Annotated in this window: 55 protein-coding genes and 1 pseudogene (2 of these 56 only partly in view); 38 read left to right on the top strand and 18 right to left on the bottom strand. The window is 57.2% G+C overall.

The genetic code is table 11. The annotated features are described in order from the left end of the window. The 4 genes in view from tsaD to RD1_RS02165 are tightly spaced (at most 1 nt apart) and all read left to right on the top strand, a layout consistent with a single transcriptional unit that may run on beyond the window. Positions 1 to 1,074, top strand: the 3' portion of a protein-coding gene (gene tsaD, locus RD1_RS02180) for a tRNA (adenosine(37)-N6)-threonylcarbamoyltransferase complex transferase subunit TsaD (protein WP_011566802.1). The gene continues 24 nt to the left of window position 1, outside the view; the window shows 1,074 of its 1,098 coding nt (coding positions 25-1,098); the start codon falls outside the window, past its left edge; it ends in the stop codon at positions 1,072 to 1,074. Then, positions 1,071 to 2,033 carry an NAD(P)H-dependent glycerol-3-phosphate dehydrogenase gene (locus RD1_RS02175; protein WP_011566801.1) on the top strand — a complete coding sequence of 321 codons (963 nt, stop codon included), beginning with the start codon at positions 1,071 to 1,073 and terminating at the stop codon, positions 2,031 to 2,033. The genes tsaD and RD1_RS02175 overlap by 4 nt, the downstream gene beginning before the upstream one ends. A 1-nt stretch (position 2,034) precedes the next feature. Then, positions 2,035 to 2,307, top strand: a complete 273-nt coding sequence (locus RD1_RS02170; protein ID WP_011566800.1) for a YciI family protein — start codon at positions 2,035 to 2,037, stop codon at positions 2,305 to 2,307. Then, positions 2,307 to 2,729 (top strand): EVE domain-containing protein, encoded by a 423-nt coding sequence (locus RD1_RS02165; RefSeq protein ID WP_011566799.1) that lies wholly within the window; start codon positions 2,307 to 2,309, stop codon positions 2,727 to 2,729. The genes RD1_RS02170 and RD1_RS02165 overlap by 1 nt, the downstream gene beginning before the upstream one ends. A 476-nt stretch (positions 2,730 to 3,205) precedes the next feature. Here the strand turns inward: RD1_RS02165 and RD1_RS02160 are convergent, their stop codons facing one another. Next, the gene (locus tag RD1_RS02160; RefSeq protein WP_044032894.1) at positions 3,206 to 3,547 is read right to left on the bottom strand and encodes a DUF2853 family protein; all 342 of its coding nucleotides are present in this window, start codon (positions 3,545 to 3,547) and stop codon (positions 3,206 to 3,208) included. Between the two features lie 198 nt (positions 3,548 to 3,745). After that, entirely contained in the window at positions 3,746 to 5,134 is a 1,389-nt protein-coding gene (gene ahcY / locus RD1_RS02155; RefSeq protein WP_011566797.1) for an adenosylhomocysteinase, read from the bottom strand. A 251-nt stretch (positions 5,135 to 5,385) separates the two neighbouring features. Here ahcY and RD1_RS02150 point away from each other — a divergent pair, with 251 nt between their 5' ends. Together RD1_RS02150 and RD1_RS02145 are read left to right on the top strand one after the other, a co-directional pair. Further along, positions 5,386 to 6,375: a glycosyltransferase family 8 protein gene (locus RD1_RS02150; protein ID WP_011566796.1), complete on the top strand. Its 990-nt coding sequence runs from the start codon at positions 5,386 to 5,388 to the stop codon at positions 6,373 to 6,375. Beyond that, positions 6,372 to 6,959: a YfbR-like 5'-deoxynucleotidase gene (locus RD1_RS02145; RefSeq protein ID WP_011566795.1), complete on the top strand. Its 588-nt coding sequence runs from the start codon at positions 6,372 to 6,374 to the stop codon at positions 6,957 to 6,959. The genes RD1_RS02150 and RD1_RS02145 overlap by 4 nt, the downstream gene beginning before the upstream one ends. Positions 6,960 to 7,072: 113 nt before the next feature. Here RD1_RS02145 and RD1_RS02140 read toward each other — a convergent pair whose 3' ends face one another. Further along, a complete protein-coding gene (locus RD1_RS02140; protein WP_011566794.1) occupies positions 7,073 to 7,627 on the bottom strand; it encodes an ActR/PrrA/RegA family redox response regulator transcription factor in 555 nt (184 codons plus the stop codon). 96 nt (positions 7,628 to 7,723) lie between these two features. Beyond that, positions 7,724 to 8,347 carry an SCO family protein gene (locus RD1_RS02135; protein ID WP_011566793.1) on the bottom strand — a complete coding sequence of 208 codons (624 nt, stop codon included), beginning with the start codon at positions 8,345 to 8,347 and terminating at the stop codon, positions 7,724 to 7,726. Positions 8,348 to 8,438: 91 nt separating this feature from the next. Between RD1_RS02135 and regB the strand changes: the two are divergent. The 12 genes and pseudogenes from regB to RD1_RS02075 all read left to right on the top strand — a co-directional run bounded on the left by regB (position 8,439) and on the right by RD1_RS02075 (position 24,755). Next, positions 8,439 to 9,817, top strand: a pseudogene (regB, locus tag RD1_RS02130) (sensor histidine kinase RegB). A 108-nt stretch (positions 9,818 to 9,925) separates the two neighbouring features. Next, a complete protein-coding gene (locus tag RD1_RS02125; protein ID WP_044032893.1) occupies positions 9,926 to 11,473 on the top strand; it encodes a PAS-domain containing protein in 1,548 nt (515 codons plus the stop codon). A gap of 50 nt (positions 11,474 to 11,523) precedes the next feature. Further along, entirely contained in the window at positions 11,524 to 12,000 is a 477-nt protein-coding gene (gene tsaE / locus RD1_RS02120) for a tRNA (adenosine(37)-N6)-threonylcarbamoyltransferase complex ATPase subunit type 1 TsaE (RefSeq protein ID WP_011566791.1), read from the top strand. Further along, positions 11,997 to 13,016, top strand: a complete 1,020-nt coding sequence (locus RD1_RS02115; RefSeq protein WP_011566790.1) for an aminoglycoside phosphotransferase family protein — start codon at positions 11,997 to 11,999, stop codon at positions 13,014 to 13,016. Before tsaE ends, RD1_RS02115 begins: the two co-directional genes overlap by 4 nt. Further along, positions 13,001 to 13,684, top strand: coding sequence for a nucleotidyltransferase family protein (locus tag RD1_RS02110; protein WP_011566789.1), 684 nt, complete (start codon positions 13,001 to 13,003; stop codon positions 13,682 to 13,684). Before RD1_RS02115 ends, RD1_RS02110 begins: the two co-directional genes overlap by 16 nt. After that, the gene (gene addB, locus RD1_RS02105) at positions 13,677 to 16,634 is read left to right on the top strand and encodes a double-strand break repair protein AddB (RefSeq protein WP_011566788.1); all 2,958 of its coding nucleotides are present in this window, start codon (positions 13,677 to 13,679) and stop codon (positions 16,632 to 16,634) included. The genes RD1_RS02110 and addB overlap by 8 nt, the downstream gene beginning before the upstream one ends. After that, entirely contained in the window at positions 16,631 to 20,008 is a 3,378-nt protein-coding gene (addA, locus tag RD1_RS02100) for a double-strand break repair helicase AddA (RefSeq protein ID WP_011566787.1), read from the top strand. The genes addB and addA overlap by 4 nt, the downstream gene beginning before the upstream one ends. A 37-nt stretch (positions 20,009 to 20,045) precedes the next feature. Then, positions 20,046 to 20,366, top strand: a complete 321-nt coding sequence (trxA, locus tag RD1_RS02095; protein WP_011566786.1) for a thioredoxin — start codon at positions 20,046 to 20,048, stop codon at positions 20,364 to 20,366. A 112-nt stretch (positions 20,367 to 20,478) separates the two neighbouring features. After that, positions 20,479 to 21,036, top strand: a complete 558-nt coding sequence (gene hslV, locus RD1_RS02090; RefSeq protein WP_011566785.1) for an ATP-dependent protease subunit HslV — start codon at positions 20,479 to 20,481, stop codon at positions 21,034 to 21,036. Then, positions 21,033 to 22,100: a hypothetical protein gene (locus RD1_RS02085; protein ID WP_044032892.1), complete on the top strand. Its 1,068-nt coding sequence runs from the start codon at positions 21,033 to 21,035 to the stop codon at positions 22,098 to 22,100. Before hslV ends, RD1_RS02085 begins: the two co-directional genes overlap by 4 nt. A 91-nt stretch (positions 22,101 to 22,191) precedes the next feature. Then, positions 22,192 to 23,499: an ATP-dependent protease ATPase subunit HslU gene (gene hslU / locus RD1_RS02080; protein WP_011566783.1), complete on the top strand. Its 1,308-nt coding sequence runs from the start codon at positions 22,192 to 22,194 to the stop codon at positions 23,497 to 23,499. A gap of 38 nt (positions 23,500 to 23,537) precedes the next feature. Continuing rightward, the gene (locus RD1_RS02075; protein ID WP_011566782.1) at positions 23,538 to 24,755 is read left to right on the top strand and encodes an MFS transporter; all 1,218 of its coding nucleotides are present in this window, start codon (positions 23,538 to 23,540) and stop codon (positions 24,753 to 24,755) included. Here the strand turns inward: RD1_RS02075 and RD1_RS02070 are convergent. Together RD1_RS02070 and RD1_RS02065 are read right to left on the bottom strand one after the other, a co-directional pair. Beyond that, entirely contained in the window at positions 24,752 to 25,342 is a 591-nt protein-coding gene (locus RD1_RS02070) for a Smr/MutS family protein (RefSeq protein WP_011566781.1), read from the bottom strand. The genes RD1_RS02075 and RD1_RS02070 overlap by 4 nt on opposite strands. A 138-nt stretch (positions 25,343 to 25,480) precedes the next feature. Further along, positions 25,481 to 26,143, bottom strand: coding sequence for a Tim44/TimA family putative adaptor protein (locus RD1_RS02065; RefSeq protein WP_011566780.1), 663 nt, complete (start codon positions 26,141 to 26,143; stop codon positions 25,481 to 25,483). A 104-nt stretch (positions 26,144 to 26,247) separates the two neighbouring features. Between RD1_RS02065 and RD1_RS02060 the strand changes: the two genes are divergently transcribed. Together RD1_RS02060 and secB are read left to right on the top strand one after the other, a co-directional pair. After that, positions 26,248 to 26,739: an FxsA family protein gene (locus RD1_RS02060; protein ID WP_011566779.1), complete on the top strand. Its 492-nt coding sequence runs from the start codon at positions 26,248 to 26,250 to the stop codon at positions 26,737 to 26,739. 53 nt (positions 26,740 to 26,792) lie between these two features. After that, positions 26,793 to 27,293: a protein-export chaperone SecB gene (secB, locus tag RD1_RS02055; protein WP_011566778.1), complete on the top strand. Its 501-nt coding sequence runs from the start codon at positions 26,793 to 26,795 to the stop codon at positions 27,291 to 27,293. A 2-nt stretch (positions 27,294 to 27,295) separates the two neighbouring features. Here the strand turns inward: secB and dnaQ are convergent, their stop codons facing one another. From dnaQ to RD1_RS02035, 4 genes are read right to left on the bottom strand one after another with little or no spacing between them, the layout of a single operon-like run. Then, positions 27,296 to 27,982 (bottom strand): DNA polymerase III subunit epsilon, encoded by a 687-nt coding sequence (gene dnaQ / locus RD1_RS02050; protein ID WP_011566777.1) that lies wholly within the window; start codon positions 27,980 to 27,982, stop codon positions 27,296 to 27,298. Then, on the bottom strand, positions 27,975 to 28,568 hold the full coding sequence (gene coaE, locus RD1_RS02045; RefSeq protein ID WP_011566776.1) for a dephospho-CoA kinase: 594 nt from the start codon (positions 28,566 to 28,568) through the stop codon (positions 27,975 to 27,977). The genes dnaQ and coaE overlap by 8 nt, the downstream gene beginning before the upstream one ends. Beyond that, entirely contained in the window at positions 28,565 to 29,398 is an 834-nt protein-coding gene (locus RD1_RS02040; RefSeq protein WP_011566775.1) for a shikimate dehydrogenase, read from the bottom strand. The genes coaE and RD1_RS02040 overlap by 4 nt, the downstream gene beginning before the upstream one ends. Further along, positions 29,395 to 29,994, bottom strand: coding sequence for a Maf family protein (locus RD1_RS02035; protein ID WP_011566774.1), 600 nt, complete (start codon positions 29,992 to 29,994; stop codon positions 29,395 to 29,397). The genes RD1_RS02040 and RD1_RS02035 overlap by 4 nt, the downstream gene beginning before the upstream one ends. Before the next feature lie 400 nt (positions 29,995 to 30,394). On the opposite strand from RD1_RS02035, the gene hemJ reads away from it, so the two are divergent. The 7 genes from hemJ (at position 30,395) to RD1_RS02000 (ending at position 37,779) form a co-directional block, all read left to right on the top strand. After that, on the top strand, positions 30,395 to 30,844 hold the full coding sequence (gene hemJ, locus RD1_RS02030) for a protoporphyrinogen oxidase HemJ (protein WP_011566772.1): 450 nt from the start codon (positions 30,395 to 30,397) through the stop codon (positions 30,842 to 30,844). A gap of 125 nt (positions 30,845 to 30,969) precedes the next feature. Next, a complete protein-coding gene (rho, locus tag RD1_RS02025) occupies positions 30,970 to 32,268 on the top strand; it encodes a transcription termination factor Rho (protein ID WP_050759042.1) in 1,299 nt (432 codons plus the stop codon). Positions 32,269 to 32,297: 29 nt separating this feature from the next. Further along, positions 32,298 to 33,584, top strand: a complete 1,287-nt coding sequence (gene mnmE, locus RD1_RS02020) for a tRNA uridine-5-carboxymethylaminomethyl(34) synthesis GTPase MnmE (protein WP_011566770.1) — start codon at positions 32,298 to 32,300, stop codon at positions 33,582 to 33,584. A 13-nt stretch (positions 33,585 to 33,597) separates the two neighbouring features. After that, positions 33,598 to 35,460, top strand: a complete 1,863-nt coding sequence (gene mnmG / locus RD1_RS02015) for a tRNA uridine-5-carboxymethylaminomethyl(34) synthesis enzyme MnmG (RefSeq protein WP_044033306.1) — start codon at positions 33,598 to 33,600, stop codon at positions 35,458 to 35,460. A gap of 11 nt (positions 35,461 to 35,471) precedes the next feature. Beyond that, the gene (gene rsmG / locus RD1_RS02010) at positions 35,472 to 36,071 is read left to right on the top strand and encodes a 16S rRNA (guanine(527)-N(7))-methyltransferase RsmG (RefSeq protein ID WP_011566768.1); all 600 of its coding nucleotides are present in this window, start codon (positions 35,472 to 35,474) and stop codon (positions 36,069 to 36,071) included. After that, on the top strand, positions 36,064 to 36,873 hold the full coding sequence (locus RD1_RS02005) for a ParA family protein (protein WP_011566767.1): 810 nt from the start codon (positions 36,064 to 36,066) through the stop codon (positions 36,871 to 36,873). The genes rsmG and RD1_RS02005 overlap by 8 nt, the downstream gene beginning before the upstream one ends. 9 nt (positions 36,874 to 36,882) lie before the next feature. Then, on the top strand, positions 36,883 to 37,779 hold the full coding sequence (locus RD1_RS02000; RefSeq protein WP_011566766.1) for a ParB/RepB/Spo0J family partition protein: 897 nt from the start codon (positions 36,883 to 36,885) through the stop codon (positions 37,777 to 37,779). Here the strand turns inward: RD1_RS02000 and hemW are convergent. Genes hemW through rph form a run of 3 tightly spaced genes read right to left on the bottom strand, consistent with a single transcriptional unit; the run spans position 37,776 to position 40,247 of the window. After that, entirely contained in the window at positions 37,776 to 38,933 is a 1,158-nt protein-coding gene (hemW, locus tag RD1_RS01995) for a radical SAM family heme chaperone HemW (RefSeq protein WP_011566765.1), read from the bottom strand. The genes RD1_RS02000 and hemW overlap by 4 nt on opposite strands. Then, positions 38,926 to 39,537, bottom strand: a complete 612-nt coding sequence (rdgB, locus tag RD1_RS01990) for an RdgB/HAM1 family non-canonical purine NTP pyrophosphatase (protein ID WP_011566764.1) — start codon at positions 39,535 to 39,537, stop codon at positions 38,926 to 38,928. Before rdgB ends, hemW begins: the two co-directional genes overlap by 8 nt. Next, complete coding sequence (gene rph, locus RD1_RS01985; RefSeq protein WP_011566763.1) at positions 39,534 to 40,247, bottom strand: ribonuclease PH; 714 nt, start codon at positions 40,245 to 40,247, stop codon at positions 39,534 to 39,536. The genes rdgB and rph overlap by 4 nt, the downstream gene beginning before the upstream one ends. A gap of 113 nt (positions 40,248 to 40,360) precedes the next feature. On the opposite strand from rph, the gene hrcA reads away from it, so the two are divergent. Then, positions 40,361 to 41,425, top strand: a complete 1,065-nt coding sequence (hrcA, locus tag RD1_RS01980; protein WP_044032891.1) for a heat-inducible transcriptional repressor HrcA — start codon at positions 40,361 to 40,363, stop codon at positions 41,423 to 41,425. 9 nt (positions 41,426 to 41,434) lie between these two features. Beyond that, positions 41,435 to 41,998, top strand: coding sequence for a nucleotide exchange factor GrpE (locus RD1_RS01975; protein WP_011566761.1), 564 nt, complete (start codon positions 41,435 to 41,437; stop codon positions 41,996 to 41,998). A gap of 28 nt (positions 41,999 to 42,026) precedes the next feature. On the opposite strand, the gene mutS is transcribed toward RD1_RS01975, so the two are convergent. Continuing rightward, complete coding sequence (gene mutS, locus RD1_RS01970; RefSeq protein WP_011566760.1) at positions 42,027 to 44,663, bottom strand: DNA mismatch repair protein MutS; 2,637 nt, start codon at positions 44,661 to 44,663, stop codon at positions 42,027 to 42,029. Positions 44,664 to 44,798: 135 nt separating this feature from the next. Here mutS and RD1_RS01965 point away from each other — a divergent pair, with 135 nt between their 5' ends. Next, positions 44,799 to 47,054, top strand: a complete 2,256-nt coding sequence (locus RD1_RS01965; RefSeq protein WP_011566759.1) for an NADP-dependent malic enzyme — start codon at positions 44,799 to 44,801, stop codon at positions 47,052 to 47,054. Beyond that, complete coding sequence (locus RD1_RS01960; RefSeq protein WP_011566758.1) at positions 47,054 to 47,926, top strand: ribokinase; 873 nt, start codon at positions 47,054 to 47,056, stop codon at positions 47,924 to 47,926. Before RD1_RS01965 ends, RD1_RS01960 begins: the two co-directional genes overlap by 1 nt. Here RD1_RS01960 and msrA read toward each other — a convergent pair. After that, positions 47,923 to 48,585 carry a peptide-methionine (S)-S-oxide reductase MsrA gene (gene msrA / locus RD1_RS01955; protein ID WP_011566757.1) on the bottom strand — a complete coding sequence of 221 codons (663 nt, stop codon included), beginning with the start codon at positions 48,583 to 48,585 and terminating at the stop codon, positions 47,923 to 47,925. The two genes, RD1_RS01960 and msrA, sit on opposite strands and share 4 nt — an antisense overlap. 192 nt (positions 48,586 to 48,777) lie before the next feature. Between msrA and RD1_RS01950 the strand changes: the two genes are divergently transcribed. Further along, on the top strand, positions 48,778 to 49,482 hold the full coding sequence (locus RD1_RS01950; protein ID WP_011566756.1) for a hypothetical protein: 705 nt from the start codon (positions 48,778 to 48,780) through the stop codon (positions 49,480 to 49,482). A 90-nt stretch (positions 49,483 to 49,572) separates the two neighbouring features. Here RD1_RS01950 and RD1_RS01945 read toward each other — a convergent pair whose 3' ends face one another. Further along, positions 49,573 to 50,793 (bottom strand): argininosuccinate synthase, encoded by a 1,221-nt coding sequence (locus RD1_RS01945; protein ID WP_011566755.1) that lies wholly within the window; start codon positions 50,791 to 50,793, stop codon positions 49,573 to 49,575. A 126-nt stretch (positions 50,794 to 50,919) separates the two neighbouring features. On the opposite strand from RD1_RS01945, the gene ilvA reads away from it, so the two are divergent. Continuing rightward, a complete protein-coding gene (ilvA, locus tag RD1_RS01940) occupies positions 50,920 to 52,152 on the top strand; it encodes a threonine ammonia-lyase IlvA (RefSeq protein WP_011566754.1) in 1,233 nt (410 codons plus the stop codon). An 8-nt stretch (positions 52,153 to 52,160) separates the two neighbouring features. After that, the gene (locus RD1_RS01935) at positions 52,161 to 52,952 is read left to right on the top strand and encodes an SDR family NAD(P)-dependent oxidoreductase (RefSeq protein ID WP_011566753.1); all 792 of its coding nucleotides are present in this window, start codon (positions 52,161 to 52,163) and stop codon (positions 52,950 to 52,952) included. On the opposite strand, the gene RD1_RS01930 is transcribed toward RD1_RS01935, so the two are convergent. Beyond that, entirely contained in the window at positions 52,949 to 53,281 is a 333-nt protein-coding gene (locus tag RD1_RS01930; protein ID WP_011566752.1) for an Hpt domain-containing protein, read from the bottom strand. The genes RD1_RS01935 and RD1_RS01930 overlap by 4 nt on opposite strands. Positions 53,282 to 53,431: 150 nt before the next feature. Here RD1_RS01930 and RD1_RS01925 point away from each other — a divergent pair, with 150 nt between their 5' ends. Beyond that, a complete protein-coding gene (locus RD1_RS01925) occupies positions 53,432 to 54,715 on the top strand; it encodes a PP2C family protein-serine/threonine phosphatase (protein ID WP_050759041.1) in 1,284 nt (427 codons plus the stop codon). Here the strand turns inward: RD1_RS01925 and RD1_RS01920 are convergent. Then, on the bottom strand, positions 54,691 to 55,140 hold the full coding sequence (locus tag RD1_RS01920) for an NUDIX hydrolase (protein ID WP_011566750.1): 450 nt from the start codon (positions 55,138 to 55,140) through the stop codon (positions 54,691 to 54,693). The two genes, RD1_RS01925 and RD1_RS01920, sit on opposite strands and share 25 nt — an antisense overlap. Before the next feature lie 81 nt (positions 55,141 to 55,221). On the opposite strand from RD1_RS01920, the gene RD1_RS01915 reads away from it, so the two are divergent. The 3 genes in view from RD1_RS01915 to RD1_RS01905 are tightly spaced (each overlapping or abutting the next) and all read left to right on the top strand, a layout consistent with a single transcriptional unit that may run on beyond the window. Beyond that, the gene (locus RD1_RS01915) at positions 55,222 to 56,211 is read left to right on the top strand and encodes an Hsp33 family molecular chaperone HslO (RefSeq protein WP_044032890.1); all 990 of its coding nucleotides are present in this window, start codon (positions 55,222 to 55,224) and stop codon (positions 56,209 to 56,211) included. After that, positions 56,204 to 56,794, top strand: a complete 591-nt coding sequence (locus tag RD1_RS01910) for a CoA pyrophosphatase (protein WP_011566748.1) — start codon at positions 56,204 to 56,206, stop codon at positions 56,792 to 56,794. Before RD1_RS01915 ends, RD1_RS01910 begins: the two co-directional genes overlap by 8 nt. Next, on the top strand, positions 56,773 to 57,231 hold the start of the coding sequence (locus RD1_RS01905; RefSeq protein WP_011566747.1) for a CCA tRNA nucleotidyltransferase. It continues 720 nt past the right edge of the window; the window shows 459 of its 1,179 coding nt (coding positions 1-459); its start codon is at positions 56,773 to 56,775; its stop codon lies off the right edge, out of view. Before RD1_RS01910 ends, RD1_RS01905 begins: the two co-directional genes overlap by 22 nt.

Raw genomic sequence — 57,231 nt, 5'->3', positions numbered from 1 at the left:
GCGCTGGAAAGCAGTTGCGATGACACAGCCGCGGCCGTGCTGCGCAAAGGCGCAACGGGTGAGACACAGGTGTTATCCTCGATTGTGCGCGGACAGGACAGCCTGCACGCAGCCTACGGTGGTGTCGTCCCCGAGATTGCAGCGCGCGCACATGCGGAGATACTGGACATCTGTGTCGAGGACGCCTTGCAGGCTGCACAGACATCCCTGCACGATGTTGACGCAATCGCCGTCACGGCAGGGCCTGGCTTGATCGGCGGTGTGGTCTCAGGGGTGATGTGCGCCAAGGGCCTCGCCCTCGCGACGGGTAAACCGCTATACGGCATCAATCACCTTGCCGGTCATGCGCTGACACCCCGGTTGACGGACAATGTGCCCTTTCCCTACCTGATGCTGTTGGTATCGGGGGGGCATTGTCAGTTTTTGCTCATCAAAGGACCGGATGATTTCAAACGCATCGGTGGCACGATTGACGATGCACCGGGGGAAGCCTTTGACAAGATCGCCCGGCTGCTGGCCTTGCCGCAACCGGGTGGCCCTTCAGTGGAACGGTCTGCACGACAAGGGGATGCGAAACGGTTTTCCCTGCCGCGCCCCTTGCTCGACCGCCCGGGGTGCGACATGTCGTTTTCAGGGCTGAAAACCGCAGTTCTGAGGGTGCGCGACGGCTTGGTGCAGGATCAGGGCGGGCTTTACCCACAGGATCAGGCGGACCTGAGCGCGGGCTTTCAGGCCGCAGTCGTCGATGTTCTGGCGGAAAAAACAAGCCGCGCGATGCAGCAATATCAACAGCTTTCACCAACTACGGCAACGCTCTGTGTCGCTGGTGGTGTCGCAGCAAATATGGCCATTCGAACCAGATTAGAGACTGTTGCACGCGACAACGGGGCCGTATTTGTTGCGCCGCCGCTTGCCCTGTGCACAGACAATGCCGCGATGATCGGCTTTGCCGCGCTGGAGAGAATGGCAGACCATCCGCCCGATGATCTGACGCTTGCCGCCCGGCCAAGATGGCCGCTTGACAGCAAGAGCCCGGCGATGCTCGGCAGCGGTAAGAAAGGGGCCAAGGCATGAGCGTCGGCATTCTGGGTGCGGGCGCATTCGGCACTGCCTTGGCGATATCGCTGGGGCACACCACCCCCGTCACCCTGTGGGCGCGGGACGCAAAGCAGGCGCAGGTGATGCAAAACACCCGCGAAAACACGGCGCGCCTGCCAGGCTTTGCTTTGCCTGCGGGTGTGAAGGTCACATCTAACCTTGCCGATCTGCAAGGTTGCGACGTGCTTCTGTTGGCCGTGCCTGCGCAAAAGCTGCGTCAGTTCTTGCGTGGCCTTGACCAGATGGTTGCCGGAAAAACGCTTGTCACCTGCTGCAAAGGGATTGAGCTTGAAACCGGCATGGGGCCCGTTGATATCGCACGCGAGATCTGCCCACAGAGCGAACATGCGATCCTGACCGGCCCGAGTTTCGCCAATGACATCGCAAAAGGGCTGCCGACCGCGCTGACGCTTGCCTGCGCCAACCCGGATCGCGCGCGCCAGTTGCAACAAGAGTTGTCCAACGGCACGCTGCGCCTTTATCGCACCAGCGATGTGATCGGCGCGCAATTGGGTGGGGCGCTGAAAAACGTCATCGCCATTGCCTGCGGTGCCGCCATCGGTGCGCAGCTCGGCGAAAGCGCGCGGGCAGCACTGATGACCCGTGGAAATGCGGAAATGCAGCGTTACGCGCAGCATAAGGGCGCAGACGCGTCAACCCTGTCCGGGCTGTCGGGGTTCGGCGATCTTGTGCTGACCTGCACGTCGGAGTTGTCCCGAAACTACCGGTTCGGGTTGGCGCTGGGTGCAGGCAAGGCGTTTGATCCTGCGACCACTGTCGAGGGTGCCGCGACCGCTTGCGCCGTTGCCCAAGAGGCGCGGGAAAAGGCGCTCGATATGCCGATCTCATCTGTGGTTGCAGCACTCGTCGAAAACAGGTTGGATGTTGAAAATGCCATGACCAAGCTTTTGTCCCGTTCACTGAAGGAAGAATAACATGCTCGTCGCTCTGATCGCTCATGACAAACCGGGCGCATTGCCCATTCGTCAGGAAAACCGCCCCGCGCATGTGGAATACCTCAAATCTAGTACGGCTGTGCAACAGGCTGGCCCCCTGCTGGATGACGCCGGAGAGATGTGCGGCTCCCTCATCATTCTGGATGTCGCGGATATGGATGAGGCCAAAGCCTGGGCGCAAGGTGATCCTTACGGTGCCGCCGGACTGTTTGCATCGGTCGATCTGATCCCCTGGAACCGGGTGATTGGCTGATGGCCTATTGGTTGTTCAAATCCGAACCCTCCGCATGGAGTTGGGATGATCAGGTGGCCAAGGGTGAGGCCGGCGAAGAATGGGATGGCGTGCGCAATTATCAGGCGCGCAATTTCATGCGCGAGATGAAGGTTGGCGATCTGGGTTTCTTTTATCATTCGCAGAAAGAAAAATCGATTGTGGGCATTGTCGAGGTGATCGCAGAGGCACACCCGGACAGCACAACGCAGGATGACCGCTGGGAGTGCGTCGACATCAAGGCCGTGCGCGCGGTGAAAACGCCGGTGAGTCTGGAAGACGTAAAACAAGACGATAGGCTGGCCGACATGGCGCTGTTGAAGATGTCCCGCCTGTCCGTCCAGCCCGTTCGCCCGGAGGAATGGGCAATCATTTGTGAAATGGCCGGAGTAGCTGAAGAATAGCTGGAAAACAGGCGAGGCTGGAGGTGGGCTTTGATAAGGAACAAAGTGCTATGCGAAAAAGCTGCATCACCCATCGCTGGCAAGAACCGGAGATATCCGCGCGTTATGTGATGTGCGACGGTTCCGGCAATTCGTCGGACGCCATAGAACCGGAACTGGTCCCGGTACTGCGTGCAACCAGACACACACCAGCGAATAGGCCAGAGCGGAAATCAGATCGTTTCCGACAATGCCCTGCCTGAAACCTGTTCATCAACCGAAAAAAGGGTTCTGCGCATAAGCCAGAACCCTTCTTCACCCCACGTGCTCCCTAGTCCACCACACGTGTTTGAAATCGGTCCTGGCCGTACTGGCCGGGTGCTTTATAGATACCCCAGTGCAGAAATTACTGCAATTCTTCAATAGTTTAAAAGCTGTATAAAAAAGAAACGCCTCTTTAACAAAGAGGCGTTCACGTGCTCCGACATGGCTTTGGTCTAAGCGTAGACCGCCTCTTTGCCAAAATGTTTGGTCAACATGTAATAGACCACAGCTCGGTATTTGTTCCGCTCGGATTTCCCATAGGTCTCAATGACTTTGTTGATGCCTTCCATCAACTCGGGACCATCGGCAAGACCGAGTTTCTTCATCAGAAACTTCTCTTTCACTGTCTCAAGCTCTGACGGCTGGCTGCTGGCCACCGTTGATGCATCTGCGTTGTAAATCGCAGGCCCGCAACCGATGGTTACCTTTGTGAGGAGGTCCATATCAGGCTCCATCCCGCATTTGTTCTTCAGATCTTCTGCATACTGCGCGATCAGATCGTCCCGCTTACCCATAATAAATGTCCCTCGTTGGTTCATAGGCCGTCAAACATCGACCTGTGGGAAAATCATAGGACCTGATGGGCTGTCAAAAAAGGGATAATTTACTTCGGTTTTCCCCATAGGCGGAATCTCCCGATCCATGGAGTATCCGCGCGCCGTTCCGGGCAACGCAAACAGCGTCGCCCGATCTGGTCGCATACCGGTTTTTAATCAGTACCGGTAGTGTTCCGGCTTGAAGGGACCTTCGGGTTTCACGCCGATATATGCCGCTTGCTCCGGGTCAAGCGGGGTCAGTTTCACACCGATCCGGTCAAGGTGCAAACGTGCGACCTTTTCATCCAGATGTTTGGGCAGAATGTAGACCTCGTTGTCATACGCATCCGCACGGGTCCACAGTTCGATCTGCGCCAGCACCTGATTGGTAAAGGACGCGGACATCACGAAGGACGGGTGCCCGGTCGCGTTCCCGAGGTTCAGCAAGCGCCCCTCAGAAAGCAGAATGAGACGATTGCCATTCGGCATCTCGATCATGTCTACCTGTTCTTTGATATTGGTCCACTTGTGGTTCTTGAGGGCAGCAACCTGAATTTCATTGTCAAAGTGACCAATGTTGCCAACGATCGCCATGTCTTTCATCGCACGCATATGCTCGATGCGGATCACGTCCTTGTTGCCCGTCGTCGTGATAAAGATATCCGCCGATCCCACCACATCTTCGAGCAGGACAACCTCGAAACCGTCCATGGCGGCTTGCAGCGCGCAAATCGGGTCCACTTCGGTGACTTTTACGCGGGCACCGGCACCGCGCAGACTGGCAGCGGAGCCTTTGCCCACATCGCCGTAGCCCATTACCACGGCAACCTTGCCCGCCATCATCGTATCCGTGGCGCGGCGGATACCATCCACCAGCGATTCCTTGCAGCCGTATTTGTTGTCAAACTTCGACTTGGTGACAGAATCATTCACATTGATCGCAGGGAATGGCAATTGCCCCTGCTTGACGAGGTCATAGAGACGGTGAACGCCAGTTGTCGTCTCTTCGCTGACACCTTTGATCTGATCACGCACTTTCGTGAACCAACCGGGAGACGCCGCCATGCGCTTCTTGATCTGCGCCTTGATGGCCTCTTCCTCTTCGGATGTGGGCACGGGGATAATCTCTTCACCCGCCTCGGCACGGGCACCAAGCAGAACATAGAGGGTCGCATCACCGCCATCGTCAAGGATAAGGTTGGGACCATCCTCAAACATGAACGACCGGTCGAGGTAATCCCAATGCTCTTCCAGCGACTGACCCTTGATCGCGAAAACAGGCGTCCCGCCCGCCGCGATGGCCGCCGCCGCGTGGTCCTGCGTCGAAAAGATATTGCAGGACGCCCAGCGGACATCGGCACCCAAGGCAACAAGCGTTTCGATCAGAACTGCCGTCTGGATCGTCATGTGCAGCGAGCCGACAATGCGCGCACCGGCCAGCGGCTTGCTGTCGCCATATTCCGCGCGCAAGGCCATCAGCCCCGGCATTTCGGTTTCGGCAATATCAAGCTCTTTGCGGCCAAACTCGGCAAGGGCAATATCTTTTACGATGAAGTCTTTGGTCACGCGTGCACTCCGAGGCTCTGAATGATCTTTGCCGCTGCTCTACCACCCGTTGCAGGGCGCTGCAACAGAACGAATGCCAGCAATTGTCCACATCCTCTTTACAAGCGTAATCGTATTGGGTTTGCCCTGCATGTGTGACTCCAAAAAGTTGAGTGCTGGACAATATCTTTCAGTTCTCTAGAAGTGGGCGTGTCTTGAGTACAGCCCCGCCAGCGACACATTTACAGAACGCAACGAGCAAACGCCCGGCTATGTCCACAGCACCCGCAGAGTCATTTCACGTCAGGTTGACGGCATCGCGCCCGGCACGCCACAAAAGGGCAATCGTCTTTTGTTGCGACCAGAATTACCTTGTTTTTGCGGCACATGCCGCGGCGCAGATTGCATCGCTTGTGGAAAAGCCGGAATTCGACATCTGTATCTGTTACGGTCATCAGGCAGTTGTGCTTCCGGACAGCCTTGCCGGATTGGGCATACGGCTTTGTCACGTAGATGTCGGCGACGTCTTTGAAGGCCTGCGCTTGGATAAGGGCAAAACGCATGACGTATATTTGCGCATCGCCTTGCCGACCGCTTTTGCCGGTGAATATGACAAAATTCTCTATCTGGATTCGGATATTTTCGTTCAAGGTGGCGATTTCAACGCGCTTTTTGATATTGATGTAGCACCGCATTGCATCGCATCGGTTCGCGACAACGTGCAATGGCGCACACCAAAACGGCAAAACAAGCGGAATACGATCAAAGGGATACCCCCATCTGCATACTTCAACGCAGGAGTAATGCTAATGGATGTGCAGGCCTATACCGAACAGGAGCTGATGCGACGTTGCGTCGAATTTGGCCGCGCACGCCGTCGGGATTTGAAACGGCATGATCAGAACCTTTACAATGCGGTGCTGCAAAACGACTGGGCCGAAATAAGCCCCGTCTGGAACTGGCAATATTCGTGGTCCACGCGGCTTTTTGCAGTTTTCGCATATCCGAACATCATACATTTCATCGGGCCCGCGAAACCATGGAAAGACGAGAGCGGACAGTTCGAACCGCGCTTTGCTGACTCATTTGATCGTTTCATCAGGACACACTTTTCAGGTTCCAGACAAGTGGAAACGGGGGGTAGAAGACTCGCGCCGGACAGTATGAAAATGACGAAAATGCTGATCAAACATCTGATAACAGCCCGGAAAATAGCGCACTATCTCGCGAGATTTCCTAATGAATTGACGGTCCACCGATGAAGCGGGCCTGGCAGCGAATGCTATCGGGGCGCAGGCTGGATTTGCTGGATCCGACTCCGGTTGACGTAGAAATTGAAGATATCGCGCGCGGTCTTGCCTTTGTGGCGCGCTGGAATGGCCAGACCAGTGGCGCGCATGCCTATTCAGTTGCGGAACATTCGCTTTTGGTAGAGACGCTTTTTACCCGCATCGCTGATAAATCACCCGCGAAATGGCGATTGGCAGCCCTTTTGCATGACGCCCCGGAATACGTGATCGGCGATATGATCTCCCCGGTAAAGGCCGCTGTCGGGCCGGGGTATGAGGCGCTGGATGAGCGACTGACGGCGGCCATCCACCTGCGGTTTGGTCTACCTGCTGCCATTCCTGTCGCCGTGAAGCGTCAGATCAAGAAGGCCGATAAAATCAGCGCATGGATGGAAGCCACGCAGATCGCCGGTTTTTCAGAAACCGAGGCCAGCAAGTTCTTTGGCACACCGGATCACAAGATCATGCAAGGGCTGGAAATTACCCTGCGGCCCCCGGCTGAGACGCGCGACGCCTTTACCGCGCGTCACAACGAATTGCTGGCTGCCATGCCGTGATCCTCACGGGCCAAGCCGGCACGCAGTAGCCACGCACCGCGCCTCAGGTCAGCGTTTTCAAAGCCGACCTTTCGTCTGCAAGATCAGCAAGCTTTATGATCTGACGCGAGAACTCAGCGCGGGCTGCGCTTGGCCAGAATGCGTTGCAGCGTCCGGCGGTGCATGTTCAACCGACGCGCCGTTTCACTCACATTACGATCACACAGTTCATAAACCCGCTGGATGTGTTCCCAACGCACGCGATCCGCACTCATCGGGTTTTCAGGCGGCGGCGGCAGATCATCCCCCGTCGCGAGCAGAGCATTCACGATATCCGTCGCATCCGCCGGTTTAGACAGATAATCCACGGCACCGATTTTTACGGCCGCCACGGCAGTTGCAATCGCACCATATCCCGTCAACACGACGACCCGCGTATCCGGGCGCTTTTCGCGCAGAACTTCGACGACATCCAGGCCATTGCCATCCTCAAGCCGCAGATCAACAACCGCAAACGCGGGGGGGCGCGCGGTCGCGATGGCACGTCCGGCGGCAACCGAACCTGCTGTCTCTACCTGAAAGCCACGCTTTTCCATGGCCTTTGCCAGACGGCGCAGGAAAGGCTCGTCATCATCCAGCAATAGGATGCTCTTGTCCTCACCTAACTCAATCGGGTTCGTATCCGGCATATCCGCTCATTCCTGCACACTTATTGACCGTTCAGACATATATGTGGCCCAAAATGCCGCAGGTCAAATAAGTTTAACCGATAAGGCTATGACAGGTCAGGCATTCTCGACAAAACAAGCCACTGTCTCGGCCATTTGTTCCGGTGCAACTTCGCGGCGGAAGAACTCAACAAAACCGTGTTCCGGCAATACGAGATAGCTGAAGGTCGAATGATCCACGAGGTAATAGTCTTCGTCCCCCTCATGCGCCTTGTAATACGTGCGATACGCGGTGCTCGCCGCCTTGACCTGCTCGGGTGACCCGGTCAGACCGATCATGCGTTCATGCATGTTGGCCGCGAAATCGCCAACAACTTCGGGCGTGTCCCGCTTGGGGTCGATCGAGATGAATACCGGCGTCACGGACATGCCGTTCTCTTCCAGAACCTCGACAGCCACGGCATTGCGCGCCACGTCCAGAGGGCAGACATCCGGGCAGAATGTATAGCCGAAGTAAAGAATCGAAGGCTCGGTGATGACATCCGCATCGGTGACAGTTTCGCCCTGCGCATTGACCAGTTCAAAGGGCCCACCCAACGCACCCGCGCCCCCTGCAACGGTGCTGGATCTGCACTGCGCGAACTGATCGTCGCTTTTGGACGACTGGGTTGCAAGCCACAGGCCGCCCAGAACGCCGACCACGCCAGCGACAGAAATCAAAGCGATGAAACGCGTATTCATGAGCATCTCCTTCGTAAGGCAAGGGTTGATCCTAGATAGGGTCAGTCCTACCGTGTTTGAAGGACAGTGCAACTCAACAACCGGTGATATTTTGGCAGATCTGAACCTCAGGCCCTTTTCTGATGACAGGCGCGCGAACTGGATCAGACTTCGGACCCTGATCCTGTTGCGCTGGTTCGCCATCGCGGGGCAGCTCGCGGCCATCACCGTGGCGCAAAAGATGTACGGGTTACAGCTTGAACTGGGCCTGTGCTATCTGGCGATTGGGGCCTCTGCCATCGCAAATCTTGTGGCCACTTTCATCTTTCCGGAAAACAAGCGCCTTACGGAAAGCCAGAATATGCTGACGGTCCTTTTCGATCTGCTGCAACTGAGTTTTCTGTTGTTCCTCACCGGCGGTCTGCACAACCCGTTCGCCCTGCTGATGCTTGGGCCCGTCACGATTTCGGCGGCTGTTCTGACATTGCGCTCAACCGTGTTTCTGGGCGGGACAGCCATCATTCTCGTTTCCCTTCTGGCGCAGTTCAATTTCCCGCTGCGCACGGAACAGGGCTTTATTCTTGCGATCCCTGACGTGTTTCTCTTTGGCAACTGGATCGCGCTGATCATCGCGATTGTCTTTATCAGTGCCTATTCCATACGGATCACCTCCGAAATTCACTCAATGTCTGACGCCTTATCCGCCACGCAGATGGCCCTGTCGCGCGAACAAAAGCTGACGGATTTGGGCGGTGTTGTCGCCGCCGCTGCGCATGACTCGGCACCCCGCTTGCGACCATCAAACTGGCGAGTGGCGAATTATATGACGAATTGTCCGACCGCGCGGACTTGCAGGAGGATGCGGCGTTGATCCGCGAACAGGCGGATCGGTGTCGCGATATCTTGCGCGACATGGGCCGCGCCGGCAAAGATGATTTGCACCTGCATCAGGCCCCTTTGCGCGCGGTCCTCGAAGAGGCCGCAGAACCCCATATGGACCGCGGGAAAGAGATCATCTTTCAGATAGTCGGGCCGGAAATCACGCAACCCACAATCCTGCGGAAGCCCGAAATCATTCATGGCGTGCGCAACCTGATCCAGAATGCAGTGGATTTCGCAAAGGCGCAGATCTGGGTGGAGGCGAGTTGGACACCGGACACGATCTCGCTGCGGATCATGGACGACGGGAACGGGTTTCCACCACATTTGCTTGGCCGAATTGGCGACCCTTTCATGAAACGCCGCCGGTCCGCCTCCGATAGAGGCGCACGTCCGGGTTATGAGGGCATGGGATTGGGGTTGTTCATTGCCAAGACGCTTCTTGAACGCTCAGGCGCCGAACTCAGCTTTGCCAACGGTCGCGAGGAATCATCCACGCAAGGCAGCGGGATCGGTGCTGTTGTCGAAGTGAAATGGCTCAGGCGACGGATTGATGCGGTTGAGGGTGATCGCCCTGTGGCGAGCGGTGAAAATCAACGATTTGCCGTTTAGAACGACGATATAGACAGCGATATTCACCGTGAACTGACGGCGAATTAACCGTGAATTAACCAAGCCGTGGGAAGCCTGTGGCATCGGTTTGCACGGGACTTAATCACTATGGACGTCGTTGACATTGCTGCAGTTGCGGGGGCCGCTGTTTCAAGTACGCTTGTGGCCGTCTATTGGATGCTCAGCAAACAGCAACAGGCCGCTCCTGGCACCAGCCTGCAACCCAGCGACTCAGAAAACCGTGTTTCGTTTCTCTTTGAGGATGAAAACCTCGAACACGCCTCTGAAACTGCGGCGAAACTGTATAAACTCATTCCAGGACATGACGATTGGACCGGGATGCGTGAACGGTTGGTCAATCGCTTTCCAAACCTGCCAGAACGCCCCCTTGCGGCGCAATCCGGTCAAACGACGGTACCGGCGCGCGATATCGAGGATGCAGCGATCCTTGAGGTGACGCGCGCAGGTGCGTTCACGCGAATCAACATGGTTGAAAATGAGGTGCAAACCTCCGCGCAGTCGCTGCGCTTCAAAAACCTCCAGCACGAACTGGAAGATCTGCGCCGGGCCAGCGACACGACACCGCACGCCATCTGGCAGGTCGATTCCGAAGGGTCGGTAACCTGGCACAATGCGGCTTACACGGGGCTCTACAACAGGCTGCACCAGAAGGAGCCGGACCCTGTCAAACCGGTCTTTGACGTCGCACCCAGCTTCCATGAAAAGTCAGGCCGACAGCGTGTTTCGGCGCAGTTGCCGGATAATGAGCATGTTGACTGGTATGACGTAACCGTGGCCAGTGTCGGTGACATCATGATCTTTCACGCGATTGACGTGAATGCCGTGGTCAAATCAGAAGCCGCCCAGCGCAATTTTGTGCAGACGCTGGCAAAAACCTTTGCCCAATTGTCCATCGGACTGGCGATCTTTGATCGCAATGGGCAGTTGGCGCTTTTTAACCCTGCCCTGATCGACCTCACCGAACTGCCAGCGGATTTCCTGAGCGGGCGCCCCACACTCATGTCCTTCTTTGACCGGATTCGTGAAAACAGGCGGATGCCGGAACCCAAGAACTACCATTCATGGCGCCAACAAATCACCGATGTGATCGCTGCCGCAACGGATGGGCGCTATCAGGAAACATGGACACTTGAAACCGGTCAGACGTACCGTGTCAGTGGCCGCCCGCACCCGGACGGCGCCATCGCGTTCCTGATTGAGGACATCAGCGCCGAAGTCTCCGTGACGCGCAATTTCCGCGCCGAACTTGAGCTTGGCCAATCCCTGATGGATACCTTCGACGAGGCGCTCGTCGTCTTTTCATCAACCGGCGTTCTGACGTTCTGCAACCTTGCTTATCGCGAGCTGTGGGGCCTTGATCCTGACAATTCTTTTGCGGATGTGACCATCAACGACTCCGTGCGGGCATGGCAGGAAGACTGCGCACCCAATAAACTCTGGGACGGGTTGATTGATTTTGTCCTCGATTTTGGCGAGAAAACATCGTGGGACATGACGGCAAGACTCCACTCCGGCGCAGAGGTCAAATGCACGGTTTCACGCATTTCCTCAGGGGCCACTGTGGTCCGCTTTGCCCTTCTGGAACAGGCTGGCGCGCCTGCTTTGAAACAACCGTCAAACACGCAATCTGACTGACCCGTTGCAAATCCGCTTGCAGCCCGCACCCCGCGCGGTAAGCATGCAGTATGGTTTGCACTCCCCGCACAGTCACCGTCGGTTCCGCCGAAGAAACCGCGCAGCTTGCCGTTGCGTTGGGCGTGCGGCTGCGCCCCGGTGATACCCTATTGCTCGACGGGGCTGTTGGCGCCGGAAAGACCCATTTCGCCCGGCACATGATCCAATCGCTGCTGCGCGAACCCGAAGACGTACCGTCTCCGACCTTTACCCTCGTGCAGACCTATGACACGTCCTCCGGATCGCTCTGGCATGCGGATCTCTATCGTCTTTCATCTGTTTACGAGATCGAAGAGCTTGGCCTCTCCGAAGCCTTTGATACCGCGATCTGCCTGATCGAATGGCCCGACCGCCTCGGGCAGCTTACGCCAAATGATGCGCTGTTCCTCCGGTTTACACAGGGCGCGACCGACGACAGCCGCATCGTGACCGCGCGTTGGACGGATCCGAAATGGAACGCCCCGCTGCAGGACTGGAACGCGTTATGACCCGCGCGGCACAAGCCAAAGCGTTTATCGCGCAGGCGGGCTGGCAGAATGCCACTGTCACGCCTCTGGCCGGTGATGCGTCAAACCGCAGATACGACAGGTTGACCCGCGCCAATGGCGAGACATCCGTCCTGATGGATGCGCCTCCGGCCAACAATACGAATGTCAGCGCATTTGTGCAGATCGCGACCTACCTGCGGACTTTGGGCCTGAGTGCGCCGCGGATTATGCATGAAGATTCCGACGCGGGTTTTCTCTTGATCGAGGATTTGGGCGATACCCTCTTTACACATCAGATCGCCGACAACCCAGCCCTTGAAGAATTGCTGTATGAAACATCTGTGGACGTGCTGACACACCTGCACCAAAACGCGCCCCCAAAGCTCGGTTCATACGCGTCCCCAGTCACCCTACCACTCGCTGCACTGGCCTTTGACTGGTATCAGCTTGGTGCCACGGGCACCGTGGACAATGACGCAAAACGTCACTTTATGTCCATGTTAGAGCCGCTTCTTGCGCAATATGACACCGACCTGACCGTCCTGATCCAGCGGGATTACCATGCTGAAAACCTGTTGTGGCTGCCAGAGAGAAACGGTGTAGCACGGGTTGGATTGCTTGATTTTCAGGATGCCGTTCTGGGCCATCGCAGCTATGATCTGATGTCGATCCTGCAGGACGCAAGACGCGACGTTGATCCACAACTTGAGACGGATATGAAAGCACGCTTTGTCGCGCAGAACGCCTTGGACCCGCAGGCGTTTGACGCTGCATATGCCGTCTTTGGCCTGCAACGGAACATGCGCATTCTGGGTGTGTTTTCACGTCTTTGCATGCGGGATGCGAAAAGCCACTACGTCGATTTCATCCCCCGCGTTTGGGGTCACCTGATGACCAACCTCAACCATCCGATGCTTGAACCTGCGGCGGAACTGATCACGGCCTCCCTGCCCGAACCGACGTGCGATATCTGCGCCACACTCACATCAAAGAGCGGTCAATGGGCTGGTCGGTAATGCTCTTCGCCGCAGGCTTCGGGAACCGGATGAAGCATCTGACCGCTGATCGCCCCAAACCGATGGTTGAGGTCGCAGGCCGACCTTTGATTGATCACGCACGCGCGCTGACCGACGAATTGCCCGCCGAACGCGTCGTTGCAAATCTGCATTACAAGGCAGACATCCTTCAGGCACATCTGCACGGCACAAATGTTCAGACGATCGTCGAAACGCCGGATATTCTCGAAACCGGCGGTGGTCTGCGCAATGCACTGCCCTTGCTCGGGTCCGGTCCGGTCATGACGCTGAACACCGATGCCATCTGGAAAGGCGTCAATCCGCTGGACCAACTGCAAAAAGAATGGGACCCTGACCGTATGGACGGCCTTTTGATGTGTATCCCGCCGCAAAACGCTGTTGGCTATGACGGGCCGGGCAACTTCCTGATCGGGGCAAACGGTCGAATTGAACGTGGGGACGGCAGTATTTACAGCGGCGCGCAGATTATCAAAACTGAGCGGCTGGCGGACATAGATCGCCCATCGTTCTCCCTGAATATTCTGTGGGACATGTTGATGGCCGAAAACAGGCTCTATGCCATGGAATATGCGGGTCTGTGGTGTGATGTGGGTCATCCACAGGGCGTGACGAACGCCGAAGCGCTGCTGGGATACAGGCATGTTTGAACATAGCGACACGCCACGGGTCTTCGGGCTGGCGCCGGGCGTTGATTTCCCCAAAGGGCTGATCGAGGGGCTGTTGGCCCGGGTCGCCCAAGGCGCACCGGAAGACCTCGCGCGGGTGCAGCTCATCGTCAATACCTCGCGCATGCAGCGGCGATTGCGCAGTCTGTTCGATGCTGGCCCTGCCCGTTTGCTGCCCAAAATTCACCTCGTGACAGAACTGGATCGACTGGCCCCCGGCCTTGCCGTCCCGCCTGCCGTCAAACCCCTGCAACGACGGCTTGAATTGATCGCACTCGTCGCGCGTCTGATTGAGCAGCAAAAGGGGCTCGCCCCGCGCGCATCGCTCTATGATCTGACCGACAGTCTGGCGGCATTGATGGATGAAATGCAGGGCGAAGGCGTCACGGCTGAAACGATCAACAGCCTCGATGTTTCTGATATATCGGGCCATTGGCAGCGCACGCAGACGTTTATCCGCATCGTGCAAGATTATCTGGCGCAGACAACAACCACCCCCGACAAGGAAGCGCAGCAACGGCAATTTGTCTGCGCCCTCGCGGAACGCTGGGCGGTCGAACCGCTCCGGCATCCCGTCATTCTGGCAGGCTCCACCGGATCACGCGGCACCACGATGCTATTGATGGAAGCGATTGCCCGCCTGCCGCAGGGCGCGCTGATCTTGCCGGGGTTTGATTTTGACATGCCGCACCAGCAGTGGCTGCACCTGGATGATGCGCTTTTGTCAGAGGACCATCCGCAATATCGGTTTTACAAACTGATGCAGAATATCGGCGTTGGGCGCTCGGATATCACGCCATGGCACGACGCGCCGCCGCCTTCGCCTGCGCGCAATGCGCTGGTGTCTCTTTCGTTGCGCCCGGCTCCGGTGACGGATGCATGGCTGACCGAGGGGCCGAAACTCCATGACCTGAACAAGGCGACCGACCAGATTACTCTGCTCGAAGCCCCCAGCCCCCGCAGTGAAGCACTGGCCATTGCCCTGCGCCTGCGCAAGGCGGTTGAGGAAGGGCAAAAGGCGGCCGTTATCACGCCGGATCGGATGCTGACCCGCCAGATTACCGCAGCGCTGGATCAGTTCGACATCCTGCCGGACGATTCCGCGGGTGCGCCGCTCCACCTTAGCCCGCCCGGCCGCTTTCTGCGCCATGTCGCGGCGCTGTTTCACCGCCGGCTTGATGCCGAAGCGTTGTTGACCTTGCTGAAACACCCGCTGACACATAGTGGCTCCAACCGCGCGGCGCATATTCTGAACACGCAACGGCTGGAACTTCGTATCAGACGTGACGGGCTGCCTTATCCCGACGCTGATAGCATCGGACAGGCGCTTGCGGGTATTTCACCGAACGCTGATCATCAACGCGGGGTCGATGCTTGGGGGGCTTGGGTCGGGCAGACCTTTGCCGCGATGTATTCCACCACTGAGCAACCGCTGAGCCATTGGGCACAGACCCACATCGCGCTCGCCGAGGCGATTTCCTGCGGCCTTGATGGCCAGGATACCGGTGAGCTCTGGAAGCAAAAGGCCGGGCAGGAAGCGCTGAAGGTGATGACGAACCTTGCGGAACTGGCACATCACGGTGGCCCGATGACCGCATCGGATTATGCCAACCTTGTCGGCGCGCTGCTGTCAGAGGGCGAAGTGCGCGACCGCGACGCGCCGCACCCCGACATCATGATCTGGGGGACGCTGGAGGCGCGCGTGCAAGGCGCCGATCTGGTTATTCTCGCCGGTCTCAACGATGGAACCTGGCCCGAAGCACCCGCCCCGGACCCGTGGTTGAACCGCGCCCTGCGCCATCAGGCCGGGCTACTCTTGCCGGAACGGCGGATTGGCCTCGCGGCGCATGATTATCAGCAAGCCATCGCCGCGCCCGAGGTCTGGCTGACGCGCTCGATCCGCTCTGACGATGCGGAAACGGTCGCATCGCGCTGGGTCAATCGGCTGTGCAACCTGCTTTCGGGTCTGAAGGGTCAGGACGGCCCCGCGCTGCTGGAGGCGATGCAAGATCGCGGTCAATACTGGCTTGATCAAACGGTGGCACTCGAAAAGGTCGAACCCGCGACCCCCGCTGCACGCCCTGCCCCGCGCCCGCCATTGGCGGCGCGCCCGAAACGACTGGCCGTCACGGACATCAAACATCTGATCCGCGATCCTTACACGATCTATGCCAAACACGTCCTGAGGCTGCGCAAACTCGGCCCGCTGGTGCAAAATCCGGATGCGCTTCTGCGCGGCACTGTTTCGCACGATGTCATGGAGAAATTCGTGCGCCAAACCCTGCGCGACCCGGCCACATTGAACGCGGATCACCTGATCGAGATTGCGCGCGACGTGCTGAGCCGTGATGTGCCCTGGCCTGCCGCCCGCGCCTTGTGGCTGGCCCGGCTGACGCGCATTTCCGAGTGGTTTGTTATGAACGAACGCGCGCGCCAGCACATCGGCACGCCCGTTGTTTTCGAGGATGACGCCCTTGGCAAGATGGTCTGGCCGGACATCGAATTTACGCTGACCGCCCGCGCCGACCGCATTGACCAGACTGAGGATGGTGATGCGCTGATCTATGACTACAAAACCGGATCGCCGCCCACGGTCAAACAGCAGACCCTCTTTGACAAACAATTGCTGATCGAGGCGGCGATGGTCGAACAGGGCGCGTTTGAAAAACTGGGGCCGCATCATGTGGCACAGGCGACTTTCATCGGGTTAGGGTCGAATCCAGTCGAAGTTCCGGCGCCTTTGGACAGCGAACCACCCGCGCAGATACTGGCCGAGTTGCGCATGCTGGTGCTGGCCTACAAAGAGATGGATCAGGGTTTCACAGCCCGCCGTATGATGGAAAAGGACCAATACGGCAGCGATTACGATTTACTGTCGCGCTACGGCGAATGGGACATCACCCAAGACCCTGTACCGGAGGAATTGTCATGACCCCGCGCCACCCGGCGACGCAGGCACAGGTTGATGCGGCGCGACCCGATGCCTCCACATGGCTCGCGGCGAACGCCGGATCGGGCAAAACCCGCGTGCTGACGGACCGGGTGGCGCGGCTGTTGCTCGACAAGGTCGCACCGGAACATATCCTGTGTCTGACCTACACAAAGGCGGCGGCTTCCGAGATGCAAAACCGCCTGTTCAAACGCTTGGGCGAATGGGCGATGTTGCAGGATGATGCGCTCGCCGAAGCGCTGCGTGATCTCGGCGTTGAAACAGCGGTGGATGCCGAAAAACTGCGCAAGGCCCGCACGCTGTTTGCCCGTGCCATTGAAACGCCCGGTGGGTTGAAAATCCAGACAATCCATTCGTTTTGTGCGTCACTGTTACGGCGTTTTCCACTTGAAGCACGCGTCAGCCCGCAATTCACCGAGATCGAAGAACGCGCGGCGGATCTGCTGCGGGCCGAGATTATCGACACCATGGCCGAGGGGCCTGACGCTGCGGTGATCGCGGACCTTGCGCAGCATTACACCGGTGAGAATTTCGTCAAACTCGCCAAGGCCGTGGTGCAACATAAGGACGGATTTCGCACGCCGCTTTCGTGGGAAGAGTCCCTGGCCTTGTTTGATCAACCTGCTGACCTGACAGCGAAGCACATCGAGGATCAGGTTTTTCTGGGGGATGAAGCTGCACTCTTTGATACGCTCATCCCACCTATGCAGGCCAAAGGTGGAAATGATGCAAAAACAGCGGTGAAACTGAAAAAGATCTCTGGCCTGAACTTCTCGGCCTTGCCCGCGTTGGAGGAAATCTTTCTGACAGGTCGGAAAGCAAAACCGCCCTTTCGTGCCAAAATCGGTACTCTGCCGACCAAACCGACGCAGGATGTTGTGTCTGATGCCATGCCCGCGCTTGATGACTTCATGTGCCGGGTCGAAACCGCGCGCGATGCGCGGGTCGGATTGCTGGCGGCGCAAAAAACCTATGCTTTGCATCGCTTCGCCGGGTCTTTCCTCCCCCTTTATGAAGAGCAGAAGACCCTGCGCGGCTGGCTGGATTTCGACGATCTGATCGACCGGGCGCGTGCCTTGCTGAGCGACGAAGATGTGGCCGCATGGGTCCTGTTTCGCATCGATGGCGGGATTGACCATATTCTGGTGGATGAGGCGCAAGACACCAGCCCAGCGCAATGGGACGTCATCCGCAAACTGGCGGCGGAATTCACAAGCGGCGAGGGCGCACGACAGGAAGTGCAGCGCACGGTTTTCGTCGTGGGTGACAAAAAGCAGTCGATCTATTCGTTTCAGGGCGCAGACCCGCGCGAATTCGACCGGATGCAAGCCGAATTCGCATCGAAGATCGAGGCGGCGGAACAGCTGTTTCAAAACAAGACGCTGGCGTTTTCATTCCGGTCTGCCAGCGCCATTCTCGGCGTTGTTGACCGCACCTTTGACGGTCTGACGGACGCAGGCTTCACGACGGATGAACAGCACATCGCGTTTAAGCAAACGCTGCCCGGTCGTGTGGACATCTGGCCCGTCGTCGAACCGCAACCCAGCGAGGAAGACCGCGCATGGCATGACCCGATTGATCGCAAGGCCGCGCATCATCACAGCGTCATTCTCGCCGAACGCGTCGCCACGCAGATCAAGGCGATGATTGCACATGATACCATTCCGGACGAAAAGCGTTCTGATGGTAAAATCACCCGCCGCCCGGTGCAGGCCGGTGATTTTCTGATCCTCGTGCAGCGTCGCTCGGTCCTGTTCACCGAGATTATCCGCGCCTGCAAGAACAAGGATCTGGACATCGCCGGGGCGGATCGGCTCAAGGTCGGCGGAGAGCTTGCCGTGCGTGATCTGGCAGCGCTCCTGTCTTTTCTGGCAGTGCCCGAGGACAGCCTTTCGCTGGCCTCCACGCTCAGATCGCCCCTGTTCGGCTGGTCTGAAAAGGAACTCTTTCAGCTTGCCCACCACAGGGAACACGACCACCTTTGGCAAGCCCTGCGCATGCGAAGCGACGCCTATCCGGAAACGCTCAAGGTGCTGCGCGATCTGCGGGCGAATGTGGATTTCCTGCGGCCCTATGATCTGATCGAACGTATCCTGACCCGCCATAACGGTCGCCGTAACCTGCTGGCCCGCCTTGGTGTTGAAGCCGAAGACGGGATCAACGCGCTCCTGTCACAGGCCCTTGCCTATGAGCGAAACGCGGTGCCCAGCCTGACCGGATTTCTGGTCTGGATGGAAACGGATGATCTCGAAATCAAACGGCAGATCGACAGCGCGTCCAATCAGATCCGCGTCATGACCGTGCATGGTGCAAAAGGTCTGGAAGCGCCCATCGTGATCCTGCCGGACAGCGGCAAACGCAACAATCCGGTGCGCGATGATATAATCATCCTCGACGATAAACCGGTCTGGAAAACACCCGCCAATGATACGCCCGGCGCCATGGCCGCTGCTCTGGACGAGATTGCAGCGGCACAGGCGGCAGAACGGCTTCGCCTTTTGTATGTGGCTCTGACACGGGCGGAAAAGTGGCTGATCGTGGCTGCTGCAGGCGAACTCTCCAAGCAGAATGACACATGGTATCAGCGGGTGGATGCAGCCGTTGATGCAGCGGGCGCACGGTTGGTGGACATGCACGGACTGGCGGTCAAGCGGCATCAGAAAGGCGATTGGGAGGCTTTACCGCTGAGCGAAGCGAACCAGAATACCACGGTGCAAGCTACCCTTGACCCCTGTTTCACCACCCGGGCCCCGGCGCGCGCGCCCCTGCGCGAAACGGTCTCGCCCTCTGATCTGGGTGGCGCCAAGGCGCTGCCCGGTGAAGCCGGACAGGATGAAGAGGCCGCAAAAGCCTATGGCACATCCGTGCATCTGTTTCTGGAACATCTGTCCGCTGCTGACCCCAGTGACTGGCCAGCGCTGGTCGACGTTCTGTCAGACAACGGTGATCCGGACCTGCTGCGCGCCGCCAGTGAGGCCAAAACCGTGTTGCAAGACCCGAACCTTGCGCATCTCTTCACCCCGGACAGCCTCGCCGAAGTCGCGGTGACCGCCGAGTTTGGCAGCGCGCGGCTGCACGGTATCATTGATCGGCTGGTCGTCTCTGACACGGCCGTTCTGGCGGTGGATTTCAAGACAAACCAGACCGTACCCTCCCAACCCGCCACATGCCCCGAGGGGATTTTACGGCAGATGGGCGCCTATACCCACGCGTTGAAACAGGTTTACCCGGATCGAAAGATCGAAACGGCGATCCTGTGGACTCGCAATTGCACATTGATGCATTTACCGCACGATATCGTGACGCAGGCGTTACAAAACACTCTATATCTTGACGACGGCGCTACGCCTTCTTAGGTTCAGCGCTCAAACCCAGCCTGTCGAGGAGAAGACGATGGCCACCCTTGCTGTTACGGACGATACGTTCGACGCCGAAGTGAAAAATTCCGACATCCCCGTTGTAGTCGATTTCTGGGCTGAATGGTGTGGCCCCTGCAAACAGATCGGCCCATCGCTGGAAGAGCTGTCCGCCGAAATGGACGGCAAGGTGAAGATCGTCAAAGTGAACGTGGACGAGAACCCGAATTCCCCGGCACAGATGGGCGTGCGTGGTATTCCAGCACTGTTCATCTTCAAGGACGGGCAGGTCGTTTCCAATATGGCGGGCGCAAAACCCAAAGCCGCGCTGCAAGGCTGGATCGAAGACAACATCTGATCCGCAGCGAAAAACCCGAAACAGGCGTCCGTCTCGGGCGCCTTTTTTGTTGCCCTTGTGCATTTCAAACCTGCGCGCCATATAACATCGCAAGACCACGCAGGAGACCAAGATGGCGCGAGACGAATTTCCCGGTTGGCACGGGACAACGATCATCGGTGTAAAAAAGGGTGGCGAGGTCGTCATTGCCGGTGACGGGCAGGTCTCCCTAGGACAAACCGTGATAAAAGGCACCGCGCGCAAGGTGCGCAGACTCTCGCCCGGCGGCTTCGACGTTGTCGCGGGGTTTGCAGGCTCTACCGCCGACGCCTTTACCTTGCTGGAACGGCTGGAAGCCAAGCTCGAAGCGACACCCGGGCAATTGGCCCGTGCCAGTGTGGAACTGGCCAAGGACTGGCGCACCGACAAATACCTCCAAAAACTTGAGGCGATGTTGATCGTGTCGGATGGCAAAGACATCTTTGTCATCACAGGGGCGGGTGATGTGCTGGAACCCGAACACGATGTGACAGCCATTGGGTCGGGCGGCAACTATGCGCTCGCGGCCGCGCGCGGCATGATGGACAGCCCCCGTTCTGCCGAAGAAGTGGCGCGCGACGCCATGGCGATTGCCGCCGATATTTGCGTTTATACCAACGGGAACCTGACGGTCGAAACAATCAGCGCATGATTGGCAAGGACGATATCCGTGCAGCCGTCGGGGCGGGTATCCTGTCTGAGGCGCAGGCCGCATCGCTCACCTCGCTGGCCGACAGCAGACGTGGTGCGCGCGAAAACCTCGACCCCGGCGACGAGCCATTTGAGCTTTTTCGCGGGTTCAACGAGGTTTTCATCGTCATTGGCCTCGGCATTCTGGCGCTTGGCTGGATCGGCATCGTCAGTTTCGGGGCGCTGGAATACATATCCTCCGTTCAGACCTACATGATTGTGACAAGTGTCTTGGGCGCAGTCGTCATCTGGCTGTTGTCGGAATATTTCATCCGGCGCAGACGCATGGTGGCGCCTGCCATTGCACTATCGTTGATGTTTGGCGGCAATGCGCTTTACGGGTTCATCAGTGGTTTCGGCGAATTGTTCATGCTGGCGCAAGAAGACTACAGCAGCTTGCCCTTGCCACTGGCGCTTTCCACACTGGCGCTCTTGCTCTTCTGGTTCCGGTTTCGCGTCCCCTTTGCGCTGGCGGTGATCGCACTTTGCGCCTTTTTAGTCTCTGTTTTGATCGCCGGAAACAGTGCGGGCGCACCCGAAGATCTGCGCTCCATGTTCCTGCTCTCCGCTGGGGGGCCCTTTGCATTCATCACGCTGGGCCTCGGCCTCATCGTGTTTGTCATCGCCATGGTCTTTGACATGTCCGACCCACATCGGGTCACGCGCCGGTCTGCAAACGGGTTTTGGCTTCATGTCGTGGCCGCACCCGCCTTGGTCAACACAATCGCACTGAGCCTTCTGACCGAAACCGCGGGCGGCAGCAACCTGATGCTGCTCCTCGTTCTGACCCTCATCGCGCTGATCGCGATTATCATCGACCGGCGATCGTTTCTGATCGCTGCCATTGGGTATATCGTGATCCTCAGCAACACGGTGTTTGACGGCCGGCAGGCGGTCTTTACCGTGTTCAGCCTTGGCGTTTTTCTGGTGTTCCTCGGCGCCAGATGGGAGCGTATTCGCGCCTTCCTCATGAAGCGCATGCCGGGTTTCATCCCACGCCACCGGCTGCCACCGGCGGGCGGATGACGGTGGCCACCTGTGTAAATGGATCATACAAGGTTGCCGTTTTCGCGCTTGATCCTTACATGGCCTGTAACAACCATCTTGGAATATACTTTTGACTGATCTTACCCCCCGCGAAATCGTTTCCGAACTCGACCGCTTTATCATCGGGCAGAATGACGCCAAGCGTGCTGTTGCCGTGGCCCTGCGCAACCGCTGGCGGCGCAAGCAACTGGCGGATGACCTGCGGGACGAGGTTTATCCGAAAAACATCCTCATGATCGGACCGACCGGTGTTGGTAAAACAGAAATCAGCCGACGGTTGGCGAAACTGGCCCGCGCGCCCTTTCTGAAGGTTGAAGCCACCAAATTCACCGAAGTCGGCTATGTCGGGCGTGACGTTGAACAGATCATCCGTGACCTGGTGGATAACGCGATCAGCATGACGCGCGATCACATGCGCGATGACGTGAAGGCCAACGCGCATCAGGCGGCCGAAGAACGGGTGATTACCGCCATTGCCGGCGAAGATGCCCGCGAAAGCACCCGCGAGATGTTCCGTAAGAAACTGAAAGCCGGCGATCTGGATGATACCGTCATTGAACTTGATGTCGCTGATACCTCCAGCCCTTTTCCAATGATGGACATTCCCGGCCAACCCGGCGGAAACATGGGGATGATGAACCTTGGTGACATCTTTGGCAAAGCGCTCGGAGGACGAACGACCCGCAAGAAGATGACCGTTTCCCAAAGCTACGACATTCTAATCGGTGAAGAGGCGGACAAACTGCTGGATGATGAAACGGTAAACCGTGCCGCCATCGAGGCGGTGGAACAGAATGGCATCGTGTTTCTCGATGAAATCGACAAGGTTTGCGCAAAATCCGATACACGCGGCGGCGATGTGAGCCGCGAGGGCGTGCAGCGCGATCTGTTGCCGTTGATCGAAGGCACCACCGTCAGCACGAAACACGGGCCGATCAAGACCGACCACATCCTGTTTATTGCTTCCGGCGCGTTCCACATCGCGAAACCCTCTGATCTTTTGCCGGAGCTTCAGGGCCGCCTGCCCATCCGGGTGGAGCTGCGCGCCCTGACCGAAGAGGATTTTGTGCGCATCCTGACGGAAACCGACAATGCGCTGACGCTGCAATACACCGCCCTTATGGGCACCGAGGAAGTTACCGTGTCCTTCACCGAAGACGGCATCGCGGCGCTGGCAAAGATCGCCGCTGAGGTGAATCAATCCGTCGAAAACATCGGGGCGCGCAGACTCTATACGGTGATGGAGCGTGTGTTCGAAGAGCTGTCGTTTTCCGCGCCGGACCGTGCGGGTGAAGAGATCATCGTGGATGCCGCCTTTGTGGATGAGAACCTCGGCGCGCTGGCAAAATCGACCGATGTGAGCCGCTACGTCCTTTAGCGCTTTTCAAAGACGCGCCTGCCTGCGACACCACTCGCATGGGGTATATTCGCTTTGTCATTGAAAACAGGCTGTTCCTGCTGGCGGGGTTCTTGCTGTGCTTTACCTCCTCCTTCGGGCAGACCTATTTCATTTCGCTCTTTGCGGGTGAGATCAAGGACAGCTTTTCCCTGACGGACGGGGATTGGGGGGCGATCTATACCGTCGGCACCACGCTTTCTGCCATCACCATTATCTGGGCCGGGGCCTTGACCGATCGTTTCCGCGTGCGGCACCTGTCCTTTGGAGTGATGGTCTTGCTCGCTCTGGCCTGCATGGCGATGGCCTTTGTGCCGAGCGGGTTTTTGCTGGTCATTGTCGTTTATGCCCTGCGGTTGATGGGGCAGGGCATGATGTCACAACTCGGCGCTGTTGCCATGTCGCGCTGGTTCGTGGCCGCGCGCGGGCGGGCGATTTCGCTGGCATCCATGGGGTTCGCTGTGGGTCAGGCGGTTTTACCGATCATTTTCGTGGCCTTGTTGCTTCAGTTTGACTGGCGCAACCTCTGGATGCTCGCTGCGGTCTGCATCATTGTCCTGATCCCGGTAATGCAACTGCTGCTGCGGCAGGAACGCACGCCGCAATCCATGGCCGAAACGGCGCAAAGCCTCGGAATGCAGGGCAAGCATTGGACGCGGGGCGAATTGCTGCGCCATCCGCTGTTTTACATGATGATCCCCCTCATTCTTGGTCCCGCCGCCTGGGGCACGGCGCTGTTTTTCCAGCAAGTCCACCTGACAGAGGTCAAAGGGTGGAGCCTTGTGTCCTTCGTCGCCCTGATGCCGATCTACACGGTTTCCACCATTGCCTTTACCTTCGTCACCGGCTGGGCAGTGGATCGCTTCGGCGTCAAATGGGTGGTGCCGTTCCAGATGCTGCCCTTTGCGCTGTCTTTCGCGGTGCTGGCCTTTGCCGATACGATCTGGATGGCCGGCGTGGGTCTGGTGATTTTCGGCATGGGGCAGGGCATGCAGGGCACGGCGACAACTGCATTCTGGGCCGTGTTTTATGGCACGAAACACCTCGGCGCGATCAAGGCCGCTGGTGCCGCGCTGATGGTCTTTGGCTCAGCGATCGGTCCGGGTGTCACCGGGGCTTTCATTGACTGGGGTGTGGATTTCCCCGAGCAGATGATCCCGATTGCCGTGTTTTATGTCGCGGGCGCACTCCTCGCCGGTCTTGGAATCTTGCGGTACCAGCGCGATTTGCCCGGTTAACGCCCGCGTCGCAGATAAACGTAATATGCCCCTCCACCACCGTGGCTGACATGCGCCTGACTGACCTGCATGACCACGGACGACAGCGGCGGCGTCGCCAACCATTGCGGGGCCTGATGGCGTAGCACACCGTGGCGCACAGGGATCGGGCCCCCTTCGTCGCGATTCTTACCCTTGCCGGTGATGACCAGAACCAACCGCTTGCCCGCGCCGTGAGACGACAGGATAAATCGTGACAAGGCCGTATGTGCACGATCCAGCGTCATCCCATGCAGATCGATGCGGCCTTCGGGTTTCAATTTACCCCGGTTCATCTTGGCAAAGGTCTTTCGATCCATCTGAACCGGTGCCTTGTTCAGGCGATCCGGCAGGGACGGCGCAAGGTCGTATTCGATCTTGCGTGCGGCCGGTTTTGGCGGTGTTTTCCCATCCAGCTTGATCTCGACCGGCAGATGGACATCGCGTTTTACATGCTGGGGCGCATAGGCTTCGGGGTCAAAGGTTTGTGTCTGGCGCAGCGCTTGCGTATTCTCGGTCACTTTCTGCCAAAGTTCGACCTCATCAGGTTTGAGGCGCCGCCGGGTCACTGTGCAGGACCTCGCGCCATCTCATATGCATGTTGAGTTGGCAGCAGAACAAACATCAGGTTTTGACCTTTTGAACGCAAAACCGGACCCGCCATGAGCAGGGTCCGGCACTGATCCGCGCAGCAAGGCTGCGCCGCCTCACCCGTCTGTTGACACAAGAATCCAATTAGGATCGTCCGACCCCATCGGGCGCGCAAAGCTCCATGTGTCCTTCTGGCGTTTCACGTCTGTGAGGCTGCCCTCGATGATTTCGCCTTCGCTGTTGCGCACAGCCGAGGTCAGCTCAGCCGTGAAACGGATCGTCAATTCAGCCTCGTTTGTGTCAGGGTCGAGGGTCGCATCAATAAGCTTCAGTTCACGCACACCGATAAAATTCGCCTCAATGGTCAGCCCCTGATCTTCGCGCGCAGCGACGCCATCAACGAAGGATTCGTAAATATCCTCGGCGAGGAAAGGTTGAATGTCCGCCAGTTCCCCGTTTTCATAGCCCATCACGATCATCTCGTACGCACCGCGTGCGCCGCCCAGGAATTCGGTTACATTGAACCCCGGCTCCAGCCGCTTCATGTTCGCCAGCGCTTCGGCGGCATCGCTGTGTTCGTCGACATGATCGGTGATATCCAGATCCGGCCCGCCCTCGATCACCTCGAAATCACGGGTCGGCGAGCGGTCGGATGTCGGTGCCTGCGCGGGCCCCGGCTCGAATCCATCCCGGGTTCCCAGCACGTTTTTCAGGCGGAAAATCAAAAAGACAGCGATGCCGGCCAGAACCAGAAGCTGTATCAAAGGCGAAGAATTCATAACGACCTCGTGTCAGACGAAGATGGAAACAATGTGCTAGAGGCCTTATGTAGGTGCAGGAGTGGTCCAAGTCCACTGTCCGCAGTACGAAAGGGAGTACCAAAATGTGGCTGTTTATCGCGTTCCTTGCGATACCATTGCTGGAAATCGCGCTGTTTATCCAGATCGGCGGCGCGATCGGCCTCGGCTGGACATTGGCCACAGTGGTCGTCACGGCGGTGCTCGGGACGTTTCTGGTCAGGAATCAAGGGGCTTTGGCGCTTGGGCAGGTGAAATCCTCATTTAACCAGATGCAGGACCCGACGGAGCCTTTGGCACATGGTGCGATGATTCTGTTTTCCGGCGCGTTGTTGCTGACGCCTGGATTTTTTACAGATACAATTGGATTTTTATTGTTAATCCCTGCGGTACGCGCCAGTGCGTTTCGCGCGATCAAGGCCCGGGTCAGCATTGCGAGTTTTGAAGCCGCAAACCATACACACAGACCCCGGCGTCCGGGACACGGTCAGCCGGATGATGTAATTGACGGCGATTACACCGAGGTAAAGACGGAAGCAGACCAAAACAAACGCCCTTCAGGTTGGACCGACCATTGAGAACCACAAGCCAAGCTGATAAGCCTCCCCAGAATTTATTTTAGGAGCGCGCAATGGCTGAAGAAGAAGAAGCAAAAACAGAAGCGAACGGACAACAACAGGCCCCGCAGATGCGGGTTCTTGGTCAGTTCATTCGCGATATGTCGTTTGAAAACATCATGGCACAAAAAGGAGCGCCGTCGGACGCCCAGCCTGACGTGCAGGTGCAGGTCAATCTGGATGCAAAGAAACGCACCGCAGATAACCAGTACGAATCCGCGATCAAGCTGAACGTGACATCCAAGGTCAAGGATGGCGATGCAACGCTGTTTGTTCTTGAACTCGACTATGTCGGCATTTTCCACGTGGACAACGTGCCGGACGAGCAGTTGCACCCCTTCCTGCTGATCGAATGCCCGCGGATGATTTTCCCGTTCCTGCGTCGCATTGTCAGCGACATCACGCGCGACGGTGGCTTTCCGCCGCTCAACCTCGAAAACATCGACTTCCTGTCGCTCTATCGCAATGAGCTGGCGCGCCGCCAATCAAGCGAAGCGCCCAAGATGGACGCCTGATCTCAGGTTTTCAACCAAACAGCGTCGTCGCCCAATTTCGCAACAAAGTCTGCATGGGCGGCGGCTTCTTCCTCGGTTATTCGCGAAGGTAGCGGCGTGGGACGCGGTCGGGGCGTCCAGTCCACAGATGTATCACCTGCGGATTTTTGCGGAATGTTGGACAGGCCGAAATCAGGCTGTCGCCCCCCGATAAGTTCAAGATAGACCTCAGCCAGAATTTCACTGTCGAGCAAAGCACCGTGCAGCGTCCGCGACGTATTATCAATGCCAAAGCGGCGGCATAAAGCGTCCAGCGAGGCAGGCGAGCCCGGAAAACGTTTACGCGCGATATCCAGCGTATCAATCGCCTGTTCCCAGGGTATTTTCGGCAGGTTTATCCAACCCAATTCAGCATTGAGAAACTTGATATCAAAAGCCGCATTATGGATAACAAGTTTGGCATCCCCGATAAAATCAAGAAAGGCCTGTCCGACCTCGGCAAATTTGGGTTTGTCGCGCAGAAAATCATCGCCCAGCCCGTGCACCTGAAACGCTTCCTCCGGCATGGATCGTTCGGGGTTGATATACTGGTGATAGGTTCTGCCCGTCGCAACATGGCCCATCAATTCCACCGCGCCAATCTCGACAATCCGGTCGCCTGATTCAGGGTCGAAACCAGTCGTTTCCGTGTCCAACACAATTTCACGCATCTGCAATCGCCCTCCGTATCTGCTCCGTAATAGTCTGAACCTGCGCACGTGCATGTTCAAGCGTATCCGTTTCGATCACGAAATCAGCCCGCGCACATTTTTCCGCATTCGGCATCTGTTTGTGCCTGATCTGTTGAAATTGCTTTGCTGTCATCTTGCCGCGCGCCAGAACGCGTCTCTCCTGTTCCTCTGCAGTTGTGCGGACACAGGCCACGGCGTCCATGTCGCTGTCCGCCCCGGTTTCAAACAGGAGCGGGATATCCAGCACGGTGATGTCGCTTTTTGTTTGGTCCAGAAACTCGGTTCTGTCCGCGCCGACCAGCGGATGTACGATCTTTTCTATCCGGCGCAAGACCGAGGGATCATTCTGAATCAAGTCGCGCAGAGCATCCCGTGAGACGCTGTTTTTATGAATCACGGTGGGATAAATCGCCCCGATGGGCGCAACCGCTGCACCGCCCTCGACATAAAGCCGATGAACAGCCGCATCCGCATCCCAAAGCGCGCAGCCAAGTTCCACAAAAAGCTGTGCCGTGGTGGATTTACCCATGCCGATGGAGCCTGTGAGACCGAGTTTGAACGTCACCCGAGCACCGCTGCGCGCGTGGCATCTGTGACATCCGGTCGCCGACCAAACCAGCGCTCAAATCCCGGAACGCCTTGATGTAACAGCATCCCCAGCCCGTCGACAGTCACGCAACCTTTTTCCTCTGCTACCTCAAGCAGACGTGTTTTCAATGGGTTATACACAAGGTCGGTGACTGTGGTATGCGCCTGCAACCCGTCCAGCGACGCTTCCATTTCCGGTTTACCGACCATGCCCAAAGACGTTGTGTTGACCAGAAGCTGCGCCTCGTGAAGCACGCCCGAGATCTGCGTCCAGTCCATCACCCGCACGCGATTGCCAAAATCCGACTGCAACTGATCTGATCGGGCGCGGGTCCTGTTGGTCAGGATGATTTCCGGCACACCGGCATCCAGCAGGGCGACGATCACTGCACGCGCGGCACCACCGGCACCCAACACCACCGCGGGGCCTTGTGAGGGCGTCCAATCAGTTGCGCCTGATCTGAGATTTTCGAGAAACCCGTAGCCGTCTGTGTTGTCCGCATGGATTTCGCCGTCCTTGCCAAAGGTCAACGTGTTCGCAGCACCGATCAGTCTGGCGCGGTCTGTGATTTGATCAGCGAGTTTCAACACCGCTTCCTTATGCGGCAGTGTTACATTCAATCCGACAAAGCCCATTTTGGGCAAAGTGCGCAAGACATGTTCAACGTCCGCCGCTTTCACCTCCATCGGAACGTAGAAACCGCTTATGCCATAGGTTTCCAACCAATGCCGGTGAAGCTGCGGCGACTTTGAGTGCGCAATGGGCGCACCCATGACACCCGCGAGCGGAATTTTTGTCATGCTCATCTTGGTAAGTCTCCGCGTAAGGCAAGGTAAGACAGCAGTTCAAGCAGCGGCAACCCCAGTACCGTGAAATAATCGCCGTCGATACGTGAAAACAACCGCACACCTTCCTCTTCCAGTTTATAGGCACCTACAGCATGCCGAATAGAGTCCCAGTTGCGTGCCACATAGTCCTGCAAATAGGCATCGGAAACATCATGCATCCGCAATCTGACAACACCGACATGGCGCCAGACTGGTTTACCATCTTCACAGATGACAGCAGCGGACAACAGCGTGTGGCGATCATTGCGCAGGGCTTGCAATTGGGTCAGCGCGTCATGCGAATCGACAGGTTTTGAGAGTAGAACCCCACGGTGATCCAACACCTGGTCGCAGCCCAGAACAATCGCGCCGGGGGTTTTGTCACTGATCTTGCGCGCCTTCATTTCAGCGAGCGTATCGGCGATGTCTCTGGGGGAGGCCTGCTCTGCCAGCAGGGCTTCCTTTACCATTTCTTCATCAATACGTGCGCCTGATGTGGTATGCGGCACACCTGCATTGCTGAGCATTTTCGCGCGGATTTCAGAGGTCGACGCGAGGATGAGCGGTTGGGGCATGTGTATAAGCCTGGGGGCAAGGTTAAGGATTGGTTAAGGGACACTTCTGCGGAAAACACGGGTGCGGTTCAAGGTGGTTCACAACACAATCGTTTCATGCCCGCTCAGCGAAACAGTCCATCCGGGCAAAAGGATAAGGTCTATGCCGGTATAAATCTGTTCGGCTGATTGATCCACAGGATTATCCCCGACCAGCTGAGATAAGACACTTATAACTATCTAATAAATAATGGTTTTTCATCTTACAGACAACTTGATAACAGCGTACGTGAAAACTTGTGCGATGTGGATAATACAAGGAACAAAGTGATAATCCACAGAACCTGACAACCCTACATAATCATCATCTTTCTATCTTTACTTATTTATTTATAAGGAAGCATCGAAAGGGGAACATGTGATGTCTGATCTTTTGGCCATTGGCTATCCTTGGATCAAATCGTTTCATATCATGTCGGTGATTGCGTGGATGGCGGGTCTGTTTTATCTGCCACGGCTCTATGTCTATCACACGGAACAGGTGGGACAGTCGGGCGACACGCATGTCCTGTTTCAAACGATGGAGCTGAAACTGCTCAGAGTGATCATGAACCCTGCGATGATCGCAACATGGGTTTTTGGGATTTGTCTCGTTCTGACCCCCGGAATTGTAGATTGGTCTTCTATCTGGCCCTGGTTGAAATTCCTCGGCGTGTTTGGGATGACGGCGTTTCACATGTGGCTTGCGAAGAAGCGCAAGGTCTTTGCCGCCGGTGAAAACCAGCTGACGGGCAAACAGTACCGGATGATGAATGAAGTTCCGACAATTTTAATGGTGATCATTGTCATCTCGGTCGTGGTGAAGTTCTGATTTGATTGACTCCGATCTTTCGGCGGCTTATGTGATCAGAACCGTCCCGTCCGGGACTGGCGCAGACCCACAGAATTGACTGATAACAAAACTGATGTATCGCATCTGGTTTAGGCGAGTTTCTCATGACATCCCAAGACACTGATACCGAAACGGTGACGGAAACGTTGAATCTGGCAGATCTCAAGCGGAAGAGTCCCAAGGATTTGCTGTCGATGGCAGAAGATCTGGAGATCGAGAACGCCTCGACCATGCGTAAAGGCGAAATGATGTTCCAGATTCTGCGTGAACGCGCGGATGAAGGTTGGGAAGTGTCGGGCGATGGCGTGCTCGAAGTGCTTCAGGACGGGTTTGGTTTTCTGCGCTCTCCAGAGGCGAATTACCTTCCGGGACCGGATGATATTTATGTCTCGCCCGATATGATCCGCAAGTATTCCCTGAGAACAGGAGATACGATCGAGGGGTTGATCAAAGCACCGGACGACAATGAGCGGTATTTTGCGCTGCTGGGCGTGACGCAGATCAATTTTGAAGATCCTGAAAAGGCGCGCCACAAGGTGGCCTTTGAAAACCTGACGCCGCTCTACCCGGATGAGCGTCTGACGATGGAAACCGATGATCCCACGACAAAAGACCGCTCGGCGCGGATCATTGATCTGGTAGCACCAATTGGGAAAGGGCAACGGTCATTGATCGTAGCGCCACCGCGCACGGGTAAGACCGTGTTGTTGCAAAACATCGCAAATTCCATCGAGCGGAACCACCCGGAGTGTTACCTGATCGTGTTGCTCATTGACGAGCGCCCGGAAGAAGTGACCGACATGCAGCGATCCGTGAAGGGTGAAGTCGTGTCTTCCACCTTTGACGAACCTGCCACACGACATGTCGCCGTGTCTGATATGGTCATCGAAAAAGCCAAACGTCTTGTGGAACATAAACGAGATGTTGTGATCCTTTTGGATTCGATTACCAGACTTGGTAGAGCGTTCAACACGGTAGTGCCTTCTTCGGGTAAGGTTCTGACCGGTGGTGTCGATGCCAATGCCTTGCAACGTCCCAAGCGTTTCTTTGGTGCGGCTCGCAACATCGAAGAGGGTGGTTCGCTGACGATCATCGCGACCGCGCTGATTGACACGGGCAGCCGTATGGACGAAGTCATTTTTGAAGAGTTCAAAGGGACGGGCAATTCTGAGATCGTGCTGGATCGCAAGATTGCAGACAAACGCGTATTCCCGGCCATGGATATTCTGAAATCCGGTACCCGCAAGGAAGACTTGCTGGTTGACAAGATCGACCTGCAAAAAACCTTTGTCCTGCGTCGTATCCTGAACCCCATGGGTACGACCGACGCCATCGAGTTCCTGATTTCGAAGTTGAAACAGACAAAGACGAATTCAGACTTCTTCGATTCGATGAACACTTAAATTATTGTTTTCATACAATGGTTTAAACGATGGATACAGTCTTTGCACTAGGATCTGCACAGGGGCGTGCGGGTGTCTCCGTTATTCGCCTGTCCGGGCCTGCCGCCTGGGCGGTTGCAGAAACGATCTGCGGGTCTCTGCCAGATCCACGTAAATCCGCTGTTCGGGTGCTCAGGGCGCAAGATGGTTCGGTCATTGATCAGGCACTCGTGCTTGCGTTCAAAGCGCCCCATAGCTTTACCGGCGAAGACGTGGTGGAATTTCACGTTCACGGCAGCATTGCAGTGGTGCGTACCGTCCTCGATGCGTTGTCGGATCAAGATGTGGCCAGATTGGCAGAGGCTGGAGAGTTCACACGGCGTGCACTGGAAAACGGCAAGCTCGATCTGTCGCAGGTTGAGGGGCTGGCCGATCTGATTGATGCGGAGACAGAGGCACAACGCAGGCAGGCTGTGCGCGTGCTGACAGGTGCCTTGGGCGAAAAAGTTGAGGTGTGGCGATCAAAGCTGATCCGTGCAGCGGCATTGATTGAGGCGACGATAGATTTTGCGGATGAGGACGTACCGGTTGATGTTACACCGGAAGTTACGTCGCTGTTGGAAGATGTGTCATCTGATGTACGAACCGAGGTTGCCGGAACACATGTTGCGGAGCGTATTCGGTCGGGGTTCGAAATTGCGTTGGTTGGAGCGCCAAATGCGGGTAAGTCTACGCTGTTAAACAAACTGGCTGGTCGAGACGCTGCAATTACGTCCGAAATCGCGGGCACAACGAGGGATGTGATAGAAGTCAGGATGGATCTGGGTGGGTTGCCTGTGACATTTCTTGATACGGCAGGATTGCGTCAGAGCGCTGATGAGATCGAAACGATTGGCATTGAACGTGCGATAAAGCGGGCCCAGGAAGCAGACTTGCGCGTGTTTTTGTCCGGCCCGGACGAAAGACTGCTGATAGAACCTCTTGAAGACGACATCCGGTTAACACCAAAGGTTGATCTTGCGCCGGGATCGCAGACGGGTATTTCAGGAAAGACCGGGCAGGGCATTCCAGAGTTGCTGGAAAAAATCAGATCTGTTTTTTCAGAACGTGTGTCAGCTGTGGGATTGGCAACGCACGAGCGACATCGGCTCGCCATGCAGCGCGCTTTGGAAGATCTGGATAATTCATTTGAAGCTCTTCTCAGGGGTCCGGAGTTTTATGATATAACCGCGCAGGAACTCAGGTCAGCGATTCGAGCGCTTGAAACGCTTGTTGGTCGTATTGATGCAGAAAATCTGCTGGATGAAATCTTTTCAAGTTTTTGCCTTGGAAAATAATGGAGTGTTTCACGTGAAACATTTTGACGTCTTGGTCATTGGTGGCGGGCATGCGGGGACAGAAGCAGCGCATGCTGCCGCCCGCATGGGATCACAGACGGGTCTGATTACCATGTCCAGGTCCGGAATTGGGGTGATGTCCTGTAACCCGGCGATTGGCGGTCTTGGCAAGGGTCACCTGGTACGCGAGATCGACGCTTTGGATGGGGTCATGGGCCGTGTGGCGGATCAGGCTGGTATTCAGTTTCGTTTGTTGAACCGGCGCAAAGGTCCCGCGGTACAAGGGCCCCGGGCGCAATCTGACCGTGCGATTTACCACAACAGGATGTTAGAGGCGACCGATCAACAACAAAATCTGGATATTATCGTTGGTGAGGCCGTCGACTTTGTTATGGATGGAGAGCGTGTTATCGGCGTCGTGTTGCAGGATGATGCGGAGATACTGGCGAAAACTGTCATTCTAACCACCGGTACCTTTTTGCGCGGCGTTATACATATCGGTGATGTTTCACGATCCGGCGGGCGCATGGGTGACAAAGCATCTGTGCGTCTTGCGGATCGAATTGACAGCTTTGGTTTGCCCATGGGGCGTTTGAAAACTGGAACGCCACCCCGTTTGAGCAGCAAATCAATCAATTGGGATGTTTTGGAAGAACAGCCTGGTGATGATGAGCCGACACTTTTCTCGTTTTTATCCAAGGGTGTAAGCGCGCGGCAGGTTTCTTGTGGTATTACGCATACGAATGTGAGGACGCATGACATAATCCGCGATAACATCACGCGGTCCGCCATGTACGGCGGTCACATTGACGGCGTTGGTCCGCGGTATTGTCCCTCCATCGAAGACAAGATAATCCGCTTCGCAGATAAGGAGTCGCATCAGATATTTCTGGAGCCAGAGGGGTTAAACACCGACGCAGTATATCCAAACGGGATATCAACATCGCTTCCGCAAGATGTACAATCCGAGTATGTGCATTCCATTGTGGGGCTAGAAAAAGCGATTATCTTACAACCGGGTTACGCGATTGAATACGACTACGTGGATCCGCGCGCGCTGGATTCGTCCTTATCTGTTTTGTCAGTACCCGGTTTGTATCTGGCGGGTCAGATTAACGGGACCACCGGATATGAAGAGGCGGCCGCACAAGGGCTTGTGGCGGGATTGAACGCGTCTTTGGAGGCGCGCGGCAGTGATCCAATTACTTTCTCGAGGTCTGACAGCTATATTGGCGTCATGATTGACGACCTGACGACTCGTGGCGTAATGGAACCCTACCGGATGTTCACGTCGCGGGCTGAGTTCCGACTGTCCTTGCGGGCCGATAACGCTGACCAGCGTCTAACCCCAATTGGATTGGCATTGGGCTGTGTTTCAGACGAACGAAAACAGGCCTTTGAGGTTAAAATCGAAGCCTTGGATCGCGCCCGACGTCTTTTGACGGAGTCGTCCTATACGCCCAAGCAGGCGGGTGAAGCTGGGATTTCAGTGAGCCATGACGGGTCGCGCAGAACCGCTATGCAGTTGCTGGCGTTTCCGAATACTTCGTTCAAAGATCTTTCCTTGCTGGACCCTGTGTTCGACGGCATCGATGTTGAAACGCAACAGCAGATGGAGCGTGAGGCGCTCTACGCGACCTACATCGAACGTCAGCAGAAGGACGTTGATCTGCTCAAGAAGGACGAAGGGCATAAAATTCCCGCGGATTTCGACTATGACCAACTGAGCGGTTTGTCGAACGAACTTAAGTCAAAGCTGAATAGCACGAGGCCAACGTCACTTGCCCAAGTCGGCCGTATTGACGGGATGACCCCCGCAGCGTTGACCCTTATCCTTGCAAAGCTACGGCAAAGCTCCAAAAAGCGGTCTGCTTGAGGGGTGTACAAATGGATGCTTCGACTGTTTCACGTGAAACAATGCATGCTCTGCAGATGTATCACGACTTGCTGCTGAAGTGGAACGCACGGATAAATCTGATCTCCAAGTCTAGTATAGAAGATGTCTGGAGCCGCCACATCTGGGATTCCGCACAAGTTGTTGATTGTGTCGCAAAGGCTAAGACGTGGGTTGATCTGGGCAGTGGCGGCGGCATGCCCGGTATCGTTGTTGCCATCTTTGCCAAAAACATCGACCCGGATCGCAGAGTTATCCTTGTTGAAAGTGATCAGAGGAAAGCGGCGTTTCTGCGCACGGTCATCCGCGAATTGTCATTGAACGCACGTGTCATTGTCGAGCGGATCGAGGATGTAGCGCCCCTGCGCGCGGACGTTGTTTCGGCCCGCGCCCTTGCTGATTTATCCGTGTTACTGTCCTTTGCGCAGCGCCACCTTTCAGCGCAAGGCACAGCGCTATTCATGAAAGGGCAAAGCTGGGAAAAAGAAGTGTCAAGCGCACAAGAAACGTGGTCTTTCGATCTCAAGGCGCATAGAAGTAAAACCAGTCCCGCAGCAGCTATTCTGGAAATAAAGGAAATACAGCGTGTCTGATTTGTCGCGTCCATTCGGCCCAAAAATCATCGCGGTAGCAAACCAAAAAGGCGGCGTCGGCAAAACTACAACCACGATTAACCTCGCAGCGGCGCTGGCCGAGGCAGGGCGGCGCGTTCTTGTCGTCGACCTTGATCCGCAGGGCAACGCGTCAACGGGCCTGGGTATTGAAGTCGAAGATCGAAAGTACACCACCTATGATATTCTACTGGGTGATGTTGATATAAAAGACGTTGTGCTACAAACAGTTACGCCAAATCTTCTGATCGTGCCGGCCACCGTTGATCTGAGTTCGGCTGACCTGGAGTTGATGTCCAGTGAAAAGCGGAGTTTCCTGCTCCACGATGCGTTGCGACAGATTGAGATGGATGGATTTAATCTGGATTACGTCCTGATTGACTGCCCGCCGTCGCTGAACCTCCTCACGGTGAATGCCATGATCGCAGCGCATTCGGTTCTGGTGCCTTTGCAAAGCGAATTTTTTGCGCTTGAGGGTTTGTCGCAGCTGATGCTGACGATCCGGGAAGTGCGGCAGACCGGCAATAAGGATCTGCGCATCGAGGGTATTCTTCTGACCATGTATGACAAGCGCAATAACCTGTCTTTGCAGGTGGAACAGGATGCCCGGGACAATCTTGGCGACATGGTGTTCAGCACGCGGATACCGCGCAATGTTCGTGTGAGCGAAGCGCCGTCTTTTGCAATGCCCGTGCTTACCTATGATACGATGTCCAAGGGCGCGCAGGCGTATCGTGCTTTGGCAAAAGAACTGATACAAAAACATCGGGTAAAAGTGGCTTAGGGGGCAGTTATGGCAGTCGGGACAGATCGGAAACGCGGATTGGGACGGGGTTTGTCGGCTCTGATGTCGGATGTTGCGGAGGCGGAGAGCCCACCGGCACCCGGCGTGCCCATGTCAAACCAGAAAATCCCGATTGATCAGATTTCGCCAAACCCGGACCAGCCGAGAAAGCAGTTTACGGACAGTGACCTTGACGACCTGACAGCTTCCATCAAGGAAAAGGGTGTCATTCAACCGTTGATCGTTAGAAAAACGGGTGTTGATCAGTTTGAAATCGTGGCGGGTGAGCGCCGGTGGCGTGCGGCGCAGCGGGCGCAGCTGCACGAGTTGCCCGTTGTGATACGCGAGTTCACGGATGTTGAGGTTCTTGAAGTCGCAATCATTGAGAATATCCAGCGCGCCGATCTGAACCCCATTGAAGAGGCCGCAGGCTATCGTCAACTGATGGATCGTTTCGGGCACACACAGGAAAAGATGGCAGAGGCCTTGGGTAAGAGCCGCAGCCACATTGCCAATTTGTTGAGGCTTCTGACCCTACCCGATCCGGTTTTGCAGATGGTGCGCGAAGGCGGGTTGAGCGCGGGTCACGCGCGGGCGCTGATTCCTGCGCAGGACCCGCTCAAACTGGCGCAGCAGATCGTCAAGGGGGGCCTGTCGGTGCGCGCCGCCGAAGCGTTGGTCAAGAAAGAGCGGTCCAGTTCTGATGACGCGCCGCGTCCTGCTGCGAAGCCCGCGTCTGCTGAAAAAGATGCCGATACCAAAGCGCTCGAGGGGGATTTGTCTGCAAGCCTAGGTATGAAAGTCGAACTGACCCACAAACCCGGTCACGAAAGCGGGCACATGACGCTGCATTACAAATCACTCGACGATCTGGATGAGCTGTGCCGGATCTTGAGTGGAGCCTAGGTTTCCAGCAGGCGCGCGATGACCGCATTTAATATGATAAACCCTTGATCTGAAACGGTTATTCTATCTTCCGTGGTTGAGACCATTCCAAGGTCTGCCAGCTCTGATACGGCATGGGAGTCCAACGCTTTACCGGCGAGCGTTTCGTAACGGTGCGTGTCTATCCCTTCTTTCAGGCGCAATCCCATCAACAGGAATTCGCTCGCCTGATCTTGGTAAGTAAGCGGCCCACGCGGTTTTTCTGTATGCTCATCACCTACCGCGGCCAGCCATTTTGCCGGGTTCGAATAGCATTCCGTCGCGTATCGTTGCCCGTTCACGGTCAGGCGACCATGCGCGCCGGGTCCGATGCCGAGGTAATCGCCATAGCGCCAATAGATCAGGTTATGCCGGGAGTGTGCCCCGTCACGCGCATGGTTCGATACCTCATAACCGGGCATGCCGGCCGCACCGCATAGGTCCTGCGTGAGCGTGTAAAGATCGGCGCTCAGGTCTTCATCTGGCAGGCCGCGCAGTTTACCCGCGTTGTAGCGGTCGCCGAACGCCGTACCCTGTTCGATGGTCAGTTGATAGAGTGACAGATGATCGACCGCCATCTCCAGCGCTTGTTTCAATTCCTGCTCCCATGCGTGCAAGCTCTGGCCCTGCCGCGCATAGATCAAATCAAAGCTGACACGATCAAATTCCGACCGCGCGATATCGAAGGCGGTCTGCGCTTCTGTGACCGTGTGGATGCGGCCCAGACGGCGCAGATCATCATCGTTCAACGCCTGAATGCCCATGGAAATGCGGGTCACACCGCCCTGGCGGAAAGCGGCAAAGCGACCGGCCTCGACCGAACTTGGGTTCGCCTCCAGCGTGATTTCCAGATCATTGGCAACCGGCCAAAGCTTGCGCACTTCGCTGATGACAACCGCAACCGTATCGGGATCCATCAAGCTGGGGGTGCCGCCGCCAAAAAAGACGGATCGCAACACGCGGCCTTGCGTTTCACGCGCTGTACGGCGCAACTCTGTCAGATAGGCGTCACGCCATGCGGTTTGATCAATGCGGCGCACCACATGGCTGTTGAAATCACAATACGGACATTTGGCCTCGCAATAGGGCCAGTGGATATAGAGGCCAAAGCCGCCGTGTTCCCAGTCTTCAGCCAAAGCAACCCGCGATCAGCTTTTGAAACGCATCCGCGCGATGGCTGATCCGGTTCTTTTCCGCCGGATCCATTTCGGCAAAGGTCATGTCATGACCGTCAGGTTGGAACATCGGATCATAGCCATGACCCGTTTTACCCCGGATCGGCCAGACAAGGGTGCCGTTGACGCGCCCATCGAACACTTCGTCATGACCGTCAGGCCATGCGAGCACCAGCGTCGCCCTGAACCGGGCGCGGCGCGGGTGGGGGGCGTTGATCTCTTCCAGCTTGGTATGGGTCTTGGTCATGGCCATGACGAAATCGCGCCCGTTCGGGGTCTCCGCCCAATCAGCGGTATAGACACCGGGGGCGTTGTTCAGCGCTTCCACCTCGATGCCGGAATCGTCCGCCAGGGCGGGCAGCCCTGTCGCCTCAACAGCAGCGCGCGCCTTGATGCGTGCGTTGCCGATGAAGGTGCTTTCGGTCTCTTCAGGTTCGGCCAGACCCATCTCTGCGGCGCCGACCACATCCACACCGTAGGGCGCGAAAAGCTGCTGCATTTCTTCCAGCTTGCCCGCGTTATGGGTCGCAATCAGGATACGTTTGCCGTCGAACTTGCGTGTCATGCGGTGGCCGCTTTTTGCGCGGCGACCAATTCGCCCACGCCCTTTTCGGCCAGATCCATCAACTGGTTCATCTGATCGCGTGAAAACGTCGCGCCTTCGGCGCTCATCTGCACTTCGATCAGTTGTTTTGAACCCGTCATGATGAAGTTCCCGTCAACACCCGCCTCGGAATCCTCAGGGTAATCCAAATCCATGACCGGCTGACCTGCATAGATACCACAGCTGATCGCGGCCACCGGATCAACGAGCGGATCACTGATCACATCCCCTGCTTTCATCAGCTTGTTCACCGCCAGACGCAGCGCCACCCAACCGCCCGTGATCGAGGCGCAGCGCGTGCCGCCATCCGCCTGCAACACATCGCAATCGACGGTGATCTGTCGCTCGCCGAGGGCAACACGGTCAACGCCAGCGCGCAGGCTGCGCCCGATCAGACGCTGGATTTCAACGGTACGCCCGCCTTGCTTGCCTGCGGTGGATTCGCGCCGCATCCGCGTGTTCGTCGCACGCGGCAGCATGCCATATTCCGCCGTGACCCAACCCAATCCCGACCCTTTGATGAAAGGCGGCACCCGGTCTTCAATCGTGGCGGTACACAAGACGTGAGTATCCCCGATCTTGATCAGCGCCGAGCCTTCGGCATGCTTGGTAAAACCCGTTTCGATGGACACAGGGCGCATTTCGTTCAGTTCTCGACCGGAGGGACGCATTTCATTTCCTTTATATGTGCCTGATGTCGATACAGGGCCGGGCGACCCGGATGCAACCCCGATTGAAATCTCTGTGGTTTATGCTTTTATCATATGGGGTATAGGAAACCGATATGAATGATGTGCCGAACATTCTGGGAGAGATGAACGAACGCTCGCGCGAGGTCTTTCGGCGGGTGGTTGAGGGGTATCTGGCTGACGGTGCGCCGGTGGGGTCGCGCACGCTGACGCGTGACTTCAGCGAAAAGGTCAGTGCCGCCACCATACGCAATACAATGCAGGATCTCGAATACCTCGGATTGCTGGATAGCCCGCATATCAGTGCAGGGCGAATACCGACGCAGATGGGCTTGCGGATGTTTGTCGATGGCCTGTTGGAAATCGGTGATCCGGATGAGATGGACCGCGAGAAGATCGACGCGACCCTGTCCTCCAATTCCGAAGACGTCAGTGGTCTTCTGGATCGTGTCGGCTCGGCGCTGTCTGGCGTGACGCAGGGCGCATCATTGGTGATGACCCCCAAACACGAGGCGCCGATCAAGCATATCGAATTTGTCTCGCTGTCGCCGGACCGGGCGCTGGTGGTTCTGGTGTTTGCAGATGGGCACGTCGAAAACCGCCTGTTTTCCCCGCCTGCGGGTCAGACGCCCAGCTCCATGCGCGAGGCAGCCAATTTCCTGAACGCGCTGATCGAGGGCAAGACGCTGAGTGAAGTGCACGGCGCGATACAAAAGGAAATACGGAACCGGCGACAGGAAATCGATTCGCTGGCGCAGGCCCTTGTGGAAAGCGGTATGGCCGTTTGGGAACGCGAGGGCGATCAAAATGAGCGTCTGATCGTGCGGGGTCGGTCCAATTTGCTGACCGGCGATGGCGAAGGAGAGGATTTCGAGCGAATCCGACTGCTCTTTGATGACCTCGAACGCAAGCGCGATATCGCCGAATTCCTTGAGCGCACCGAGGAAGGCGAGGGTGTGCGCATTTTTATTGGCTCTGAAAACAAACTTTTTTCACTTTCGGGTTCCTCTCTGGTGGTTTCCCCATATATGAACGCTGATCGAAAGATCATTGGTGCTGTTGGTGTCATTGGTCCGACAAGACTGAATTACGGTCGTATCGTTCCGATTGTGAACTATACGGCGCAACTGGTTGGTAAGTTGATCGCTGATCGGAGCTAGAGGGTTAAGATGGCAGAGCCTAAGAACGAAGAATTTCTGGATGACATCGAAGAGGCAGAGGCCGACGCCTTTGCTGAAGAGATGGAAGAAATTGATGAAGAAGCGCTGGAAGTGGAACAGCTGCGCGCCGAGCGGGACCAGCTGAAGGACCGTTTCATGCGGGCCCTCGCGGATGCTGAAAACGCGCGTAAGCGTTCGGAAAGGGACCGCCGGGAGGCTGAAAACTACGGCGGGTCGAAGCTGTCCCGCGATATGCTGCCGGTCTATGATAACATGAAACGCGCGCTTGAGGCCGTCACCGATGAGCAGCGGGAACAAAACGCTGCCTTGCTCGAAGGCATCGAACTGACCATGCGTGAATTGCTCAGCGTCTTCAAAAAGCACGGCATCGAAATCGTCGCGCCCGAGGTTGGGGATCGTTTCGATCCGCAATACCATCAGGCGATGTTTGAAGCACCACTGCCCGGCACCAAGGCAGGCGACATCATTCAGGTCTCGGCCGAAGGGTTCATGTTGCACGACCGTTTGCTGCGCCCGGCGCAGGTCGGCGTTTCCTCAACACCGGCGAGCTGATTTTCGGCGATCTTTTTGTGTGAGGCGGTCAGGGATTGGCCGCCTCTTTCAATTGATAAAGCAGCTCAAGCGCCTGTTTCGGTGTCAATTCGTCGGGGTGGATTTCAGCCAGCCGCGCCTCAACATCCGAGGTTTTTGCAGGCGCAGGCGCCGGGGCGGGCGCCACGGAAAACAGCGGCAGGTCATCAATCAGCGTTTTCTGCGTCGCGCCACCCTCGCGTTCACCCTTTTCCAGCATATCGAGCACGGCGCGCGCCCGCGAGATCACCGCAGGTGGCAGACCGGCAAGCTGCGCTACCTGCACCCCATATGACCGGTCTGCGGCACCCATCTTGACCTCATGCAGGAAAATGACTTCGCCCTCCCACTCCTTTACGGTCACGGTTGCATTCTCAACACCGGGCAACTTACCCGCAAGTGCCGTCATCTCATGGTAATGCGTGGCAAAAAGCGCGCGGCTTTTGTTCACATCATGCAGATGCTCCAGCGTCGCCCATGCGATGGACAGCCCGTCGTATGTGGCCGTGCCGCGCCCGATTTCATCGAGGATCACCAGCGCGCGATCGTCCGCCTGATTCAGAATGGCGGCGGTTTCGACCATCTCCACCATAAAGGTTGACCGCCCGCGCGCCAGATCATCCGAGGCACCCACGCGGCTGAACAACTGACTGATCAGACCGATATGCGCGCAGGACGCAGGCACGAAACTGCCCATTTGTGCCAGCAGCGCAATGATCGCGTTCTGGCGCAGATAGGTTGATTTACCCGCCATGTTCGGACCGGTCAGCAGGTAAATCTGTGCGGCGTCTTCTTCGGCAGAAAGGTCGCAATCATTGGCGATGAAAGGATCACCGGATTGTTGACGCAAGGCGTTTTCAACGACAGGGTGACGTCCGTTTTCAATGGCAAAAGCCCGGCTGTCATCCACCTTGGGCCGTACCCATCCGTCTGTCGTGGCAAGGGTCGCAAGGGCCGTGGTCAGATCAAGCTCCGCCAGTGCGGATGCGGTCTGCGCGATCCGGGCGGAACAGGCCAGAATATCCGATTTCAGCGTTTCATAGAGACGCTTTTCGATTTCCAGCGCCCGCCCGCCAGCGTTCAAGATCTTTGTTTCAAGCTCGGACAATTCAACGGTGGTGAACCGCACCTGATTGGCGGTTGTCTGCCGGTGGATGAAGGTTTCCGACATGGGCGGGGACAGCATCTTTTCGGCATGTGTGGCCGTCGTTTCGATGAAATAGCCCAGCACATTGTTGTGCTTTATTTTCAGTGATGTGATTCCTGTCAGTGCGGCAAATTCCTGCTGCATCCTCGCGATCACGCTGCGCCCTTCGTCGCGCAGGCTGCGTGCTTCGTCCAGTTCTGCATCGAACCCCGTGGCGATGAAACCGCCGTCCCGCGCCAGCAAAGGCGGCTCCGCGACCAGCGTGGCATCAAGCCGGTCGATCAGATTGTCATGTCGGGACAGATCATTCAGCGCATCGGCCAGAAGCGGTGGCAATTCATGAGACCCAAGCGTTTCAAAAAGGATCGCAGATTGCGTCAACCCGTTGCGGATCGCGGCCATGTCCCTTGGCCCGCCACGATCCAGCGACAGGCGTGACAGCGCGCGGTCAAGGTCCGGCACCTTGCGCAGGTGATCGCGCAGGGCGCCGCACAGATCATGGTGGTCTTGCGCAAAGGACACTGCATCAAGGCGGTTGGTGATCGTTTCAAGGTCGCGGGACGGGCTGGCAATGCGCGCAGACATCAGACGGCCACCGGCAGCGGTGATCGTCCGGTCAATCACGGCCAGCAATGAGCCTGCGCGCCCCCCCGACAGTGCCTGCGTCAATTCGAGGTTGCGGCGTGTGGCGGCATCAATCTGAATGGTTCGGTTTTCGGTTTCCCGTTGAGGCGGGCGCAACAGGGGCAGTTTGCCCTTTTGCGTGATGTCGAGGTACTGGATAATCCCGCCCATCGCCGCGACCTCGGCACGGGTGAAGCTGCCGTATGAGTCCAGTGTTTCCACGCCGAAGAGATCGCAGATCCGTTGCTCCGCCGAGGTGCTGTCAAATGCAGCGCGCGCGAGACCGGTCAGCGCAATGCCAAAGTCTTCGGCAACCTCGCGCAGGTCATTCTCCGCGCTTTCCGAGCAGATCAATTCTGAAGGTGCGAGGCGCGCCAGTTCAGGCCCAAGTTTGAGCGCTGTCAGCGGCATGACGTGAAAGGCCCCGGTGGAAATATCGGTCCAGGCGAGGGCTTTTGCGTCTCTAACTTGGGCAAAACTGGTCAGATAGTTGTTGCGCCGCGCATCAAGCAACGTCTCTTCGGTCAGGGTTCCCGGCGTTACCAACCGCACCACATCGCGTTTTACCACGGATTTGGAACCGCGTTTTTTCGCCTCCGCCGGGCTTTCCATCTGCTCACAGACGGCGACGCGAAACCTTTTGCGGATCAGCGTGAGCAGATAGCCTTCGGCTGAATGGACCGGCACGCCGCACATGGGAATGTCCGCACCGTCATGTTTGCCCCGTTTTGTCAGCGCAATATCCAGCGCTTCGGCAGCGGCGACGGCATCCTCAAAGAACATCTCGTAGAAATCGCCCATGCGGTAAAACAGCAGCGCATCTGCGTACTCTGCCTTCAGGTCGAGATATTGCGCCATCATGGGCGTGACGGTCATTGCAGTGCCCCCCGCGTTTGGCGTGACCTTACAAACCGCAGGCAGGGGGGAAAAGCACAAACGCAGCCTGCTTGAGGCGCTGGGCAGGCTAAGATATGGGTTGATGGCTCAGATCACCAATAAAGGCGAAATTCGATGACAAAAAACCGCGTTACGGCAGAAGAGGCGCTCGCCTTTCATCTGGAGCCGACCCCCGGAAAGTTCGAGGTAACGGCCACCGTACCGATGACGACGCAGCGGGACCTCAGTCTTGCCTATTCGCCGGGCGTCGCGGTCCCTTGTGAAGCGATTTCGCAAAACCCCGAAACCGCCTATGATTACACCAACAAGGGCAACCTTGTGGCCGTCGTGTCCAACGGGACAGCGGTCTTGGGTCTGGGGAACCTTGGCGCGCTGGCCTCCAAACCGGTGATGGAAGGCAAGGCGGTTTTGTTCAAACGCTTCGCGGATGTGAACAGCATCGACATAGAGTTGGACACCGAAGACACGGATGCCTTCATCAATGCGGTCAAGCTGATGGGCCCGACCTTTGGCGGCATCAACCTCGAAGATATCAAGGCGCCTGAGTGTTTCATCATCGAACAACGTCTCAAGGACGAAATGGACATCCCCGTCTTTCATGACGACCAACACGGCACTGCGGTGATCTGTGCTGCGGGTCTGATCAACGCGCTGCACCTGTCGGACAAAAAGATCGAAGATGTGCGCATTGTCCTGAACGGGGCCGGGGCTGCGGGGATCGCCTGTCTTGAATTGCTCAAGGCGATGGGCGCGCGGCACCAGAATTGCATCATGTGTGACACCAAGGGCGTGATCTATCAGGGCCGTGCGGAGGGCATGAACCAGTGGAAATCGGGCCATGCCGTCGCCACTGAGGCGCGCACCTTAGAGGACGCGATGAAGGGGGCGGATGTCTTCCTTGGTGTGTCTGTCAAAGGGGCTGTGACCGAAGCGATGATTGCCAGCATGGCAGATGACCCGGTGATCTTTGCCATGGCCAACCCCGACCCGGAAATTACGCCCGAAGAGGCGCATGCCGTGCGCGCGGATGCCATCGTTGCCACGGGCCGCAGTGACTATCCCAATCAGGTCAACAATGTTCTCGGGTTTCCGTACCTCTTTCGCGGCGCGCTCGACATTCATGCCCGCGCGATCAATGACGAGATGAAGATTGCCTGCGCCCACGCCCTTGCAGCGCTGGCGCGCGAGGATGTGCCGGATGAGGTCGCACTGGCCTATGGCAAAAACCTGTCCTTCGGGCGGGATTACATCATTCCGACGCCGTTTGACCCGCGTCTGATCCACCGTGTGCCGCCCGCCGTGGCCAAAGCGGGTATGGATACAGGTGCCGCGCGCCGCCCGATCATCGACATGGAAGCCTATGAACTATCGCTCAAGACCCGGATGGATCCGACGGCGAGTATCTTGCGTGGCATCAATGCGCGTGCGCGGGCAAATCAGGCTCGGATGATTTTTGCCGAAGGGGATGATGCGCGCGTGTTGCGCGCGGCGGTGATGTATCAACGCTCCGGTCTGGGCAAAGCGTTGGTCGTGGGGCGCAAGGAAGATGTGAAGGACAAGCTGGAGCAGGCCGGTATGCCCGACGCGGTGCGCGAGATTGAGATCGTGAATGCCGCGAATACGACGCATCTCGATACCTACAAGGATTTTCTCTATAGCAGGCTGAACCGGGGCGGCTTTGACGCGCAGGACATTCACCGGCTGGCGGCGCGGGATCGGCATGTCTTTTCCGCGCTGATGCTCGCGCATGGTCACGGCGATGGGCTTGTCACTGGCGCGACGCGCAAATCGGCGCATATCATGGACCGGATCAACCACGTCTTTGACGCGGATGTCAAAAGTGGTGCTGCGGGGATCACGGCAATTCTGCACAAGGGGCGGATCGTTTTCATCGCGGACACGCTGGTGCAGGAATGGCCCGACGAAGAAGATCTGGCCAATATCGCCGAACGCGCAGCGACCGTTGCCCGGAACATGGGGCTGGAGCCGCGTGTCGCCTTTGTCAGTTTCTCGACCTTTGGTTATCCGGTTTCGGAGCGGGCGACCAAAATGGCGGATGCGGCCAAGGTTCTGGACGCGCGCGGTGTCACCTTCGAATACGAAGGCGAGATGACCGTCGATGTTGCTATGAACACAACGGTGCAGGCGAGCTATCCGTTTTCCAGACTGACCGGTCCTGCGAATATCCTTGTCGTGCCGGCGCGCCATTCTGCCAGCATTTCGGTGAAACTGATGCAGGAAATGGCAGGGGCGACGGTGATTGGGCCGATTCTGTCCGGTGTGGATCGCTCAATTCAGATTTGTTCGACCGGGGCGACGGCCAATGACATCCTGAACATGGCCGTGTTGGCGGCCTGCAAGGTCGGCTGATGGCGATCTATAACCTCGGGTCGATCAACGCCGACAACGTGTATCGCGTACCGCATCTGGTCGGCCCGGGTGAGACGCTGGCCGCGACCGGTTTTTCCCAAGGCCTCGGCGGGAAGGGCGCGAATATGTCCGTGGCGGCTGCCCGCGCAGCGGCGCGCGTGTTCCATATCGGTGCGGTTGGTGGTGATGGTGCCTGGGCGTCGGAGCGGTTGTTGGAATACGGCGTTGATACGCGCCACATCGCACGGGTGGATGAACCCACGGGCCACGCAAACATTTGCGTCGATGAGGCGGGCGAGAATGACATCGTGGTCTTCGCCGGGGCAAACCGCGCGATCACGGATGCGATGATCGGTGCGGCTTTGGCCGAAGCCTCGCCCGGTGACAGTTTTGTCACCCAGAATGAAACCAGCGGTCAGGCTTTTGGCGCCGCGACAGCGCGAAAATTGGGCCTGCGGGTGATCTACGCCGCAGCCCCGTTTGATGCGGCGGCTGTCACTGCGGTGATGGAACATCTTGACCTGCTCGTGCTCAACGCAGTTGAAGCGGCGCAACTGAGCGCACAAACAGGCTCTGACATAGGCGATTTGCCGGTTTCTGATATAATCGTGACCATTGGATCGCAGGGCTGCAAGTGGCTGTCGCGTGGGGCCGAACCTCGCCTGTTTCCGGCGTTGGATGTCACTCCCGTTGATACGACCGGCGCGGGCGATACCTTCACTGGATATCTGATTGCGGGGCTGGATCGTGGCATGCCGATGGCGCAGGCGATTGATCTTGCCACGCGGGCGGCGGCGTTGATGGTGACGCGGGTTGGAACGGCAGATGTCATTCCCGACCTAAAGGAAATTCAGGACATGCGCTTAGGTTAGCCGCCCGCAAAGGGAGCAGCCGCGCCCCAGAGTTCCCTGACGCGGGCGTCACGCCCGCAGGCTTCGCGATAGGCCTTGTATGCAGACGCCTGTCGTTTGGGGCCAAATCGGGTGATCACCAACCGCGTGCCTTTGTAGTAATCCTGATGATAGGCTTCTGCCGGATAAAAGGTCGAGGCGTCCAACACGGGCGTCACAACCGGCACGCCCAGGGCTGCGGCAGCATTTGCCTTGGCGGCCTTCGCCGCAGCGGCCTGTGCAGGTGTTTCGGCAAATATCGCGGTGCGGTAGCTGTCACCCCGGTCGCAAAACTGCCCGCCTGCGTCCGTCGGGTCAACTGACCGAAAGAACATCGCGTAAAGCGTATCGCGGCTGACCACATCGGGGTCGAAGGTGATCTGCACAGCCTCGTAATGGCCGGTGCCGCCGCTGGTGACTTCCTTGTAGGTGGGGTTTGAAACGGACCCCCCCATGAACCCCGATACGGCTTCTGTCACGCCGGTCACGCGTTCGAAATCCGATTCGACACACCAGAAACACCCGCCGGCGACGGTGATCGTCTCAAGCTCAGCCGCGTGGCTCTGCGTGCCGTGCACACACAGGCCGAGGGCAATCATACCGGCCAAAGCATAGGTTTTAAGGGATGAAATGTTCAGCATCATATGTCTCCTCAAAGCAAAGGTGACGGGATTGCGATCATCGCGCAATGGGCATTCATGCCCTTTCACGCGGTGGTGATGACAGTTTACATCTTGAAGCGCCGCACCGGCATTTTTACGGTGCTTTGCAACACGTCCGGAGGGTTACATCATGGGTTTTGAAACAAATCACGACGCAAGGTTGGTGCCGTAATGCGGATTGCCATGTGGTCGGGGCCCAGAAACCTTTCAACGGCGATGATGTACAGCTTTGGCGCGCGGTCTGACTTCACGATCATGGACGAGCCGTTTTATGCGCCCTTTCTGGCCGCGACGCATACTGACCACCCGATGCGCGACGACATTCTGCGCGCCCATGAAAATGACCCGGCTGCGGTTGCCACCCAGTGCCTGGCCCCGCAAAGCACGCCGCATCTCTACATGAAACATATGCCGCATCACATGGTGGCCGGTTTCCCCATGGATTGGGCGCACGCATGTGTGAATGTGCATCTGATCCGTCACCCTGCGCGGGTCATCGCAAGTTACTCTGCGAAATGGGATGACCTGACCCTCGATCAGATCGGTTTTGTTCAGCAAAGCGCGCTTTATGATCAATTGGGGGGCGTCGTGATTGACAGCTTTGATATTCGTCAGAACCCGGAAAAAGCCCTGCGCAGGCTCTGTTCTGCCATTGATCTACCCTTCGACCCGGCGATGCTGCGCTGGCCTGCCGGACCCCGCGCCGAGGATGGCATCTGGGCCGCGCATTGGTATGGCGCGGTGCATCGCAGCACTGGGTTCGCCGGGGCGGAAGGCCCGTTGCCCGACGTAGACCCGCGGCACCGTGACATGCTGGAGCAGGCCCTGCCGCATTATGAGAAAATGCGCGCCGCCGCGCTGGATAGTGGCGTCTGACGAAACGACTGAAACAATGAGTATCACGTAATGCGTTGAAATCCTTGATTTCAGGCAGCGTTACGTGATCCACGTTTTTCGCATGATGCCTTAGCTCTTGAGGCGACGATCCCGCGCAGCAAGCAGCTTCAAACGCAGGGCATTCAACTGGATAAAGCCTGCGGCATCCGTTTGATCATAGGCCCCCGCATCCTCTTCAAAGGTCACATGGGCCTCGGAATAGAGCGAATGATCAGACCAGCGGCCAACGGTGCGCGCAAGACCCTTGTACAGCTTGAGACGCACGGTGCCGGTCACATGGGTTTGGCTCGCGTCAATCGCGGCTTGCAACATGGTGCGTTCGGGGCTGAACCAGAAACCGTTGTAGATCAGCTCAGCATAGCGCGGCATCAACTCATCCTTGAGATGCATGGCCCCGCGATCCAGCGTGATCGATTCGATACCGCGATGCGCCTCCAGCAAAAGCGTGCCGCCGGGTGTTTCGTAGATACCGCGCGATTTCATCCCGACAAAACGCCCCTCAACAAGGTCGAGACGCCCGCAGCCGTGTTTGCCGCCGATCTCATTCAGCTTGGTCAGGATCGTGGCGGGGGACATCGCCTCACCATTGATGCTGACCGCGTCGCCTTTCTCGAAACCGATCTCGATATACTCGGGCGTGTCAGGCGCGTCCTCGGGGTTGACGGTCCGCTGATAGACATAGTCTGGCGCATCCACAGCCGGGTTTTCGAGAACCTTGCCTTCGGAGGAGGTGTGCAACAGGTTGGCATCGACGGAAAACGGTGCCTCGCCACGCTTGTCCTTGGCAATTGGAATTTGATTTTTCTCTGCAAAGTCAATCAGTTTGGTACGGCTGGACAGATCCCATTCGCGCCAGGGGGCGATGACCTTGATGTCCGGGTTCAGCGCATATGCAGCCAGTTCGAACCGCACCTGATCGTTGCCCTTGCCGGTTGCGCCATGGGCGATGGCATCCGCGCCGGTCTCTTCGGCGATTTCAACAAGACGTTTGGAAATAAGCGGGCGCGCGATCGACGTGCCCAGCAGGTACAGCCCCTCGTAAACCGCATTGGCGCGGAACATCGGAAAGACGAAATCGCGCACGAATTCTTCGCGCACGTCTTCGATATAGATGTCGGAGGCGCCCATCATCTCGGCCTTGGCGCGGGCGGGTTCAAGCTCTTCACCCTGTCCCAGATCGGCGGTGAAGGTCACGACCTCGCAGCCGTATTCCGTTTGCAGCCACTTGAGGATGATGGAGGTATCAAGACCACCTGAATAGGCGAGCACAACTTTTTTTGGCGCGGACATGAAGATCTTCCTTTTCGATTTGCCACGCGGCCTACCGGGTTTTGAAGGCGCGGGCAAGAATGAAGCCTGCGTTGACCTGAGCGGGGGCGCGGCGTATCGACAGTGGATTGCATAAAGAGGCCCAAGATGACCCCTTCGTTCCGCCAAAGCGCCGATGCTGCGACCCTTGCCATGCGCGATGTCTTTCCCGCGACACCCTTGATGCGCAATGATCTGCTGAGCGCGAAGTATGACGCTGACATCTGGCTCAAGCGCGAGGACCTCAGCCCGGTCAGGTCGTACAAGCTGCGCGGGGCTTTCAATGCGATGCGCAAGGTGATTCCGGCGCGTGATGTTTTTGTCTGCGCCAGCGCGGGCAATCACGCGCAGGGCGTCGCTTTCATGTGCAAGCATTTCGGGGTGCATGGTGTGGTCTTCATGCCCGTTACCACGCCCGCGCAAAAGGTGATGAAGACAAAGGTCTTTGGCGGAGAGTTTGTCGAAGTCCGGATGGTGGGCGATTATTTCGACCAGACATTGTCGCAGGCGCAGGCATTTTGCGCAGAGGCGCATGCGCATTTTCTGTCGCCTTTCGACGATGAAGACGTGATCGAGGGGCAGGCCTCGGTCGCGGCGGAAATCCTCGACCAACTTGGCCATGCCCCGGATCGTATCGTTCTGCCCGTGGGCGGTGGCGGGTTGTCTGCCGGGACGCGCAGCTATTTTCGCGATGACACGCAGTATACGTTCGTTGAACCGTCAGGTGCCAAAAGCCTTGCCGCCGCGATAAGCGAGGGCGCACCCGTAGACGTGTCGCCCATCAACAGTTTCGTGGACGGCGCTGCGGTTGCCAAGATCGGCGCGCGCACATTCGCGCGGCTCAAAGACGTTGCGCCGGCTGATATCATCGACCTGTCCGAAGATCGCATTTGCGGCACGATTGTCGAGATGCTGAACATCGAAGGCATCGTTCTGGAACCGGCAGGTGCGCTTGCGGTCGAAGCGCTTGCGGAAATCCCGCAGGCGATCAAGGGCAAGACGATTGTCTGTATCGCTTCCGGGGGCAATTTCGATTTCGAACGTTTGCCGGAAGTGAAAGAGCGCGCGCAGCGTTACGCGGGTTTGAAAAAGTATTTCATACTGCGTTTGCCGCAACGTCCCGGTGCGCTCAAGGATTTTTTGCAGACGCTGGGCGCGCAAGACAACATTACGCGTTTTGAGTATATGAAAAAATCCGCGCGCAATTTCGGCTCTGTTCTGATCGGTATCGAAACGGATGACCCGCATAATTTCTTTGATATGTTTCAGCGCATTGACGATGCCGGATTTACCTATACCGACATTACCAATGATGAGACCCTTGCACAGTTCGTGATCTAGGGTGCGTGATGGCGTTTACTGGTCAAACAGTGGTTGTAACCGGGGGCCTGAGCGGGATCGGTGCCGCGCTGGTCCGACAGTTTGAAGCGCTGGGCGCGCGGGTTTGCGTGTTCGACATCGTCGATGTGCCCGCGTCCGGGGCAAGTATCACCGCTTATGTAAAATGTGACGTCAGCGTTCAACAGGACCTGAGAGACGCCATTCAAAAGGTGGAACGTGAGGTTGGGGCGATTGATATCTTTGTGTCCAACGCAGGTGTCATGAGCGCTGGGCCGCCTTTGGGGGACGGTGATGACTGGGCGCGGTGTTTGTCTGTGAACCTGATGGCGCATGTCTATGCCGCGCGTGTTCTCATCCCGTTGATGGCTGCGCGGGGCGGTGGCTACCTTGTGACTGTTGCCTCTGCGGCGGGTCTGTTGAACCAGATCGGGGACGCGGCATACTCTGCAAGCAAACACGCAGCGGTCAGCTTTGCGGAATCGATCGCAATCACCCATGCTGAAGATAATATCGGGGTATCACTGGTCTGCCCGCAGTATGTTGCGACGCCTCTGCTTGGTTTAACGGCTGCGGATATCGAGGGGCAATCGTTGCTGACGGCGGATCAGGTCGCGGATCGCGTGCTGCATGCCGTTAAGGCACGGCAGTTTCTTGTATTGCCTCATCCAGAGGTGCGCACATATGCACTGGCTCGTGCGGAAGACCACGACCGCTGGGTGTCGGGCATGCGAAAGTTGCGCGCGCGCTCGATCAAGGAATATGGTGATGCGCTGCCACGAAGGTTCTACAGGCTCGTTTAACACGCGAATTTAGTGGGCAAGTCGTTTAGGAACGAACTGCGGGAAGACTGATAGCTGTTTTGCAACTCCTCCACATCAACACTGGCGGCGGGATCCTGCGCCAGCGCCGCTTCGCCGGTTTGGCACAGATCGGAAAACGCGCGAAACCCGAGGCTGAGTGCGCTTCCTTTCAGGAAATGCAGTTTTTCCGACAGTCCATCCTGAACGGGCTGCGCCGCCAGAGTTTCAATTTCCTCGTCCACTTCCTGCAGGAAGAGTTCGACAACTTCATCGAAGTCTTCCGCGCCCACTTCTTCGCGCAATGCGGCAACCCGGTCCCAGTCGATCATCGTGTCATCCTAATCAAGGTTGCGGGTTGATGACGCAGAAATCCTAAATCCGCGTTTAGAAGGTGACTGTTTTGCCTCCAATTTTAGCATTCACCCCACCTTAAGGGTCAGCGGATAACTGTGGGCGGTAATCCAAGAAATGGTGTGCAAATGTCCGCTTCGCCTTCCGCTGCTCCTTCCCGAACGCCCCAAAAAGGTGACGTTGAAAAACGGCTCATTCTGGTGGTGGATGACAGTCGGCTGCAGCGGAAAATCCTGTCCAGTTCGTTGGTGCGCTGGGGGTATGAGGTGATCGAAGCGGCTTCAGGCGAGGAGGCATTGGATATCTGTATCGCGCAACGGCCTGAACTGGTCATCAGCGATTGGGTGATGCCGATGATGGATGGCATTCAATTTTGCAAAGAATTCAGGGAGTTGACCTCTGACAGCTACGGCTACTTCATTCTACTCACGTCAAAAAGTGAAAAGAACGACGTTGCCGAAGGGTTGGACGCCGGCGCGGATGACTTTCTGACCAAACCCGTGAATGGGAATGAGCTGCGCGCGCGGATCACCGCGGGGGAGCGCATTCTTAAAATGCAACTGGAATTGACACAAAAGAACCGTGTCATCGGCGACACGTTGAAAGAGCTTCAACGCCTTTATGATTCGCTGGACAATGATTTGATTGAGGCGAACAAACTTCAGGAATCACTTATTCCGGAACGGTTCAAGCAAATCGGGGACAGCCATTTGTCCCTTTTGCTCAGGTCCAGCGGACATGTGGGCGGTGATCTTGTGGGTCATTACCCCGCCGGGGACGGGCATCTGGGGCTCTATTCTCTGGACGTTTCAGGGCATGGAATCAGCTCGGCACTGATGACGGCGCGATTGGCCGGGTATTTGTCAGGCAGTGCGCCGGATCAAAACATCGCGCTGGAAAAGGGGGAGGACGGCTCCTACCGGTCGCGCCCCTTGTTCGAGGCCATCGAGACTTTGAACGAGATGGTGCTCGATGAAATGGAAACTGAGCATTATTTCACGCTGATGCTGGCCGATATCAATCTCAGGACGGGCGAGGTTTTGATTGCGCAGGCTGGACACCCGCATCCTGTCATTCAGCGGAAATCAGGTGAAATTACGCAGAAAGGCACCGGCGGTTTTCCGGTTGGCTTGATGTCGGGCGTTACCTTTGAACAGTTCGAAACCAAGCTGGAACCGGGTGACCGATTGATGATCTTTTCTGATGGCGTGACGGAATGCCCGAACGCTGCGGGCGAGATGTTGGGTGAAGAGGGGCTCGAAACCTTCCTGCGCGACCTGCATCATGTAACAGGCCCCGCCTTGTTTGAAACGCTCATGTGGAAGCTGGGTGAATTTGCCGGAACCTCGGATTTTCCCGACGATGTGTCCGGAATCCTGTTTGAGTTTCAGCCTGACCCCATCGAGATGTAGCGCGACAAAAACAACCTGTCACCGTCGTTGCCCAAGGCATCAATCGCTTGGTCCGCCGGCAACAGCAGCGTTTCGTGATCTTCTTCAATCGGATCGGCGATCTGCAAAACGGGTTTGGCAACATAGATATGGCAGATTTTTTCAGCCCAGAGGTCATATTCCGGCATATAGGTGAACCGGCGAAAAACGCCCATCTTTCGAGGGTTTGCAATGCGCCAGCCGATTTCCTCCAGCACTTCGCGATGCAGGGCCTGCAAAGGTTGTTCACCGGGATCAATACCACCACCGGGCAGCTGGACATCCAGCCTGTCGGCGACTTGCAGCGTCAGCAAAAATCGCGCTTCATGGGGTAGAATGGCATAGGCACCAGGCCGCGCGGTGTAGCGACGCTTTGCTTCCGGCGCATGGCCGACCCGCGGTATCATTCTGGCTTCTCCTCTTTTCATCAGGGTTGAGGCCCTTATATGGACGCGGTATGCCAATCGCCTGGCCATAAGGAAACCCCAATGACACTTGGACATAAGATCGCGTGGGACGACACTGTTCTGCCCTTCCAGCTTGATGCAAGCGATATCCGCGGACGGGTCGCCCGTCTGGATGGTGCGCTGGATGGCATTCTCAAGCAGCATAATTACCCCGCGCATGTCGAAGCGCTGGTGGCGGAAATGGCCTTGCTGACCGCTTTGATCGGGCAAACGGTCAAACTCCGCTGGAAGCTGCAATTGCAGGTGCAATCCAAAGGACCCGTCCGGATGATCACGACCGATTATTATGGACCCGAAGACACCGGCGGCCCAGCGCGTATCCGCGCCTATGCCAGCTATGATGAAACCCGGCTGACCGATGGCGCGCCCTTTGATCAGGTCGGTGAGGGATATTTCGCCATCATGATCGATCAGGGTCAGGGAATGAAGCCTTATCAAGGTATTACGCCGATTGCGGGCGACTCTCTCGCGGCTTGTGCGGAGGCTTATTTCGCGCAGTCTGAACAGTTGCCGACGCGCTTTTCGCTCAGCTTTGGCCGCTCGACGGAGCCGCAGGTCGATGAACACTGGCGCGGTGGTGGTATCATGCTACAGCATATGCCCAAAGCGTCGCCGTTTGTTGCGCAAGGCGATGGCAGTGGAGATGTGCTGCAACCTTCTGACCTTGTGGAAGGGGATGAGAAAGAGAACTGGAACCGCGTGAATATCCTGCTCGATACGGTCGAGGAAATGGAACTGATCGGCCCGAAGCTCAGCCCGAGTGATCTGCTGCTGCGGTTGTTTCACGAAGAAGTACCACGGGTCTATGACGCGCAAGTGGTGCGGTTTGGCTGTTCCTGTTCCGAGGATCGCGTACGCCAAAGCCTGTCCATCTATTCCGCGCGCGACATTGAAACGATGACAACGGATGAGGGTCGGGTGACGGCGGACTGTCAGTTTTGCGGCGCGCATTACGACCTTGACCCGAAAACGGTCGGGTTTGAAGCCGAAGGTGAACAGGCGGGTGACTGATCTGGCGCGAATCAGGCATGCTCTTACGCGCCCGGGCAGACCGTCGTCTGATTTTGACCTGAACAAGGATGTTGTACTGCCGCCCGCGCGTAAACTGCGCCCCGCTGGCGTACTGGCGGCGGTTTTCGAAGCCCGCAAAGGTCTGCATCTGATCCTGACGAAGCGGTCTTCGGGGCTCAAGCACCACCCCGGCCAGATCGCCTTTCCGGGTGGTAAACAGGATGAAGGGGATCGCGACGTGACCGCCGCCGCGTTGCGCGAAGCCCATGAAGAGATCGGTCTGCAAGCGTCAAATGTCGAAATTCTGGGCACATTGCCCGCGCATGAAACAGTTACGGGTTTCGTGGTGACGCCGGTGATCGGTTATGTGCGCAAGCCGTTTGAATATCGTCCCGAACCGGGTGAGGTGGACGAGGTTTTCACCGTGCCGCTCAGCCATGTGCTGAACAAGGACAACTTCGCAATCGAGGGCCGGATGTGGCGGGGCCAGCGGCGGTCTTATTTCGCGGTGCCGTTCGGGCCCTATTACATCTGGGGCGCAACTGCGCGTATGTTGCGGGCATGGAGCGATCAGATGTCATAAACCTGCCGGCCGACACGGCGTGGCTGCATGATGCGGATGCGCTGGCTGTCTGCGACGCCCTGTCGTGTGCGGGCGGCGCGGTTTATTTCGTGGGCGGCTGTGTGCGCGACGCGCTTTTGGGGATTGCGAGATCGGATGTTGATCTTGCAACCGACCAGACGCCCGAAAACGTGATGCGTCTGGCCGAAGCGGCAGGGCTCAGGGCGGTTCCCACGGGCCTGGATCATGGAACTGTGACCGTGGTCAGCGGCGGCACAGGGTTTGAGGTCACGACCTTTCGCAGGGACACGTCGACCGACGGGCGACATGCTGTCGTGTCCTTTTCAACCGATATCCGGGAAGACGCGCGTCGTCGCGATTTCACGATGAACGCGCTTTATGCAGCATCTGACGGGCGGCTTGTTGATCCGCTGAACGGGGTGCAGGACTGTCTGAAC

The organism is Roseobacter denitrificans OCh 114 (assembly GCF_000014045.1).
GTDB classification, from domain to species: Bacteria; Pseudomonadota; Alphaproteobacteria; order Rhodobacterales; family Rhodobacteraceae; genus Roseobacter; species Roseobacter denitrificans.
Note: the sequence above shows the minus strand (reverse complement) of the source record. Positions and strands in the feature narration are given on the sequence as shown.

Bases quoted from the DNA above. Each gene is read 5' to 3' on its own strand.
- RD1_RS02135 (WP_011566793.1), bottom strand. From the start codon at position 8,347: ATGAATACGCGTTTCATCGCTTTGATTTCTGTCGCTGGCGTGGTCGGC.
- addB (WP_011566788.1), top strand. From the start codon at position 13,677: ATGTTTGAACATAGCGACACGCCACGGGTCTTCGGGCTGGCGCCGGGC.
- msrA (WP_011566757.1), bottom strand. From the start codon at position 48,585: ATGCTGAACATTTCATCCCTTAAAACCTATGCTTTGGCCGGTATGATT.
- hemJ (WP_011566772.1), top strand. From the start codon at position 30,395: ATGTCTGATCTTTTGGCCATTGGCTATCCTTGGATCAAATCGTTTCAT.
- RD1_RS02170 (WP_011566800.1), top strand. From the start codon at position 2,035: ATGCTCGTCGCTCTGATCGCTCATGACAAACCGGGCGCATTGCCCATT.
- RD1_RS01975 (WP_011566761.1), top strand. From the start codon at position 41,435: ATGGCAGAGCCTAAGAACGAAGAATTTCTGGATGACATCGAAGAGGCA.
- tsaE (WP_011566791.1), top strand. From the start codon at position 11,524: ATGGTTTGCACTCCCCGCACAGTCACCGTCGGTTCCGCCGAAGAAACC.
- RD1_RS02150 (WP_011566796.1), top strand. From the start codon at position 5,386: ATGTCCACAGCACCCGCAGAGTCATTTCACGTCAGGTTGACGGCATCG.
- RD1_RS01915 (WP_044032890.1), top strand. From the start codon at position 55,222: ATGACACTTGGACATAAGATCGCGTGGGACGACACTGTTCTGCCCTTC.
- RD1_RS02035 (WP_011566774.1), bottom strand. From the start codon at position 29,994: ATGCCCCAACCGCTCATCCTCGCGTCGACCTCTGAAATCCGCGCGAAA.
- RD1_RS01965 (WP_011566759.1), top strand. From the start codon at position 44,799: ATGACAAAAAACCGCGTTACGGCAGAAGAGGCGCTCGCCTTTCATCTG.
- mutS (WP_011566760.1), bottom strand. From the start codon at position 44,663: ATGACCGTCACGCCCATGATGGCGCAATATCTCGACCTGAAGGCAGAG.
- RD1_RS01920 (WP_011566750.1), bottom strand. From the start codon at position 55,140: ATGATACCGCGGGTCGGCCATGCGCCGGAAGCAAAGCGTCGCTACACC.
- RD1_RS02115 (WP_011566790.1), top strand. From the start codon at position 11,997: ATGACCCGCGCGGCACAAGCCAAAGCGTTTATCGCGCAGGCGGGCTGG.
- RD1_RS02125 (WP_044032893.1), top strand. From the start codon at position 9,926: ATGGACGTCGTTGACATTGCTGCAGTTGCGGGGGCCGCTGTTTCAAGT.
- RD1_RS01960 (WP_011566758.1), top strand. From the start codon at position 47,054: ATGGCGATCTATAACCTCGGGTCGATCAACGCCGACAACGTGTATCGC.
- rph (WP_011566763.1), bottom strand. From the start codon at position 40,247: ATGCGTCCCTCCGGTCGAGAACTGAACGAAATGCGCCCTGTGTCCATC.
- RD1_RS01930 (WP_011566752.1), bottom strand. From the start codon at position 53,281: ATGATCGACTGGGACCGGGTTGCCGCATTGCGCGAAGAAGTGGGCGCG.
- dnaQ (WP_011566777.1), bottom strand. From the start codon at position 27,982: ATGCGTGAAATTGTGTTGGACACGGAAACGACTGGTTTCGACCCTGAA.
- RD1_RS02040 (WP_011566775.1), bottom strand. From the start codon at position 29,398: ATGAGCATGACAAAAATTCCGCTCGCGGGTGTCATGGGTGCGCCCATT.
- rsmG (WP_011566768.1), top strand. From the start codon at position 35,472: ATGGATGCTTCGACTGTTTCACGTGAAACAATGCATGCTCTGCAGATG.
- ilvA (WP_011566754.1), top strand. From the start codon at position 50,920: ATGACCCCTTCGTTCCGCCAAAGCGCCGATGCTGCGACCCTTGCCATG.
- secB (WP_011566778.1), top strand. From the start codon at position 26,793: ATGGCTGAAGAAGAAGAAGCAAAAACAGAAGCGAACGGACAACAACAG.
- RD1_RS01950 (WP_011566756.1), top strand. From the start codon at position 48,778: ATGCGGATTGCCATGTGGTCGGGGCCCAGAAACCTTTCAACGGCGATG.
- RD1_RS01935 (WP_011566753.1), top strand. From the start codon at position 52,161: ATGGCGTTTACTGGTCAAACAGTGGTTGTAACCGGGGGCCTGAGCGGG.
- mnmE (WP_011566770.1), top strand. From the start codon at position 32,298: ATGGATACAGTCTTTGCACTAGGATCTGCACAGGGGCGTGCGGGTGTC.
- RD1_RS02075 (WP_011566782.1), top strand. From the start codon at position 23,538: ATGGGGTATATTCGCTTTGTCATTGAAAACAGGCTGTTCCTGCTGGCG.
- RD1_RS01925 (WP_050759041.1), top strand. From the start codon at position 53,432: ATGTCCGCTTCGCCTTCCGCTGCTCCTTCCCGAACGCCCCAAAAAGGT.
- rho (WP_050759042.1), top strand. From the start codon at position 30,970: ATGACATCCCAAGACACTGATACCGAAACGGTGACGGAAACGTTGAAT.
- trxA (WP_011566786.1), top strand. From the start codon at position 20,046: ATGGCCACCCTTGCTGTTACGGACGATACGTTCGACGCCGAAGTGAAA.
- RD1_RS02065 (WP_011566780.1), bottom strand. From the start codon at position 26,143: ATGAATTCTTCGCCTTTGATACAGCTTCTGGTTCTGGCCGGCATCGCT.
- RD1_RS02160 (WP_044032894.1), bottom strand. From the start codon at position 3,547: ATGGGTAAGCGGGACGATCTGATCGCGCAGTATGCAGAAGATCTGAAG.
- RD1_RS02110 (WP_011566789.1), top strand. From the start codon at position 13,001: ATGGGCTGGTCGGTAATGCTCTTCGCCGCAGGCTTCGGGAACCGGATG.
- hrcA (WP_044032891.1), top strand. From the start codon at position 40,361: ATGAATGATGTGCCGAACATTCTGGGAGAGATGAACGAACGCTCGCGC.
- RD1_RS02145 (WP_011566795.1), top strand. From the start codon at position 6,372: ATGAAGCGGGCCTGGCAGCGAATGCTATCGGGGCGCAGGCTGGATTTG.
- rdgB (WP_011566764.1), bottom strand. From the start codon at position 39,537: ATGACACGCAAGTTCGACGGCAAACGTATCCTGATTGCGACCCATAAC.
- RD1_RS02140 (WP_011566794.1), bottom strand. From the start codon at position 7,627: ATGCCGGATACGAACCCGATTGAGTTAGGTGAGGACAAGAGCATCCTA.
- hslV (WP_011566785.1), top strand. From the start codon at position 20,479: ATGGCGCGAGACGAATTTCCCGGTTGGCACGGGACAACGATCATCGGT.
- RD1_RS01945 (WP_011566755.1), bottom strand. From the start codon at position 50,793: ATGTCCGCGCCAAAAAAAGTTGTGCTCGCCTATTCAGGTGGTCTTGAT.
- RD1_RS02165 (WP_011566799.1), top strand. From the start codon at position 2,307: ATGGCCTATTGGTTGTTCAAATCCGAACCCTCCGCATGGAGTTGGGAT.
- RD1_RS02060 (WP_011566779.1), top strand. From the start codon at position 26,248: ATGTGGCTGTTTATCGCGTTCCTTGCGATACCATTGCTGGAAATCGCG.
- RD1_RS02175 (WP_011566801.1), top strand. From the start codon at position 1,071: ATGAGCGTCGGCATTCTGGGTGCGGGCGCATTCGGCACTGCCTTGGCG.
- RD1_RS02085 (WP_044032892.1), top strand. From the start codon at position 21,033: ATGATTGGCAAGGACGATATCCGTGCAGCCGTCGGGGCGGGTATCCTG.
- RD1_RS02000 (WP_011566766.1), top strand. From the start codon at position 36,883: ATGGCAGTCGGGACAGATCGGAAACGCGGATTGGGACGGGGTTTGTCG.
- addA (WP_011566787.1), top strand. From the start codon at position 16,631: ATGACCCCGCGCCACCCGGCGACGCAGGCACAGGTTGATGCGGCGCGA.